This window comes from Planctomycetaceae bacterium (assembly GCA_021371795.1).
Classification (GTDB): domain Bacteria; phylum Planctomycetota; class Phycisphaerae; order Sedimentisphaerales; family UBA12454; genus UBA12454.
This window is the reverse complement of record JAJFVK010000015.1, coordinates 1-49581: the sequence shown is the minus strand read 5'-3', so window position 1 is coordinate 49581 and position 49581 is coordinate 1. Positions and strand designations below refer to the sequence as shown.

The following is a 49581-nucleotide window of genomic DNA, read 5'->3' as shown; positions in this document are numbered from 1 at the left end:
ATACTCCAAATTATAAGTGTCCTACTTTTCGAGAAAACACCGCTAAAACAAGCACTTACGGAAAATTATTATGATTTTAAAGAGCAACAAAACTATAACCAACTGTCCTTATTCAACTTATAATGGGACAGTACTGATTTGAAATTTCAAATAACCAAAGCGGTATTTTAGCCGATGAACTACATTCCTGCCAATTATAAAGGTGGCTATGGATACTTTTACGTCTGTAAAAGAGTAAAATTATTGTTTATTTATGGTTTCATTGTTAAAATGTCGGTTTTCATGAGCTTTCCGCGTGGGCTAAAGCCCACCCTACTTAAAGTTAAAAAAGGTTAAGGTATGGATTTAACGACACTTGCAAGTTCTGCGAAAAAGACGTCTACCCGCCTGGCGGCGGTTGACTCGAAACGGAAAAATAATGCGCTTAAAGCGATTGCATCTGCCATCGAACGCCATACTGACGACATCATCGCAGCAAATAAAATCGATGTCGAAAAAGCGACAAAAGAAAACATATCACCTGCCCTGCTGAAAAGACTTAAATTTGACGAAGGTAAAATCAAAGAAGTCTGCCACGGTGTCGAAAGTCTTATTGAACTCGAAGACCCTTCCGGCAAAACTCTATACGCTATGCAGATGGATAAAGGTCTCGACTTATACAAGGTTAGCTGTCCTATCGGCGTCATCGGCGTGATTTTCGAGTCAAGGCCGGATGCGCTTGTGCAGATTTCAACTTTGTGTCTGAAAAGCGGAAACGCCGTGATATTAAAAGGCGGCATTGAAGCTGCAAATACAAATCAAAGACTTTATGAAATAATCAATAAAGCCAGCGTTAAGGCGGGCATTCCTGAAAACTGGATTCAGATTTTGCAGACACGCGAAGATGTGCAGGCAATCCTGAAACTCGATAAATATATCGACCTGCTGATACCGCGAGGCTCAAATCAGTTCGTCAAATATATTATGGACAATACGAATATTCCTGTGATGGGACACGCAGACGGCATTTGTCATGTTTATGTTGATGAGCAGGCAGACATCGAAATGGCAGTAAAAATTACAGTTGACGCAAAGACGCAATACGCCGCTGTGTGCAATTCCGCCGAGACGCTTCTTGTCCATAAAAACGTCGCAAATAAATTTCTGCCGATGGTGAAAGAAGCTCTTGAGGCAAAAGGTACAGAGATTCGCGGCTGCGAAAAGACACGGGCAATCATCAACGTAAAACCAGCGGACGAAAAAGACTGGGCAACAGAATATCTTGCGGAAATTATTTCTATCAGAGTTGTCGAATCCATTGATGAGGCTATCGACCACATTAATACCTATGGTTCGCACCACACCGACGCGATTATTACACAGAGCAGGACTGTCGCGGCCGAGTTTATGCAGCTTGTCGATTCGGCGAACGTAATTTTGAACGCCAGTACGAGATTCAGTGACGGCTACCGTTACGGCCTTGGCGCAGAAGTCGGCATCAGCACAAATAAAATTCACGCTCGCGGGCCGGTTGGACTAGAAGGGCTCGTCATATATAAATGGAAACTCGTCGGCAGCGGACAAATCGTCGCCGATTATACAGGCGAAAACGCAAAACAGTTCACACATAAAAAATTGAAAACAGAATTTCATTTGTAATGAGAAATTTTACTAATTCCAAATTAATAATCGTTAAAATCGGCACAAGCACGTTGAGCAAAAACGGCGGCGTCAACAGCAGCTATATTCTCTCTGTCGCCAAGCAAATCGCCGAGCTTGCCAAATTGGGCAAAGAAGCTGTTATAATCACCTCCGGCGCTATTGGTATGGGAGCGGGGAAACTCAAAATCACCGAGGCAGTTACCGATATCGAAATGCGTCAGGCGTGCGCAGCGGTTGGTCAGCCTTTGCTTATGAGCGAGTACAGAAAGGCCTTCGACAAATTCGGCCTTACGTGCGCACAGGTTCTTTTGACCACTGAAGTACTAAACAACCGGAAAACATATCTGCATCTGAAAAATTCCATCGAGACTCTTTTAAAACTCGGTGTTGTTCCGATTCTCAATGAAAACGACTGCGTAGCGACCGACGAAATCGGTTCGGCATTCGGCGACAACGACAAATTGAGCGCACTTGTCGCAAGTAAACTTGATGCGGATGTTTTGATAATTCTTACGGATATCGACGGTCTGTACGACAAAAATCCGAAAGAACACGACGACGCACAACTTGTGAAAGTCGTTTATGAAATTACGCCGGAGATACTGAAAAGTGCCGGGGCAAAAGGCAGTAAATTCGCCACTGGCGGAATGAAAACAAAAATCGAAGCGGTGAAAATCGCATCAAACGCAGGCTGTCGAATCGTGCTGGCAAACGGTCAGACGAAAAACGTAATCACGAAAATTATCGCAGGCGAAGACATCGGCACAGTCTTTATGCCGAAGCGAAAACTCGATAACCGGCTCCGCTGGATTTTAAACAGCACAGCAAAGGGAAAAATCACTATCGATAACGGCGCTGCCGAGGCGATAAAGAAAAATAAATCCCTGCTGCCAAAGGGGGTAAAAGCCGTCAGCGGCAATTTTGAGCCAGGCGATGTGGTTATGCTCAACGAAACAGCCAAAGCGGTGGTAAATTTCAGCGATGAAGATTTAAAGAAAATAGCCGGCCGGCACAGCAGCGAAATCAAGGCCATTCTCGGTCAGGGGAAAAAAGACGTAGTTGCAACTCCGGAAAACATTGTTTTTCTTGATTATTGATTGACAATTTGACTGTTTTATAATAAAAGATAACCCTTTGAAAAATTAAAGAATGACATGCCGAAGTGGCGGAACTGGCAGACGCGCAGGATTCAAAATCCTGTCCTCGCAAGAGGGTGTGGGTTCAATTCCCACCTTCGGCATTTTTTTTGAGGTTGGTAAAGTTTTTACAGATCGAAAACCTGGCCTGGTGTCGGAACGCTGACGTTTTGCATACCTGACGCAAGCAGACTCTTCGAGAAGTGGTCGAGAGCGTTTTGTTCGCCGTGAACACAGAACGCGTGCCGGATATGCGATGGACCGCACGAATGGAAATACTCGAGCATTTCAGCTTCATCAGCGTGCGCACTTAACGCGGCTATCTCAATTACCTTCGCACGAAGCGAAACGAAATTACCGAAAATCTTCACGTCCCTTTGATGTTCTGCGATTCTTCTGCCGAGAGTGTTTTCAGCCATATAGCCGACAATCAGCACGATATTTTTCGGGTCTTCAATATTATTCCGCAGATGGTGCAGGATTCTGCCCGCTTCACACATTCCAGATGCGGAGATAATAATCATCGGGCCGTTCATCGCGTTTAATGCCATTGATTCGACGACGCTTTCGGTGTAGTGCATATTCTCGAAATCAAACGGCTTTTTGTCGTTGATGAGAAACTCCACCGCCGCGGCGTCCCAGCATTCTCTGTGCTTGCTGTAAACTGCCGTAGCGGCGCTCGACAGCGGCGAATCGACATAAATCGGAATCGATTTTATCTGCCCTTCGGTATAAAGCTTATTAAGCATATAAACAAGATATTGTGTTCTTCCGACGCTAAACGCAGGAATTATAATTTTGCCTTTCGTCTGGCAAATCGTATCAACGACTTTTTTCAGCTCTGCCTTTGCATCAGCGGCAGGCGGATGCAGGCGGTCGCCGTAGGTGCTTTCGGTAATTAAATAATCGATGTCTTTAATAGTAACCGGGTCTTTGAGAATCGGAATATCACGTCTGCCAATATCACCGGTGAACATAAGTTTTTTTATGCCGGAGCCATTCTCGCTGTAATTGATTTCCGTGAAAGCCGAGCCGATGATATGGCCGGCATCGTGGAAAGTAACTTCGACATTATCGAAGATTTTGAACGGTTTGGAATAAGGCTGCGAGACGAGATGTTCAATCGCTCTTGTCGCATCGTCTGGCGTATATAACGGCTCGAAAGGATTCTTGCCTGCCCTTATACGTTTCTTGTTTACGAATTCGATATCGTGAACCTGAATGCGAGCGCAGTCCTGGAGCATTACTTTGCACAAGTCGGCAGTAGCGTCCGTACAGAAAATTTTGCCCCTGAAACCTTTTTTTACAAGGGTTGGGATGTTGCCGCTATGGTCCATGTGGGCGTGCGAGAGCAGCATAACATCGATGGTTTTGGGGTCGATGAGAAAATGTCTGTTCTTCTCGAACGCTTCTTTTCTTCTGCCCTGAAACAGCCCGCAGTCCAAAAGAATATTTTTACCGTTAATAGTTACAATGTGAGATGAGCCGGTAACTTCGCCTGCTGCGCCGTGAAAAGTCAGTTTCATCAATCATCCTTAAAAATATTTGATTATTATAGCAAAAATATCAGTTTTTTACAAATTGTCTTTTCACAAAAAATATCAGCGGAACTGATGCCAACTGTGCAATCATTGAAAAGGCAATCAGCAGAGGTATTGAAACATCGTATAAAAATCCAATCACCATACTGCCCAAAAACCAGCATATTCCGTAGCCGGCGTTGAAAATGCCGTATCCGGTGCCGCGCTTGGATTTCGGCACCATATCGGCGACGACCGCACGGATAATAGATTCCTGCGCACCCATTCCGATGCCCCATAAACAAATGCCTATAATTATCATTACAGGTGTAGAGGCGAACGCGAAAATCGCGAAAAACGCTGATATTACCACAGCCGCCGCAAGCGAGAGCATACCGGCTTTGTCGTACCATCTGCCGAAGATTAAAGCGGCTACGCCATCGATACCCATCGCGATTGCATAGAGCAGCGGAATCCACTTGTCATCAAAAATAGCGTTTTGCTTAATATGAAACGCGACTAAAGGATAATCCGCAAAACCTGCGGCAATCAAACCAACCGCAGCCAAATACCACCAGAATACTTTCGGCAGTTTGCCGTCATCAGTAACCTGTGTATCTTTTTCTAATTTTTGCGGATGCGGATAAATGATACGCGACAAAATAAGAACTGCAATCGCAAGGCCTGCCGGAATTGCAAGAAATGCGTAAGCGTGCTTGTATGAATTTTTCGTTACCGCCAGGATAATCATCACGATAACCGGTCCCAACATCGCGCCGATTTGATCCATCGCTTCGTGAATCGCAAAGCCCCAGCCTCGACCGACAGAAGATGTCGCACTTGAAAGCATCGCATCACGTGCGGGATTTCGAATCGCTTTGCCAATTCGTTCGGCGACCATCAAGCCAACCGCCAAAGGCCAATGATTCGCTAAAGCCAGTAACGGCACCGCAAGCATATTAATAACATAACCAATGATTGTGATTGTCCAATATTTCTGTGTTTTATCAGTGAGAAGGCCGGAGAAGAAACGCAGGCCGTAGCCGAAGAGTTCGCCCGCACCGGCGGCAAAACCAACCGCAACCGCGCTTGCGCCAAGAATATTAAGATATGGCCCGGCAAGGCTTCGTGCGGATTCATACGTCATATCCGCCAACAGGCTGACCAAGCCCATCAGCACGATAAATCTCATCGCGGATTTTCGATTATTTTCCATCTTTTGTATTATATCTGTATGCGATTACCTTAATTGTTTCCAACGTAACCATTCCTTCCTTAATCATATCGTCCAGATATGGCAAAAACGATTCGATTTTTTCCGGAGCATCGACAATTTCAATAACGATGGGCAAATCTTCTGAAAGCCTTAAAATTTTCGCTGAATGCATGCGGCTGTCTGCACCAAAGCCCATCAGCCCGCGAAGTACAGTAGCGCCGGCCATATTATTTTTTCTGGCAAGATTAACTATTGCCTCATAAAGCGGCTTTCCATCAAATCTGTCCGCTTCTCCAATAAAAATCCTCAACAACTCCGATTCGGATGGTAATTTCATGATCATCCTTTCTATTAAATATATTTACCGATGGCTAAACCGGCTATCATACCAATCATTCCAAGAGTATTTTGCAGAACTATGTTTCCGGCAGCCCAGAACCACTGCGATTCATCAAGCAACTGCGCAGTCTCAAACATAAATGAAGAGAAGGTTGTAAATGCCCCGAAAAAACCGACGAAAATAATTATTCGCATCTGGCCGCTAATGGAAAGCCTGTTTTCTAAAAGTGCCCAAAGCAGACCAAAAACCAGACAACCAATTACATTTACAGCAGCGGTTCCAAAAGGGAATCCAACCGAAATGTTTTTCTGAACAAGGCCGCTAAGCCAGTAACGTGCCAGCGTACCGGCCGCCCCGGCAAGTGCAAGATAAATGAATTTTTGAAGCATATCTGCCCTTAGTAAATTAAACTAAGCAGCAGTATAAATCATATACAGGCCGCCTGCAAGTACAAGTATGCCGCAAATTTTTTTGAGAATTACCGCCCCTTTTGACTTTTCGTTCCAGTTCATATATCGCTGGACAACTTCCGTAAATGTTCCGGCCAATACAATAACTGAACAATGGCCAAGACCATAAGCAACCAAAAGCATAATACCATACGCAATGTTTGTAGATGCTACTTTAAATGTAACTGCCAACATCGGCGCCATATAAGCGAAAGTACAGGGACCCAGAGCGATACCAAAAACAAGGCCTAAAATCAGCGCAGCCAATAATCCTTTTTGTTTCATACCGATTCGCCCCGGGCCGGAAAACGGCATTGGAATTACATCAAGCAGATGAAGCCCGACGAAAAAAAATATCGCAGCGACAAAATAATTGCCGTACCTTCCGACATTACCCATCATTCGTCCGGCAGCGGCGGTAACAGCACCGACAATTCCAATCGTTATCAGTATCCCGACAGCGAAAAGAAACGAAATCCAGAACGCACGTTTGGTTGAAATTTTGCCCTGCTCATCAATAAAGCCAACAATCAGCGGAATGCTCGCAAGATGACAGGGACTCAACAAAATGCTCAAAATACCCCAGATAAATGAAGCGGCCAGAGCAATAAGTGCTGTGCTTTCAACCGCGTTTGTCAGTTGTGTAAAAAGCTCCTGCATTATAATTTGACTCCCATTTCGGTTAGTTTCTTTTCTATGTCAACCTGGGGATAAAAACCAGTGTGTCTGAAAACTTCTTTTCCGTCTTTATCGAAAAACACCTGTACCGGAATACTCTGAATACCATAACGGCTGGCAAGGACTTCCTCTTCTTTAACGTGCACAAAAAGGATGTTGGCTTTGCCGGCGTATTTTTCTTTGAGATTTGCCAGAACCGGCGTCATCATATCACATGGACGACATCCTGTTGCACCAAAATCGACAACAGATGGGTTTCCGCTGGCGCGGGCTTTATCGACTGGATTATCTTTTATACTCGCAGCCTGCGCACCGACCCAACTCGAAGAAACTTCTATGGTTTGCTTCTTCCCAAGAGTTTTTATATGCTCCGTGACAACTAATTGCTGTTTTTGGCCGAGAACATATTGTTTTATCTGCTCCTTCATCGCATCCAAAGTTGCCCCGCCGCAGGCATCTTTGTTTTCCTGGTAAAATTGATTTACTTCGGCATCGGTCACACTGACAGATTTTACAACATTGTCAAAATACGCCTGAATAATTTCTTTATCTGCCTTATTTTTTACATCTGTGTTGCTGTCAGCGGCATACTTTTTGGCAACCACCGTCAAAATTTTCAGAGTGGCGATTTGCTCAGCTAAAAAGAATTCATTCTTTTTAAGCTGCTCTTGCATCTCTTTAGGATTTTTTTCAATCTCTTTGGCTATATCTGAAGTACTTATAGTCAAATCATCGGATTTCACAAGTATCCCCGCTGGAAGTTCAGCAAGTTTGGCGTAAGTTAAACATCCCAACGCAAGGTCTGGATATTTATCACTTACCATAATTGCGTTAGGTTCGGCCGTTGAAATAACCGAAGATAAACCTATAATTACGATTGCTGCAATTCTGATTAGTTTTTTCATAAATTTCCTTTATTTTATTTCAAAGCCTAATTCTTTCCACTTGGCTAAAATTTCTTCTTTCGAGAAGAAACCCTGATGACGGAAAAGTTCTTTTTCATTCGGGTCGAAGAAAATTTGCGTCGGGATTATTTCGATGTGGTATTTTTCGCCATAAGCGGGAGCTTTCCAGACATCATAAAAAATCACATCCAGTTTGCCCTTGTATTCAACTGTCAACTCATCAAGTACGGGTTTCATCATTTTACATGGAATACATTTATCCGCACCGAGGTCGATAAGTTTCGGCAGCTTCACAGCAACAGCAGGCTGATTTGATTCCGGAATCACAGACTGATTAGGTTCTGCAACAGGCTGCTGATTAGTACCAACAATCGAAACAGGTTCCGACTGCTTTTCTTTATTCTTCAGCACAACAACAGCGATAACAGCGGCGGCGAGAATAACTACAACAATTAATTTCCACAAATTCTTCATCATTTTAGCATCTCCTTTATTTGTTCGACTGTCGGGACGTTGCCAGTGACTTTTACTTTGCCGTCAACAACAAGAGCAGGCGTTGTCATAACGCCAAACTTCATTATGTCTTTAATCTGTGTTACTTTCTCAAGTTCGTATTCAATAGCCATTTCTTTTGCCGCTTGTTCAGCACATTCAGCAAGTTTTTTGCACTTCGGACAACCCGTTCCAAGTATTTGAATTTTTTTCATTTATATTTCCTTCTTAAACCAGTTTTGTGTTCTCAAACATATTTTAACAAGCATCAGCATTACCGGCACTTCAATCAAAACGCCTACAACAGTCGCAAGAGCGGCACCACTCGACAGGCCAAATAACATTGTCGCAGTCGCTATCGCAACCTCAAAATGATTCGATGCGCCAATCATCGCTGACGGCGCGGCATCGGCGTATTTAAATTTCCATAATTTTGAAAGCCAATAACCAATCGCGAAAATAAGCACCGTCTGGATAAACAGCGGAACCGCAATCCAGAGAATAGTAAGAGGATTGCTAATAATCGTTTCGCCTTTGAAACTAAACAAAAGCACAAGCGTTATCAGCAATGCGATAATCGTAATCGGCGTAAGAAAATGCAGGAATTTTTCGTTGAACCACTGCCGTCCTTTTACGGCTATAATCCATTTTCGCGAAATGAAACCCGCAACCAGCGGCAGCGCGACATAAATCGCAATCGAAAGCACTAACGCCTGCCAGGGAACAGGCAATTTGCCAACGCCAAGCAGAAAACCGCCCAGCGGTCCGTAAAAAAACAACATCGTCAAAGAATTTATCGCAACCATTATAAGTGTGTGGCCGTCGTTGCCCTTCGCCAGATAGCCCCAGACCAAAACCATCGCTGTACATGGAGCAATACCGAGCAGAATGCAACCCGCAAGATAACTTCGCCAAAGCGGAACTTCCAGCATCTTTACACCGCCGGATTCAATGACTTTACCAACGCCGTAAATAGCGCCAACAGGCAAATCCAAACCAAAAGGCATTTTTACCAGGTCAACGGCATCTGCACCTATAAAACCTTTAAATAAAACCCCTAAAAACAATACAGCTATCGCATACATTGTGAAAGGCTTAATCGCCCAATTGACAAATAACGTAAGCCCGACAGGTTTTATGCTTTTGCCGGCTTTGAGAACTTCCGCAAAGTCTATCTTGACCATAATCGGATACATCATAAAGAAAAGACATATCGCAATTGGAATCGAAACGACCGGCGCACCGTTAACAAAAATCGACATACCATCCAGAGACTTTGCAAAACCCGGAGCAAGTTTGCCTAAAATAATACCGCCGATAATACAAAAAACTACCCATAACGTCAGGTAGCGCTCAAAGACACCTAAATTTCTTGCTTTCTCTTCTGCCATATCAAAATCCTTTTATCCTTTACAACAAGAAGATTTACATTCTTTTTTAGTTTCCTGCCGACAAATGGATTCGTGCGATTTTACGGATTGTCCCTGCTGGTCAATAAACTCATCCATTGCAGCATTAGAGCCTTTTTGGACGGCTTTGCCAATGGAAATCGCCATTTTGATTTCTCTGTCCGCAGCGCCGGTCTGCTTAGCCTTATCAAGATGATAAACCAAACACGGCTGGCAATGCGCCGTTACCGATGCGCCGATAGCAACCAATTCTTTGTGCTTGTCAGAAATTGCCTCTGAAGGTTTTTCAGCAACCACATTAATACTCACGATGTAATCACCGATTTTTTTACCTTCCGGCATTATTTTTTTAACTTCTTTATATAGCGGGTCGCTGCAATCTTCCAGAACATCAAAATTATATTTTTTTTCTTCCGTTGTAATATTTGTAAGACCGGCATTTTGAGCCATTTTAATTGTATCATCAATAAGTACCGCACCTGCGACACAGCCGACTAACGCCGAGGCTGATTCCAAAACCTCTTTTGGCAAATGTTCTTTTAAAGCCAAATCAGAAACACATGCTTTACCGCCGGGTTTTAAAACTCTGGCAATTTCATTCCAGACCTGCTGCTTTGCGGGCGAAAGATTTATCACACAATTAGAAATAATAATATCAACACTGCTGTCTGCAACGGGCAGATGCTCAATTTCGCCAAGTCTGAATTCCACATTGTTAAGACCTATTTTTTCACTGAACTTTGAAATGCCCGTTCTTGCTTTGCTTAACATATCCGGCGTCATATCAACGCCGATTGATTTCCCCTGTGCTCCGACTTTTTTAGCTGCGATGAAAACATCAAAACCGCCGCCGCTGCCTAAATCGAGGACTACCTGCCCTGCTTTGAGATTTGCGACAGCAGTAGGATTGCCGCACGAAAGACCCATATTTGCACCGTCGGGCAGAATCGCAAGCTCGTCTTTTGTATATCCTATTCCTTCTGCAAGCTGTTGGGAAGATTTTGAACTGCCGCAGCAGCCTGAATTTCCTTTGGCAATTTCGCCATAACCTTTTCGAACCGTTTCTCTTATTTTTTCATTTGAATCACCAGTCATATTATTACCTCAAAATTTTAAATGCTTATTTATTATTATTAACATTTCTCAAAAAGTAATCAAAAAATAAAATCCCGCAATAACAAGAACCGCTCCTGCAATCCATCGAATCGCCGCATCAGCACCTTTGGCAGCAAGGCTGACTTTGCTTAACGAAATTCCAAGCAGCACCGCTCCGAGCGGCAGGCTGAAACCAATGGCAAACATCGCCAGCATTAGCATTGCCCAGAAGACTTTCCCTTGCAGAATCGCCGCTCCAATCACAATGAAAATGCCCGGATTGCACGGCAGAGAACTGGCAGCAACAATGCCGCCTAATATAAGGCCTGTTAATATCACACCAGATTTCCCCATCCTGCTTTTGACACCTTCAAACTTGCCAAACGAAAGTTTAAAAGGCAAAAGGTTAAGAGCTGCCAATCCAAGAAAAACGGCTACTACACCCGCAAAGACTTTCCAATATCGTCCCAAAGTGTTTTGAGCCATCTGACCTACGAAACCCGCGAGACCTCCAATAATCATCAGGGAAATAATCGTTCCTAATGTGAAGAGCAAAGCGGTTTTTACCGCTGTCTTTCTGGTGTCATTTGCCTGGGTGCCGGAATAGCCAAGCAAAATTCCCAACGCCGGTAACGTACAGCAGGCACTTGTTGCAGCACTGACTGTTCCAAGAATAAGAGCAAAAACAAGTCCAATCGGTTGAGAGGCAACTTGCTGCAATGTATTTGTAATATATTCAAGCATTATAATATCCTTACCGAACTCTGGGACCTAATGGTGCTGAAGGACTGCAACCTGAAGATGAAGGTCCGCAACCTGATGGGCCACAGCCTCCGGCTTGGGAGGAAGCAACATAAGCCTGTAAAATTTTCTCTTCTGTTATTCCTCCTGATACAGTTCCCACACCCTTGCCTTTACTCATTACCAGCATGCCGGGTAATGCCAATTGAGCAGCTATATTTTCGTATTCTGGGGAATTTGATTGTAAAGTATATAAACCAAGCTTAGCTCCCTTAGCTTCTATAATTTTCTCTGCTGATGTTATTGCATCGAAAGTTGCCTTGGAAACTATGTCGGTATTTTTTGCTGGAACAAAAATAAAGACAGCATCTTGATTCATAGCTACTTTGTTTAGTGTTGCAAGTGAATCCAGAAACACGCCCACTTTATTATTGTCCTCGACCGCTTTAACTACAGGTTCCTGTTTATCGACAGCAGAGGCTACGGAATTCTGCTCATTTACTTCTTTTGCAACAGGAGAGACAAACGCGGTTGTCGTTGGATTAACTGGAGCCGTCTGTTTTCCATTCTTTGCTTTATAAACGAAAATTCCGCATACCGCCAAAAGCACGACAATACAAATCACTGCTTTTAGTTTGTTGTTTCCCGACGGTTTACCACAATTACATCCCGGCCCACAATCTGATTTTATTTCTGTCATCTATTTTCCTTTCATTTATTTTATTGTTATCAACATTTATACACACTGTGAAACATTGTTTTTTTGCAGAGATTCCGTTTTTGCCCACAATAGCAGTGTCGAACTGAATACTACGGTAATACAACCCGCTTCCTGAAAGAGAACCGCTACTATAGGCGTAAGCATCCCAAAACCGGCAAGAATAAAACCGATTATATTGTAGAACATAGAAAAGAAGATATTGAGTTTAATACGCCTTAAAACCTTCTTTGACATATCCATGAAATTTACAACCTGGGATAAATCATCATTCATCAAAGTTATATCTGCTGTTTCAACAGCCACATCGGTTCCCGCTGCACCCATCGCAATGCCAACATCGGCCAAGGCTAATGCCGGTGCATCATTTATGCCATCGCCAATCATTCCGACAACATTTCCCTGTTTCTGCAATTTTTCCACATATTGCAATTTATGTTCCGGAAGAAGCTCGGCCTGAAAATCATCAACGCCGATTTCTTCTGCGACAGATTTAGCAACCCTTTGATTGTCTCCGGTAAGCATAATGATTTTTTTAATGCCCATGGCTTTCAGGGATGCAATAGCACGGGTAGTCTGGGGTCGAATCTCGTCAGCAATAGCAATCAAGCCAACCGGTTTCATATCATGGGCTACAAGAACAGTTTTTCTGCCCAGCTCGGTTTGCTCCGAAATCGCATATTCGATATGCTCGGCAACACAAACACCTTTGTCTTTCAAGAAATTATTATTGCCAACTAAAATTTCCTTACCATCTAATCGGGCAGTAACCCCCATTCCAACTTCAATGTTGAAATCATTGGGGTCAGGAACAATAATGCCGCACTCCTTTGCACGAGCCATAACAGACCTGGCCAATGGATGTTCTGAATACTTTTCAGCTATCGCAGCCAAACGGAGAACATCTTCTTCTGATATGTCTTCGAAAGCAATCACATCGACCACTTTCGGTTTTCCAAAGGTAAACGTGCCGGTCTTATCTACAAGAAGGACATCTATTTTTTGAGCAAGCTCCAGAAATATCCCGCCTTTAATAAGAACAGCATGGCGAGCCATATTAGATATGCCGGCAGTTACTGCCGTTGGGGTAGCAATCGCAAAAGCACATGGACAGGCAACTAAAAGAACCGAAACGGCAACTTTGACATTACCGGATATTAAGAAGGCTATGATTGCCAAGACCAGTACCGCAGGCAAAAACCATGTTGTGAAACGGTCGGCAAGATTTTGAATTGGAGCCTTTGTCCCTTGAGCTTGTTCTACAAGATGAACGATTCGGGCAAGTGTAGTATCGTTGCCAATCTTTGTAGTTTTAATTTCAAGTCGGCCTGTCTCATTCAGAGTCCCGCCATATACTTCGCTGCCCTTAAACTTTTCAACAGGCATTGACTCACCCGTAATGGGAGCTTGATTGACGCTGCTTTGGCCTGCTATCACAATACCATCGACAGGAATTCGACCTCCGGGTCTGACAACCGCAATATCACCAATTTGGATTTCGCTGACAGGAATATTAACTTCGTCATTATCGCGGCGTATCATTGCTGTTTTGGGCGTAAGATCCAGCAGGTTTCTTATGCTTCTGCGAGTTTTGTCAAGAGTATAAGACTCAAGCGCACCCGCTACTGCCATAATAAACACGATGACCGCTGCTGCCCGAAACTCACCAACTGCAATAGTGGCAATAAGAGCGACAGTTACAAATACATTGACAGTTATCTTCCGTTTGAAAATATCTTTGAAGCCGGTAACGAATCGCAGATACCCGCCGAACAGAGTAGCAAAAAGGGCTAAGCCCGCGTTCAGAAAATTTGGACATATTTCCCAATGTGCCAATGCCCAACTGGCCGCAATTAAAACGCCGACTGCACAAGGAACTATGCTAAGTACCGCTATTTCCCTGTATTTGGCAGCATTATCATTTTTTTTCATCGGATGAACTCTTTTTCTCACTCGTTTTTTTATCATCTTCCTTTGAAGAACCGCAGCAATCTCCGCCGCCACCGCAGCATCCGCCCGTCTTGGTCATAGATTCAAAAATTGTTTTCAATATGCCTTTTTTCTTTTTTTCTTTTTCCATTAGCTTTGACTCCTAAATAGTAATATTATTCTTAACTATCAGTTAAAAATACTTCAAAAATAATTTATGCTTTATTCCAAATTGTCCGGCAATCTTTCAACAAACTGCTTTATTTCGTCACGAACACGTCTATAAATATCCAAAGCCTGCTGCTCTGTTTTGGCGGTCTTTGCGAGTCTTGGCGGGTCATCGAAACCAACGTGCAAAATTTTAGTCTTACGCGCAAACATCGGGCAGCTTTCGTGTGCGTTATCGCAAACCGTAATCACATAATCAAAATCAATATCCTTTAACTCATCGACGTGCTTTGAATGATGAGCTGAAATATCCACACCGACCTCGGCCATAACCTTAACAGCGTTTGGATTCAAGCCGTGGGTTTCAATACCGGCTGAATACGGCTCAATAACCTCGCCCTTCAAATGCCGTGTCCATCCCTCGGCCATCTGGCTGCGACAGGAGTTGCCCGTGCAAAGAAAAAGTATTTTCAGCTTTTTCATTCCAAACCTAAAAAACTAAATTGAAAATATAACCAACAATCATAATTCCAAACGCAACGATGGCGAAGAATGTAATTACAAGTTTCGGTTTTAAAATATTTCGTAAAATAATCGCTTCGGGCAATGAAAGACCAATCACCGCCATCATAAACGCAAGCACCGTTCCCAACGCTGCGCCTTTTTCCAAAAGCGCTTTTACAATCGGAATAATACCGGCCGCGTTCGAATACATCGGCACACCAAACAACACCGCAAGCGGCACAGACCACCACGCGCCTTTGCCCATAAACGATGCCATAAAATCCTGCGGAACATAGCCGTGAATGCCTGCGCCAACAGCGATACCTAAAATTACGTAAATCCATACTTTTGAAACAATGTCGCGCACCGCGTGCAATCCATAATTAATCCTGTCCTGCCATGTCATTGCCGTGTCAGCGGAATTTTCGCCAACTTGAGTTTCAAATACCCATTTTTCAATGTGTTTTTCCATGTGCAATCTGCCGAGAATCCAGCCGGCGATAATCGCAATAGTCAGCCCAACTCCCACATACAACGCCGCGACTTTCCAGCCGAACATACCGAAAAGCAAAACCAGTGCAATCTCATTTATCATCGGCGCTGAAATCAAAAATGAAAATGTAACGCCAAGCGGAACGCCGGCGGTAACAAAACCAACAAACAAAGGAACCGCAGAACATGTGCAAAACGGCGTAACAATGCCGAGCAATGCGGCGAGAATGTTTCCAATAAATTCACTGTGAGAACTTAAAATAGCCCGCGTTTTTTCAGGCGTGAAAAAAGAACGGACAATGCCGACGCCAAACACAACTATCACAAGCAGCATCAATACCTTTGGCGCTTCGAATACGAAAAATTCAACCGCCGAAGCGAGATGCCCCTGCTCCATTTTCAGCAGTGAATATGTAAACCACTTCGCAAAGGCTGCGAGGTTCGAATAAACAAGCCACCAAAGAACAATTCCGAGGATTGGCAACAACAGCCATTTGAAAAATTTAGACTTCATAATACCTTCAAAAGCTTTTCACTATCTTTCGCTTCCTGTTTGAGACAATTCGTTATGCAATGGAAAAATTCCATAATACATTTAGCCTTTAAGCTATAAATCATATTCAAACCTTCCTTGCGGGATTCAAGAATTCCACAGGACTCCAGTATTGAAAGATGCTTTGAAACATTCGAACGTTCTGACGCGACATACTCGGCTATGTAACAGACACATTGTTCGCCATCTTTTAGAAAATCAAGTATCGCGATACGAACCGGATGCGCAAGAGCCTTCAAGATTTCAGCCTGTTTTTCATAAACCAGTTTTTTATGTTTTCTATCCATTTATACCTTACCTTTATATGACTATGTGATAACGTACTCACATAGTAACATACGAATTCGGAAGTTCAAGAAGATTTTTTCAAAAAAGGTAAAAAAAGATGTTAGCGTTAGACAAAAACGGAAAAACGGTGTCAGGAGTCATTTTTCAAGCTACCCTGCGATCTTATTGCAAGTGCAGCGCCGACAATAAGTAATATTCCGAAAAACCACTGCGGGGCAATCAGGCGTTCGCCAAACAACGGGCCGGAAACCAGCAGCACAAGAAACGGCTGGGCAAGCACAACCAGCGTTGGAATAGTCGAGCCAATTCTTTTTATCGATGCGTAAAATGTGATATGTGAGGTCGTAATACTTGTCAACGAACTTAAGATTAACAAGAACCAGATAAATGGCGAAAAGCCGGTGCATTGCGAAGGTTTGCCGAACCAGAAAGCCAAAATGCCAAGGCCTATCGCAGTGTAAACGGAAACTACCGCGAAACTCGCGGTCGAATCCTCGTTCTTGAGAAGCACCTTTATCGCGATTGTATAAACCGCCCAGCTAATCGCAAAGCCCAACGTTAAAACAATTCCTATCGCAGATGCCTTTGTCGAAAAATCCTGTTTGAAAAATGTAACGCCGATGATACCAATAATCACAATTATAAAAGATGCCCAGAATGCGGGACTTTTCAGCAACGGCCGTTCGTCAATAAAAAATATCATAGCTATACTTACAGTCCAAAGCACAGACGATTTCGACAGAAGCGTAACAAACGCAGGATTGATATAATAAAACGCCGAACCCCAGCAGCACTGCATAAAAATATTTATAATGGCAATTATCAATGCCTTTCGCCAAAGGTTTTTTGAATAGATATGTCTTTCTGAAGAAAACAACACAAACGGCAGCATAGTCAAAACAGCCGCGACATAGCGCAGGAAATTCTGCGTCCAAAAATCCATATACGGCGCAATGTACTTAATAATCAACGGACCCGGCACGCCGCTGAAAAGCGAAAGGAGCGTAAAAATCGTGCCGGCGATATAAAACTTTCTGTTTGTGCTTGTCATAATGTAAGAGTTTTAAGCCAATTATGAATTTTTTGTAAAATTTTCTTCAATCTGTTTTGCGGCATCCTGCAATTCACTGTTCCGCTTGGGTAATATTATATAAAGACCATCATTGATATATATCAAAAGATAGTTTTTATTTTTCTTCAACTTAAAAATATCTTTATAAAGCATCTTAGCATTAGACATCTCTGTGGATCTTGTAAAAAAATCCTTATCCAAAAACAGGTCTATTTCACCACCCTTTAACTTTGTTTGTTTTCCCAACTTATTCATCGAATACATTGGCCAAATATAAATAGAAAACAAAACATAAATCGCAGCAACAATCATAGACAATGACGTCTTTCCGAAACCTTTTCGTGATAACTCTAAATAAATCACAAATAATGCTATCAGCATAAAAACCATTCCCAAAACAGCGTAAACCTTTCTCGGTTTGATATGTAAAAGATATGCTTTATACTGGTCTCTACTTGACACACTGTATTTCATTTGCTCATCCTTATTTAGTAAAACCGCGTGTTTTAATGAACCCTGCCGTGGTGACGGCAGGGCTAAACGACGTGGATTCCCGCCTGCGCGGGAATGACACGGCTAACAATTTATTGTTTTCGTAAACCCTTTCGATGATTCAAATTTATATTTTCCAATCGTAACATTATCATTCTCAATCTCAATTTCAATTTGCTGGGACGGATTGCGTTTATGAATAATATTCGCAAGCGTAATCGCTTTTTCAATGCCATCGGCTCTTTCAAAATTCGCAACCTCATCCGGTTGTGCTAATCTTTGGCCGTCATAAATAGATTCGTTCGGCATACTTTGCAGCCAATCGTAACACTCATCTATCGATTTATCTTTTGTCCTCTCTATCGAAACGGGGCTGCGCTCTATCGCTGATTTGATAAACGGCTGCCAATCACAAGTTGTCATATCGCGGTATGCGTAGAACGCTAAATCGGCAGTAACATTTTTATCTCTCATATTTTTAAGATAATCTATAATCTGTTCCCTGCTCATATCGGGTGTGATTTTTATCGGTTCGTTTGAAATATACGTTTTATCATTGCCCGGCAGTTGCGGGGCTATGTGTAAAAAGTCGTACAGTTCGGCGACGAATTTTTTACTATCGGGAATATACTCGGCAAACGCGGCGGCAATATCTTCCCTGCCCTTTTCGGTTTCTATATCGGGATTTTTCTTTCGCATAAACTCGGCAAACTGGTCGCAGCGGATTCGGCCGGGGAACGGTACGCTTGAATATTCGCCATCGAAAACTTCCTCTAAAAGCTGCTTGTGCGTGCAGTCTGTAAGTTTTACCGGCTTTAAATGCTCATAAGTGAAAAGCTCCTCTGCTTTGATGAACTGAATATTCGAATGGCAGAATCGGCAGAACTGGAAATATTTTCTATACCTCGACTCTGCGCGGAGGAAATTGACCATCGTCGCGGGCGTTAGAGTGGTTTTCAAAAAGCCTGAAAGTTTATCTTTAAAGCCTGTGTAAATATTTTTGTCAATCGTCGCATCATTATAAAGGCAGTGAATCAGGCCGGTGGTGTGGGCGACAACAGTTATCTGCTCGTTGCGCAGGGCTCGCTGGGCTTTATTGGAAAGCTCGGTGCCGTTGAACCACATCGATTTTGTTACTAATCTTCTGTTGTTTGTAATGACGCCTTCGTTTATGTCGATAAAATTCTGCGAATGCAAAGGCGTTAAAACCATATAAATATCTTCAAGCGGAATGCCGCAGACAATAAACGCCGCGGCGGCATAAAGCGTTGAAAGAGAAACGCATTCGCCTGCGCCTGACTTATAACCTTTTTTATATTTAAAGGCGTTCATCGCTTCGACGGTTTCAGTTTTCCAATACGGGATTATGTCTGTGGTATATTTATCGAGGCCGAAGTGCTTGCGAATATCGACATCGTAATAATATGAATCGCCCTCGTAACCGAAGAGCGCGTTACTCTTTGCTATTTGCTCCGGCGGAAGGATTTTTTCGAATCTTTTTGTTTCCGTATCTTTATTCGTCAGTCCCCATGTTTCAAGGTCGAGATTAAACTCAAACTCGTCCATAATAAACTGACGCAGCCGCATCAGCTTTTTATACGGGTCTTTGCCATTGAGTTTTTTGAAGCAGTCTTCTTCCCGCCACTTCCAGATGAGCGGACTCATTATATTGGCCAGCAGCAGCGAATACATCAGCTCCGGAAAAACGAAAATTTCCATATCCGCCAATGTGAACGCTGAAGAATATTTTTCCAATTCAGTGTTTTTCATAATTATATCCTGAAAATAGACGGATAAATTTTAGGCTGAAGTGTGCGGAAATGCAATAAGATTAGTGAAGGTCTGATAATATGTTTGATTTTGAAATGCGGCGCAAAAAACCGGCCCCGACCTAAGACCGAACAGTGACCTTATGGCCGGGGCCTACATTGGGTGATGCTTCATTCATTAGCAGATTATTCCAATATAGTCAAGGACTATTGCTTCCGAAAATCAACCGGCACTAACACTGCCGGTGCAAATCTCCGTAAGGAGAAAATATTTTATAACTTTCATGGCATTGCCACGATTATAAATCTAAAGGGTTACAACCTTCTATCACTGTCCAGTCATAACCCTTCATTTGGGAGGAGGAGAAAACTCTTTTTGAGCGATCCGCCTGGTTTCCCATATCCAAACGGACGTTATAATTATCACGGTAAAACCGTGTTTGCTCTCGAGTTGGGCGGACTTTTCATCACTGTCCAGTCTGCCCATCTCATTTGGGAGGAGGAGAAAACTTCCTGAGCCCTATGTTCTCATGACGCGAGGTCATGCTTGCTCGCCGGAGGGTCGCAACCTATTTATCACTGTTCAGTCACAACCCACCTTTGGAGGAGGAGAAGAAGTTATTGTTTCTTTTCTCTACGCTCCCTCCCTATAACTAAGTGCTTTGCGGTCTGACAAGCCGGGTCCATATCACTGTTCGGTCTTTGGCCCGTGTCAAGACAGACGGGTCTTAATCGTCTGCAATAGCACAGAGTTTCTGTATTTCTTTGGTGCTTTCAATTCCGAGGACTTCAACAACTGTTCGCCTTAAAATGTTATCATCAACATCATCATTCAGAACCGCTGTTACGCCAATGCTTCTTGCTGAAATTTCCTGTTCAATATTGTTTGAATCAACCAGAGCGATAACAGGCAAATAAGGTTTCGCCAATCGCAGGTTTCGCAGGAACTTTCCAGCCGGTGCATCCGGCAGCTTCCACAAACTTATAACACCATCGACACTTTCATTTTTCAAAGAACGACCGGCTTCAAAACCAGTCTCACTATAAAGCACCCGTATGGGTAAGGCTTTTAAAGCGTTGTTTCTGCCTTCACATCCCAAAACCAAAACGTTTGCCTTTACAAGGGCGAGCATAGCAACCTTCTTTCTCAAAGCGACTTCTTTCCGCCCTCGACTTACTACTAAAGCAACGTGCGTGCCAGAGCGGAAAACAATTTTTAAAATTTTTTATCTCTTTTAAACACAAAGACTTATGAAATGTAAAAATTTTCGTCTCAAAAACCAGCACAACCTTGTGAGTTACCATTATGGATGCTTTTTTTGAGAGTTTTTTTCGTAATCCGCGGCAGTTACAACGTTTATTTCGCAACAACCACTTTGGCTGGGGGCGACCATTTTGGACGTTCTAAAATGTTTAATCGCTGATTTCGCAGATTACACTGATAAAATAAGCATAAAAAAAATGCCATCAGGTTTTTCAACGAGATGGCAGTGGAATTTTTTAACGCAATGTAGAATTTACATTGCGGAATCTTTTTCGATAACTTTTTGCCTTTGGGCTTTTCTGAAATCGTCGAGCTTCTTCGCAATCTTTTCATCAGCGAGAGCGAGAATCTGAATTGCGAAAACAGCAGCGTTTGTCGCGCCTGCTTTACCAATCGCCATTGAAGCAACGGGAACGCCCGGCGGCATTTGAACAGTACTTAACAACGCATCGATACCCGCGGGGCCCTCGGCAGCGGCGAGCGGAACGCCAATAATCGGCAGTGCCGACCTTGCGGCAAGAGCACCGGCCAAATGAGCGGCCATACCGGCGGCGGCAATGATAATCTTTATGCCGTTCTTCGCGGCGGACTCGGCAAACTCGACGGCAATGTCAGGCGTTCTGTGAGCTGAAATAATACGAACTACCGGCTCAATGCCGAAATCCTTCAGCTTATCAATGCAGGACTTCATCACAGGCATATCCGAATCTGAACCCATTACTACCGCGACCGTCTTGTTATTTGCCATTGTATTTTTCCTTATTTCCGCATTCTACAACTGAATTAACCACGAATTAACACGAATAAACACTAATTATAAATACAAATTTCTGCTTTGTAAAAAACAGGTGGATTCCCGCTTTCGCGGGAATGACAACTTATGTATAATATAATTGGTTATAATAATAGTTTCAAGTGCGGAGTAATAATTATGACAGCCAGAAAACCCATAGTTGCCGACCAGTTTTATCCCGGCAGCGAAGAAGAATGTCGAGCCGAACTGGAATATTACACAGAAAACAGGCCGATTACAGGCAAGCTGCCAGACAAAATCGTCGCGGGCATCGTTCCGCACGCAGGCTGGGTCTTCAGCGGAGACCTTGCGGGGATGGTTTTTAAGGCAATTCAGAAAGTCAATCAAACCGTCGATACGTTTGTCATCTTCGGCGCGACACACAGCCATATCAGCTCGACCGCGGCAGTCTATGACAAAGGCAGTTGGCTGACGCCGATGGGGAAAATTAAAATCGATGAAGAATTCGCGGCCGAGATTCTGAAAAACAGCAAAACCGCAAAATCAAATCCCGATGCGCACAATTATGAGCACAGTATCGAAGTGCAGATTCCCTTTATCCAATACCTTTTCCCAAATGCGAAAATTATTCCGATTATGACATCGCCCGCCGAATACGCGATTGCACTCGGCACAGAAATCGGCGAATTTATCAAAAACGCCGGCGGTAAAAAAATCGTTTGTATCGGCTCGACCGATTTGACGCATTACGGGCCGAAGTACGGTTTTAATCCCAAAGGCAACGGAGCTAAAGGAATCGACTGGGCGAAAAATGTAAATGACCGAAACTTCATCGACCTTGCGATTGAAATGAACGCAGAGAAACTGCTCAACGAATCAATGGAAAACCAAAACGCCTGCGGGCCGGGAGCAACGGCTGCGACAATTAACGCGGCAAAAGCACTCGGCAAAACAAAAGGCATACTGCTTGCGCATACGCACAGCAATGAGGTAATGGAAAGAAAATACCACCAAACCAGTGAAGAGAGCGTCGGTTATGCCGCGATTATTTTTTAGCCACGGAGATTTATTTTTTTTATAGCCACAGAGAACACCCTCTCTGATTTTTGCTTTCAAGGTGCAAAAATCCTAAAGAATCGAGGGCTTTCGCTTCGCTTCAGCAGAGAACACAGAGATACTTATTACTCAACTTTCATTGAGTTGATTATAACTGTTTCGACAGGAACATCGCCTGGTTTGGTTTTTACTGTTGCGATTGCATCAACAACATCCATACCCTCAACGACTTTGCCGAAAACGGCATAGCCCGCGTCACGAACGCCATAATCGAGGAAATCGTTATCTGCGTGATTGATGAAGAATTGCGATGTTGCACTGTCTGGGTCTGATGTTCTGGCCATAGCGAGTGTGCCGCGCAGGTTTTTCAGGCCGTTTTTCGATTCGTTGACAATCGAAGGATTCGTCTGCTTTGGCCGCATATCGGCTGTCATTCCGCCACACTGAATCATAAAGCCCTTTATAACACGATGGAAAATTGTGCCGTCATAAAAATTGGCGTTTACATATTTGAGGAAATTTTCGCACGTAACAGGAGCTTTTTCCTGATTAAGTTCAACGACAATATCGCCCTTACTGGTAGAAATTCTTACTTTTACTGCTTTGCTTTGTACCATTGTATTTCCGTCCTTTTGATTAATATTCTGGTCTTTTTTATCACAACCTGATTGTAAAAACATACAAGCGACAAATAAAATTGCCGAAACCTTAAAAACTGCCTTGCTTACCATTTTTTCATCCTTAAAAAAACAATTCCGTATTTTTATAACATTTTTGAGGTATTTAGCAACCTTTTTTGGCTTTTCAAGAACGTGATTTTATGCTATATTTCGCTAACCAAATTTTAATCTAATATTAACAATTCCTTACACTCATAATACAGGATACTTATGGACGGTAAACTTATAGCAGAAATGATTTGTACCATCGTCGGCGGGCTTGGCATATTTCTTTTCGGGATGATGAGCATATCCGAAGGCATGCAGGCGGTAGCCGGCGAAAAATTACGCAAACTTATTCACGCTGTAACAAATAACCGTTTTGTCGCATGTGGAGTCGGCGCTGTCGTTACGTCAATAATCCAATCAAGCTCCATCACAACCGTAATCGCTGTCGGTATGGTCAGCGCAGGCATAATGACGCTGACGCAGGCAATCGGCGTAATTTTCGGTGCAAATATTGGAACAACTATCACGGCGTGGATTCTTGTTATAGATATCGGCAAATACGGCCTGCCGATGCTCGGCGTTTTCGCGATTATTTATCTGTTCTCTAAAAAAGAAGGTCTCCGATATACCGCGATGGCGATTATGGGTCTTGGCATGGTGTTCTTCGGACTGGAACTGATGAAAAATGGTTTCGCTCCTTTGAAGGAATTTCCGGGATTCACGGCATGGTTTTCAAGATTTTCGCCGGATTCATATTTCGGTGTAATCAAATGCATACTTGTGGGAACTACTGTAACGGCCGTCATTCAGTCATCCTCGGCAACGGTAGGCATCACAATGGGTCTGGCCTTTAACGGCATTATCGACTACCCTACCGCAGCAGCACTGGTAATGGGGCAAAATGTAGGCACGACAATAACAGCATTTCTGGCATCCATAGGAACAACTCCAAACGCAAGAAGAGCAGCTTGGGCACATATACTTTTTAACATAATCGGTGTCCTGTGGATGATTCCATTTTTCTTCCTGTACATCAAAGGCATTGAAGCATTTGTAGGCTGGCAAAGCGGAATAGATGTAACCACAGCGGTTGTAAAGAATGGCGTAACAACCTATCCGGACACAATGGAAGCAATCGCTATAACACATACATTTTTTAATATATTCAACACAATCGTCTTCATGCCTTTTGTGCAGCCGCTGGCTAATCTGCTAAACCGTATAATTCCAGAAAAAGTAAAACCCTCAAGACCCAAATTAACGGCTTTGGACGCAAGACTATTCGAGGCACCTGCCCTGGGGATTGAACAATCGCAGCAGGAAGTAATCAGAATGGGCAAAATGATCGCAGATACGATGAAGGTCCTAAAAGAAATAATTACCACAGGAGGCGGCACAAAAGAAAAACAGGAATATATCTTCCAAAACGAAAGAGAAATGGATGTAATACAAAAAGAAGTTGTCGAATTCGTCGGGCATATAATGACAGGCATCATTCCGCGAGATGTCGCGGCACGTGCAAGATGGCAGATAAGAATCGCAGATGAATACGAATCGATAAGCGATTACATTACCAATATCCTTAAATTCAACCTGAAACTCAAGGACGAAGAACAGCATATAACCGAAGAAGGCCAAAAAGCCATTCTCGACCTGCACAACAATGTTGATGATTACATTACATTTATTAACGATGCGGTAGTTAATTCAAATGGCGAAATCCTGACAGAGGCCGACGGCAAAGGAAAATTCATCACCAGTCTTATGAAAAAATACCGCGCCGAACACATCGAACGTGTCGAAAGCGGACTGGCTACGCCTGTCAAGAGTCTTATCTTTACCGATATGCTCAACGCATACAGGCGAATCAAAGACCACGGTTTGAATATCGCCGAAGTTTTGGCAGGCGAGAAATAGTCTATGGTCTTATGCAGCCTTTTTTAAGGATGATATTCGCATAAGGCGAAGTTTCACTCGTCGCAACAACAGCATAGGCTTCCTGTGTGCGTTCGTAAAAATCCATTCTTTCAACATATTCGAAATCTTTGAATTTTTCGCCGCTTGCCTTGATAATTTTTCTGTATTCGTTCCAAATCGTCGGTTTGGCTTTATCGCCGGGTACAATCTCCATCAGCGCAACAGGACTTTCGACGTAGCCGTCCAGCGGAAACAGCTTCAAAACCGCTTTCAGAAGTTCTGATATGCCATTGCCATCGTATCGCAGCAGTCTTTCGGTGTTAGAAGCGGCGGGAAAATTACAATCGGCAAATACAATTTCGTCACCGTGCCCCATTTCGGCTAAAATCTTCAATAAATCGGGCGAAATAATCGCAGGTATTCCTTTAAGCATAGTTCTTGCTCCTGAAAAATAAAAATATATAATACATTATATGATAACAATAATCGACTATAAAGCCGGAAATTTGACGAGCGTTCAGCTTGCTTTCGAGAGCATCGGCCAAAAGGTAAAAATTACCGACAGGCCGGAAGATATACTCCGCGCGGAAAAAATAGTGTTCCCCGGCGTAGGAGCCGCACAATCGGCAATGGACAACCTCAAAAACCTGAAACTAATCGACCCTATCCGCAAAGTAATCGCCGACGGCATCCCGTTTTTGGGAATATGTATCGGTATGCAGCTTTTGTTTGAATCCAGCGAAGAAGACGGCGGCACAAAATGCCTTGGCATCCTGCCGGGACAAGTGAAAAAATTCATCTGTGCTGACAAGACTTTTAAAATTCCGCAAATCGGCTGGAACACCGTAAAATTTATGCCCCCACACCCGCACCCGATTTTTAACGGCATCGAAGACCAAAGCGAATTTTATTTTGTTCACAGCTTCTATCCTTCGTGCAGCGATAAAAATTTCATACTCGGACAGAGCGAATATTCAAACGCAACTTTCGCCAGCGCGGCCGGGACAAAAAATTTCGCGGCCGTACAATTCCACCCCGAACGGTCGGGACGAATCGGTTTGAGATTGCTTGAAAATTTCAGCAGATGGGATGGCAAATGCTGACGAAAAGAATTATACCATGTTTGGATGTGCGAAATCGCAAAGTTACCAAAGGCGTTAAATTTCAAAATAATATCGACCTGGGCGACCCGATTGAAATGGCTGTTGCGTACAGCGATGGCGGCTGCGATGAACTCGTGTTCTACGATATAACCGCTTCTGCCGAGGGCAGGCCTATCGATATCGAAATGGTACGCGAGGTCGCAAGGGCGGTGCATATACCGTTCGCTGTCGGCGGCGGAATAAAAAATCTTGAAGATATGCGGCGGGTACTTTTGGCAGGCGCGGAAAAAGTCAGCGTAAATTCGTTGGCAGTTCGCAATCCGCAAATTATCGCAGACGGTGCAAAGCAGTTCGGCGCACAATGTATCGTGCTCGGAATGGACCCGGTCAAAGTCGAAAAAAGCGAAAAATTCCCAAGCGGCTACGAAATTACCACGCAAGGCTTTCGCACGAGAACGGGCATAGACGCCCTGCAATGGGCAAAACAGGCTGAAGACCTCGGCGCGGGCGAAATTGTGGTAAACAGCGTTGACGCGGACGGCACACAGTCAGGTTTTGAAATCAACCTTACAAGGATGATTTCCGAAAACGTCGGCATACCTGTCGTCGCAAGCGGAGGTGCAGGCGTTTGTCAACACCTGACCGATGTATTTAAAGACGGCAAAGCTGATGCGGCAATTATTGCGAGTATGATTCATACCGGCAAATTTACTATCAAGCAAATAAAGGATGAATTAATTCAGGCAGGAATACCGATTCGAAAAAAATGGTAAAAATTAGGGTATAGGGGACAGGGTATAGGGTTTAGTTAAGGAAAAAAATATGGAAACCTGTAATAAACCAATAAGTGTGGTTTCTCCGGTGGGCGAGGCTATTGAGAAAACCAAACAATTATTGTTCAAGCCATTCAATTTGGAAAAATGGTTTGTAATCGGATTTTGTGCGTGGCTGGCAACTTTGTTCAACAGCGGCCCCAGCTTCCCAAATTTAAATTTCAGCAATCATCAGGACGCCGGGCAGGAATGGTCAAAAGCTTCGGAATTTATCCACCAAAACATTCTGTTAATCGGTATCGCTGGTTCAGTAATCGCTCTGTTTATTATCACCTTCTTACTTGTTCTGCTCTGGCTGAACTGCCGAGGGCATTTTATGTTTATCGATTGTCTGGCAAAAAATAAAGCACAGATTGCCGAACCGTGGAAAAATTACAAACAGCAGGCAAATAGTTTATTCCGGTTCCGTTTGGCTTTAGCAGTATTAAGCACTTTCATTATTATGCTGCTTGTTGTCCCAATAGGAATATTATCTTTTGCTTTTCACGCTAAAAATTTGACTCTTGCCCCATTTATTATTCTGATTTGTCTTATCGTTTTATTTGTTATCATCGCGGCCATATTTTTTGGACTTATAAAAGCAGTTACGATGGATTTCGTCGCGCCAGTAATGTACATACACAAACTCAAAACCGTTGAAGCATGGAAACAATATATGCCTGTCTTCAAAGAACATTTCTGGAAGACTATTCTTTATATGCTCTTTAAATGGCTGATATTGATTGTGGTCGGCACGATGGAACTGGTGATTTTCCTTCTTGGCTGCTGTATGTGCTGCGCAAGTATTCTGCTGATGATACCGTACATTGGTACAGTTATATATCTGCCCTTCATAAGCTTTATGCGGCTTTATCCATTATGCTTTTTAAAACAATTTGGCGATGCTTATGACGTTTTCGTCAGTAGACAATTTTCTGGCCTTTAAGCATACTAACAACGGCGGTAGCGAATCTGTCGCTGACTCTGGCGTTTCCATAGTTCGACGAAGTTTCTGCACTGTCGCCTGCGGTGATTAGATTGCCGTCAATCACAAGCGGATTTCTCTGCCATATTGCGCCGGCCTGGTTTATTTTATTACGCTGCGATACTGAAGAAGTTATATTTTTGTTTCTGACTATCCCGGCGTTTGAAAAAAACGCGGGAGCATCTGAAATGGCGGCAAGGATTTTTCCCGCTGAATGAGCCGAACGCACCAAATTTAAAATATCCCTGTTATATAAATAATCGCCTCCAATACCGCTGCCGCTGATAAATACAAACGCGTCATAATCCTGAATCTTTAAATCCCTGACAAGAATCGTCGAAGTGATAATGTTTCTCTGAACGCCGCCTCTTTGTATGCCTTTAATATCAGCCAGAACGGTACTTGCGATAACCGGGTATATCCCCTCTTTGACAAGTGCCTGCTGAATACCGTAATAGTCCGTCTCATTAAAATAACGGCTCGGCACTATAATAGCGATATGCTTTGAACGCATATCAGCAACAGACGCCATGGGCTGCACAGCGGAAGTATTGGCTATCACCGGCAAAAGATTCGATTCCTCCATCGGCCTGCCGACAGGAACCAAATACAGCACGTCAAGATTTTCCGGGAGTTTGCAAATCTGCGCAATGGTTTTGGCATCCATAACGCCGATGGGCACAGACCCAAGACCAAGCGTTACGGCCTGCAAATGGATATTCTGCGCAATATGCCCCGTTTCGATATAAGTAAATTTTTCGCCCCGGTTGCGATATTTCGCTTCTACTTTTTTGGAGTTTCCGGCAATCATAAAAGTACAGGGCGCTTTCTGCACGACTCTTTGATTAAAAGATGAGCTGAAAACAGAATATCTCAAATCTTTTCCAATAACCAATGACAATTCGTGTTTCTGGGGCTGATAAAGATACAAACCTTCCGGCAGTAAAACATACAACTGAATCGGATATACCGCACCGGCCGAGGGAGCTGTCCTGAACTCTTTATTCGGTTCGGTTATCCCCTGCGCAGCCCAACACAATTGTCCGATTTGATTTATCGTCAAAGGCTCATCAGTAAACTCACGTATACTTCTGCGATGCATAAGAGCCTGCTCAAACGAAACAGAACTATTGGTCTGCGGCTTGGGCAGCTTAATCACAGCCGCCGGTGCAGTCGAAGAGCCTGTGCCTGCTGTGTCTTGAGAAAAACCAATACTTGAGCAAACAGCCAATAAGACAAAAATTAAAATATTTTTCTTCATTTTAATTCCCTTAAAATCAATCTTCATCTTTTTCTATGGAAGTAACCGCTCCGCACTTCTTGTGCGCATTTATTAAATGCAAATTACGAATATATATAAAAATATTCAGTACAAAGCCAAGCATAATAATCGGCTCCTGCCTGTGGAAACTGTAAACGAGCATAATAAGGCTGCCGACCAGCGAAAGATACCAGAACGATACAGGAACGTGCGATTGTTTTTTTAATTCGCTGGCAATCCATTGCAGAATAAACCTTCCGCCAAATGTAAACTGCCCTGCCAGTCCCAAAATTGTCCACAAAATCGGCTCGGACGTCAACTCCTTAACCAATGAATCAAACATACATACTCCAGAAATAAATTCATTGGTCTATGATACCTTAATATGATATAAAAACAACAATTTCCCGATAACCATAATTATGAAATTATCCAAAGAAAAGAAGTTTTTTACCGCTGTACTGCTATTTTACTGGGTCGGCCTGATTGTCGCTACGCATATTCCTGTCCCTATGTGGGTTAGGGGTATGGGCGTAAGCGATAAAACTATGCACGTTGCGGCATATATAGTGCTGACGCTTCTTCTGTGGCTGGCTTTCTGGTTCGATATTAAGGCAAACTGGCGTAAATTCCAGCCTTGGTTAATTTTGGTTGTTATCTTCTTACACGGCGTCGCGGATGAATTGACACAGCATTTTATAGCAGGCCGTTCCACTGACCCCGCCGACCTTTGTGCCGATATGCTCGGCGCAGCGGCGGCGATGGTAATTATCACATTTTTCACGGGCTATAATGCCGTAATGGCTCTAACAGTAATCGGCCCTGTGTTTTTACCAGCAATAGTCAAAGCCGGCATTACAAAACACAATTCACCACTTGAATCTGTCCTCTATATATTTGTCTATGCAATAGTAGCTGTTGCGTGGATGTGCTATTTAGAATTGATACTAAAAATAAAGCTTAAAAAATTTAAACGCTTCCTCTTATATATGGTATTGCCAACAGCTTCTTTAAGTTTTGTTATAATATATGCCCTACTCACAAATAAACCTATTAGCGCGTACAGCATAGGTGGTTCTGTCGCAATTATCCTTATGACGGTAATAGAGCGGGTAGCAACTATTCCGGGCCGTAAGTCCTGAACGGTTCATTCAACGGATAATCGGCTGCGATTTCTTCATAGTCATCGAACCAACAGGCCTTCGGATTACTTTTTAAAATCATAAATTTGCCGCTATCGGCATCATTGGCGGCTCGGTGGTATTTCATATAAACATTATATTCTGTTTTGCCGATGATTTCGATTTTTCCGCTTGAATGACTCATCACATATCTGGCGCGTTTGGCAAGACCTGAAACGTTCGCCTTTGCTCTTTCGACGATGTTATAGCCTTCTTCAATCGGCACGGTAAACATTTTGTTTCCGCTGGCGGGTCTGCACTGGAAAATATAATACGGAATCACGCCGCAAAACGAAAGTTCCTGAAGCAGTTTTGAAAGCACTTCTGGCTTATCGTTTATGCCTCGCAAAAGCGGAACCTGATTTGTCATTCGCACGCCCGCCTTTTGAACCATATTGCAGGCTTCAACCGCAATATCCGTAAGTTCATTCGGATGTACAAAATGCGTCATCATATAAATTTTTTTGCGTGCGGTAGTATATTTTTCAAGTAATTTCAACAAATCAGAATCTTCTGTAATTCTGTAAGGATAATAAACCGGCACTCGCGTTCCTATGCGGATAATGCGGACGTGTTCAATCTGCCGAAGTTTCGAGATTATTTCTTCAAGCCGTTCTGTCGGCAGTGTCAGCGGGTCGCCGCCGGTAAGCAGCACGTTTGTGATTTCCGTATGCTGCTCAATATACTTCATCGCCGCCGATAAATCCTGCAAACAATCTTTCGATGACTCGTGGAATACTCGTTTGCGGAAACAATAACGGCAAATACCCGCACAAACATTACTGACCAGCAGCAGAGCCGTCGTATTATATTTGTGCTCAAGGCCGGGCATTATCGTATATTGATGCTCATTCGACGGGTCGAGTCTGCCCCAACGCTCCATCTCATTGGGATTCGGTATCACTAGTTTTCTAATCGGGTCGTCAGGGTCGTCCCAATTTATTAGAGAAAGATAGTATTCATTAGCCATAAAGGGGTATTTTTCCGCAACATTTTGGCATTCGATGTAATCGCTCTCTGAAAGACCGACAACATCTTTGAGATTTGTAACATAATTGATTTTCGACAAAATTTCTGCCTTCATTGGTACCTCATGTTTTAAAAACCAACCAAAAAAGCAGCCGGACACCTTGCCCGCCCCTTAATCAGATATGTTTATAGTACGAAAGAAGTGCGACTAAAAGAAGATTTTTTTTGAAAATTTTTAAAAAAAACAAAAAATTTTATTTTATTTTCAGTTTGTAAAGCGGGTCGCCGATAAGAACCATCTGCCAGGAATTGTATGGATTAGTTCTATAATATGCCTCCACTAAACTTTTTCCATCGAGCAGTTCAGTGAAAAAATTTGTCGGCAGCGGAAACGAATGCAGATAAGGCTCATCGACCGGCCCCATTGTTGCCGTTATGCCATCAACAAGCATAGCCGGACACCAATTCGAACTCAACGCATTGCGCAAATCCATCGCTTCAAAACTTGCGATGTGAAAACCAATCGCGCCGGGCACAAAATCAAAAGCATCGATATATCTTTTAACGCTGTACCAGCCGCAATACAGGGCTGTTTGAGGACATTGGCCTTCGGCAAAAAGTTTTGATGTATTTTCAAAAACAACCGGCATCGTAATGCGACTCTTCAGCATTTTGACCAGCGTATTAAGATTTCTGTCGTAATACTCATACGAATACGGCGAAAGCTCGCCGGTGATATTCATTCCTCTTGCGTCAACATACGCAGTGCCTGAAAGACCATTTTTCTCGGCATATATTGCCTTGTCAATCAGGCCTGCGGCAATCTTTTCGGACGGACCATCAAGCCGGCAAACCATCAGCGTATCTGACGGAAGAAATAAAAGCGAATCCTTCAGTTCATTCGGCTGCCAGCGATATAAATCATAACTCTCAAACATCACCATCGATAATTCACTATCAACAGAAGCGCCGGTTTCCTTGCCCTGGCATCTGTCCATATCGGATTTCAGATTTGCAATAACTGTTCGCAAACCGGCCAAACTTTCCAACGCGGGATAAAAATTTTCGTCTATTTTTTTCGCTATCGGCCATTTCTCATCCTGTGCTTTTTTCACAAGCAGGTCATTTTTATACAACTCGCTTTTTTCCGACGGACTCTGGAAATATGTGTTGCCCGGCAGAGTTTTCGCCTGCTGCGAAGCATATATAGAACCGTAAACAAGCTTAAAAAACACAAGCAATTCATCGTACTGGCTGTTTCGCAAGTCCCCCTGGTCAACGTATTTTATTCTGTTCAGCGTTTCTTTGACGTCGTTGTCGAGGCTTTTCAAAATATCATCGCAGGATTTTTGCTGCGCGATATCGCCGGGGTTAACCATTTCCTTTCTGCCAAGCTGACTCAACTTCTGATACGCCGTTCTTAAATCTGCTTCTTTGCGGTAATACATCCCAGAAAGCTTTGAGCCAAGTTCAGCGGAATTCGGCGAAGGCGCCGCTGCGCTGACCTTAATTGGAACACCATAAACCGTTAAAAGGCATCTAATCTCGTCCGGCTTTCTGTTATTTCGGATTTCATTCCGAATGGCAGGAGCAAGAATAGTATCGTAATTCTGTCTGGTTATGTATTCAGAAAGAGTTTTGCCCAAAGGAATCTTCAAAATATTTTTTTGTGGAACCGCTCGCTGTTGGCAGTAATATTTAGCAAGCCCAACAGACTCATTAACATCGGAGTTTGCAACTATTAATATTTGAGCCGGCTCAAGCGCAAGACACACAGACGCCTGACATATAAATAGAGACAAGATAAAAATTTTCTTAATGAGTTTCACCTCTGGTGTCCTGTTTTTCTGAATATTTTTTCTCATAAATGCTTTTGCCTGTAAAAACCTGTAATATTGTTATTAATACTATTTTAAAATCAAGCAGAAACGAAACATTCTGCACATATTCAACATCATACGCCAGTTTTTGTTCTATTGTCAGTTCGCCCCTGCCGCTGATTTGGGCAAGACCTGTCAGGCCGGGTTTGACGAGCAGCCGTTTTTTCTGTTCATCGTTCCATTCGGCCATTTGAGCCATATACAAAGGCCTTGGACCGACAAGGCTCATATCGCCTTTTATTACGTTAAACAACTGCGGCAGTTCATCCAGCGACGATTTACGCAGAAAAATGCCGATTTTTGTAAGTCTTGGGTCTTGTCCTGATTTGGGACTTGGGCCAAACGGGTCAACTTCCATTTTCATTGTACGAAATTTATAAAACGTAAATGGCTTTCCGTCTTTGCCTGCTCGCGTTTGTTTAAAAATCGCAGGCCCCCTGCTGCTGATTCTTATTAAAATAATCACCAGTAAAAATACCGGCAGCAAAATAATAACTGCAATTAAAGCCGGCAGAAAATCAAACAAATTTTTAAAAAATCTATACATCAATTTTCTTCAGCAAATCATTCAGTTTCGCAATCGAATCAATTTCGTATTGTGCATCTGCATCTTTTGAGGAAGCCGGACTTTTATGAATTCCATTGCTTCGTACAAGTCTTATAGTTTTAAAGCCCATCCGATTCGGTGCGATAAAATCCTTTTCAAGATTATCACCAACATAAACAGCCTCGGCGGCATTGATTTTTAATTCATCGAGCAACTTTTCAAAACCTTTTGGTGAAGGCTTCCAGAATTCCGTGCCGAGTTTTTCAGTATAAATGATAGAATTAAAAAAAATCTCGATACCAAGAGCTTTTACTTTATATTCCTGTCCCGGCAGCCAGCCGTCTGTTATCAATCCGAGTTTATACAACTTTTTCAAATCTGCTAAAACCAGTCTGCTGTCGGCAGGCAGAACAATGTCCGGTTTATGATTGCGGAAAACAGACACCAGCAGCTTTATATATTGCTCGTCAAATTTTATTCCAAGTTTTTCGGCTGCGGCGTTAAATGTATCCTTGCGAGTACCGCTACTGAAAAGTTCCCACATTTTTCCGAATACAGATTGAGTGTTTAACTGAAAATCTTTTGCTATCTTATCGGCAATTACGGAGAAACCGCTTTTGTAGTAATCCGCCTCGTCATAAAGGGTATCATCCATATCAAAAGCAATACATTTTATCATTTAAAAAACCTGCCAAAATAGCCGATAATTACATAGTAAACATTATCTGGACAAAAGTCCCATAATCAGTTAGACTTTTGCTAACTTTTTTAGGTGCGATAACTTATGGTAAATCAGAGAACGGCAAAAAGCAAGGGTTTTAATATACTCTTTACCTGCATTGGGAGAAGGGTTTCTCTTTTGGAAAGCTTCAAAAAAGCGGCAAAAGAGCTTAAATTAAACTGCAAATGTTTTGGCACTGACAGAACAGAATTAAGCGCAGCTCTGCAATTGTGCGACAAAAAATTTATTGTCAATTCTGTAACTCATCAGGACTATGTAAAACAACTCCTGAAAATTGTAAAACAAAACAAGGTAAAGCTGCTTGTGCCGACTGTTGACCTCGACTTGCATCTGCTTGCCGCAAATAATAAGAAATTTTCAGATGCGGGCTGCACCGTCCTGATTTCCAAACCAGAAATTATAAATATATGTCAGGACAAACGACAAACTTTCAAATTTCTAATTGAAAACGGATTCGATACACCTGTCACTTTGAACACAGAGCAGGCATTACGCAAAAAAAACATTAAGTATCCGCTCTTTTTAAAACCGTGGGACGGCTACGCAAGCAGAGGAAACGCACTGGTGAAAAACCGCGAGGAACTCTGTTTTTATACAAAAAAAATACCTAATTGCATTGTTCAGGAATTCATCGCCGGTCAGGAATTCACCTGCGATGTCTTTGTCGATTTCGATTTAAAGGTACGCTGCGTTGTGCCGAGAAACCGCATTGAGACAAGAACAGGCGAAGTAAGCAAAGGCAAAATAATCAAAAATAAGCACATTATGCAAAGTACTGCGGAACTTGTGCAGAAACTTGGCGCAGGGCCGGGAATAATAACCGTTCAGCTGATCCTGACAAAAGACGAAATAATTAAATTCATCGAAATTAATCCTCGTTTTGGCGGCGGAGTTCCGTTAAGTATCAAAGCGAATGCAGATTTTCCTAAGTGGATACTTCAACTGCTTACCGGAAAAATACCAAATATAAAATTTGACGGTTTTGAAAATAACCTTGTGATGCTTAGATACGATGAAGCAGTCTGGTTAAGATAGTTGTAAGGAATATAAAAATGATTTTTGATTCTTTTGTAGGGCCGCAAAGACCATTAAGCTGGACGTTTCAGTTCTGGCCGGTATTGGCAGTATCATGCATATCAGGTCTAATCGCAACATGGCTAAGCAAAAAAGTAGCCTTAAAATACGGAATTGTTGATAGACCAAATGATACGGTAAAAACACATAAAGAACCGATAGCTTATCTTGGCGGTATCGGCATACTTGCCGGCCTGGCGGCTGGAATACTTGTGGGCACTTTCTGCTTCAAAGAAAATGTGTACATCAGTCGTTGGCTGATGTCGATATTAACCGGTGCATCTATCGCCTGTTTCGTTGGTTTAATTGATGATGTTTATGACTTACGGCCATCACATAAATTAGCCGGACAAGTTATAGCGTCCATACCATTAATAGCAACAGGAGTATTGCCTTCACTAAACCCGTTTTTAGCTCCATTTGGTTTGACGCTGCCGGATTCAGTCGAATGGGCTATCGGCGTACCAATCGTAATTTTTACTGTGCTTGGCGCAACGAACTCATTGAACTTGCTTGATGGACTTGATGGTCTGTGTGCAGGAGTAACAGCAATTATTACGATTGCCCTGTTGTTTCTTGCCATTCATCTCTCAACATGGGGATGGAGTGAAGTGCGTGACCCTGTGAGAACAATCGTATGCCTTGCTCTTGTTGGTAGCGTATGCGGATTTTTGCCATACAACCGAAATCCCGCGAAGATTTTTATGGGCGATGCCGGCAGTATGCTGCTGGGATTTGTGGTCGCTGCAATTATGATGCTTTTCGCCAAAGCGTTTCCACGATGGTGGCTCGCTTCTTTGGTAGTGTTTGGCTTGCCAATTCTCGACACCGGCGTTGCACTTGCCAGAAGATGGCTGAATAAAAGGCCGTTGTTCATTTCTGACCGCGGCCATATTTACGACCAAATGATTGACAGAGGGCTGACGCTAAAGCAAGCTGTAAAGGCCTGCTATCTGCTAACGGCAGTTTATGCTTTTATAGGCGTAACAATGAGCCAAATCAAGACCAGACATGCTATTATAGTCTACTTTGCCGTAATTGTGATATCTGCGGTGATTGTATGGAAGAAAGGATATCTAAAAATGGAGGGATTAAGAGGTGCGATTAAAAAAGAAAACATGGGAATGAACGGGAAATCGTGAGAACTCATGGGATAAGGCGTGCAAAACGCGCAACGCCTGCCGCGGCAAGGATTGACAGAAACGGTATAGTGCCAAGCGTATAAAGAGAATGGCCTATGAATGTCGCAAATGGAAAATACCAAACAGCATAGCAAATTATCATCGCCAACAGCAATAATCCCGTTCGGCGATAAAAATAAAAGCCAAACACGGCACAAATCCATAAACCTAAATGAAAAACGGTAAGAGCGGTTTGCTCGGTTGACTTTACTTTAATTGATAGAAATGGATATGTAAGCATCGGAAAATAATATTCAATCGCATTTAATATATTTTTCTTTAGAAATAACACGGGCCGTGTTTTGATATCCTCTGCCATTTTTGCGTTAGCGATTTCTTCATTCTTTATATCTTTGAAACCTTTCCAATGTGTAAGAGTGGCTTCATTGCCATCAATCCCCATTAGTCGCAGGCTTGCATCAATATAAGTCTCACCTTTTTGTTGCGGCTGGTCTTCGATAAAATCCCAATGAACATTGCCATTAAAATACGCAAGCCCCCCACCCCCTGCAACCGGAATAAATTTGTGAAAAGCAATCCAATTTCTATATGTCCAGGGGACAATCAAACATATAGCAATCAATCCGGCATAAACAGCCGTCATGATTCTTTTGTTCCGTTTAATCCCGGCAGCAAAAATAATAAGCATAACCACAAAAACCACCGGCAGCATCGCAGCGTGTGCAAGAATCAAGGCAGCCGCAGATATACCCATAAAAATCGCTGACAACAGTTGTGAAACCCTCGACTTATTAAATAATTCGATCCCTGCAAAATACACAAAAACAATATACAGAAATGTTTGCAAAATCGCGGTCATTGGATTTTTGGCGTTCCAATAAACCCATGGATTTATTAGAAAAAGCAATAAAGCAATCACCGCAATGTTTTGATTATATAGTTGCCGGGCAATTTTAAAAATCAGCATCCCTATAAAACCTACAAGAATGCTTTGCGGTATAACTATAATGTACCGCTGCAAACTTTCCGGGAAAATTGCCACAGGCACAAGGAATAGCGGATACATCGGCGGACGATGGAATACCGGCGGCCCCCCTTTTTCAAAAACATAACCATTGCCGGCAACAAGATTTCTTGCTATCTGGATATAACCGTCGTTACCTGCACTGAAATCCCTGCTCAAGCCGGTAATCGGCGCAACAACAAAAAGTATCACGGCACAGAAGAAAAGACATAAAAAAAACGATAACCAGAAGGCCTGTTTATCGCTTTGCGGAATAAATCTTTTTAAACTTCCTGCCATAAATTTTTACTTTCTTTCTGCCGTGTAAGCGTCTGTCAGGTTTTCAACTGATGTCATTTTTTCCTCATGATAATCTTCTTCAGCGTTTACCTGCCAGATATTTTCTTTGCTTTCCACGCCCTTAATAATATTCTCCACCGCCGTCATCGCGGTAAGCATTGAATGATCCTGATTATTATAGCGATGCATACCGTTTCTGCCGATCAAAAAAAGATTTGCGAAACCATCGGTGTAGTTTTTAATCACATCGAACTGGTCGTAACTGCCGAAATATGCGGGGTATGTTTTTTCAACCCTGGCAACTACACTGTCGATGATGTCATTTTTATCCACTATGCCGACTTTTTCAAGTTCACAGCCTGCAAACTCTTTCATTTTATCATCGGTCATATTCCAGACATCATCGCCCTTATCGCAGAAATATTCAAGCCCAAGCCAAACCGTATTGTCATCCGCAACCATATATGGACTCCAGTTATTAAAAACCTGAAGCCTGCCGATTTTCACATCCTTTTCCTGAATGTAAATCCAGTTGTCCGGCACAATATTATTTACAGTCTTTATATTCGTATTGTTTTTTATTTTCAGCTTCGACGCCAACAAACCTACGGTAATAAAATCCCTGTAACATAAACCATCAGCAACCGCTTTCACAGCCTGCAGAACATCCTGCATATCTTCTATCAACTCTTTAACAGGCATTGTCGAGAAAACAAAATCAGCGTCAATCTTTTTCACCTCATTTGTCTTTTCATCTCTGACAGTAACGGAATAAATTCTGCCATTTCGATTTTCCAGCCCTGTTACTTTATGGTTTAAGACAACCTGCCCGCCTTTGGCTTCGACTTTCCGCGAAACTTCCTCCCACAACTGGCCGGGCCCATACTTGGGATATAAAAACTGGCTGATTAAACTTGTTTCTATTTCTTTTTGGCCGATGGATTTATCTTTGCAAAGAACAGCTTTTATGGCGTGTATAATTGCACGTGTAATTGAAAGCCCCTTAATCCTCTGTGCACCCCATTGAGGATTTATTTTGTCGCAACTAATTCCCCAAACCTTTTCCGTATAATCTTTAAAAAATGTTTTATATAATTCTCTGCCGAAACGATTTATAAAAAAATCTTCAAGAGATTTCTCGTGTTTAATTCTGAATATTCTCGCCTTGAGATAGCTTAACGTTATTTTAACCATCCTGAAGATTCCAAGATTGGCTACCGTTACAAGAGTAAGTGAAATGGGATAATCGAAAAACTTTCGCAAAAATAAAATTCTTGAAAGCCTTTCTCTGACAAGCATCACTTTGTCTTCTTTTTGCGGGTCTGCCTCGATTGTTTTCTTAAATTCGTTGGGAGGCAATTCCCGATTCAGAAGAATATCATCTTTTGCAGGAGCAGTTTGCACTGGCAGAATATCCATCCAGAATTTCATAACTCTGTCTGATTTGGAAAAGAAGCGATGGCCACCGATGTCGATGCGATTGCCTTTGTAGTTGATGGTTTTTGAAATGCCGCCGATATCGCCGGTTTGTTCGAAGATTATCGGCTTGATGTCGGTTTTGTTGAGTAGTTCAAAGGCTGCGGTTAGCCCCGCCGGCCCTGCTCCAATTATAATTGCTGTTTTTTTATTCATATTATTCGTCAAAATGTATCACTGTTGGATGAGCCGGTATAAAGGATTCTGAACTGATTAATCTCCTTGGAGTCCAAGTTTGAAAAAGATCTGATGATTCACAGTAATATATTCCACCATCAACATAATCATCGAAATAAATTCGCCATGTATTATCATCAATTTTTACCAAACTCTCCCCTTCTATATTTCCTATACCATCATTCCAATTTGTCCAATCTCCCGAACCTTGAATAGTATAACCGCTGGTCAATGAGGAGGAAGTGCCATATTCAATATTCTGATAAGTAAGACGTTTAGGTCCTTTATACCATAAATAATATGTTCCATCTATTTTTATAACAAATGGATCAATCATATATGTGGTGGTGCCCCAATCTCCTTGAACAAAGACAGGAGTAGACCATTGAGTAAATTCTTCATTTAAGGGGTGCATTTCATAAATTTTATAGTTAAGAGCAACAAAAACATGAATAGAATTATCCTCATCGACAAACCACTCAGGAGCCCAGGTATAGAGGAAAGAACCACAATAGACATCTGTAATATATTCCCAATTTTGCAAATCATTCGAACTGGCAACACCAAAGGTATTTCCTCGATAATGGTAAGGAATATTATTTGTCGTATAAACTACATAATATTTATTATTGAGTTTCATAATTGAAGGGTCTCGAACAACATTCATTAAATTTATTGGATTTGTCGGGTCAGTAGCTGTATGCGGCAAATTAGGGTTTTCATAAACTGGATTATTTCCTCTTAAAAACCATGACGTACCATTATAAGATTCCCAGATATATAACTTTTCATTATTCGATTTGTGAGAACCCATAATATATCTGACAGCAAGAAAATCATTGGCAAAAACGCCAAGGTCATAGAAATTAACCTGTCCATCTGGTATTCCTGCTGACCCCGAAAGATCGATGGCAGAATTTACATTTTCTGCAAACCAATTATTTGAAAAAATAGAGAAGTCCATAAAATTGACTTTTCCATCATCGTTAAAATCTGCTGATTTTGTTACTGCCAAACAAATATCAGCAGTAATTACAATGGAAAAATAAAGAAAATATCTAATTATATGTTTATTTACTGCCATCTAAAACTCCTCCAAATCGTAATTATTTAACATCTTTCAATGTTGGAACTTTCCAGATTTTAATTTCAGGACTAACCAAACAACCGGTAGCAATGTATTTTGAATCAGGAGAAAATGCCATATCAGAAACCGTAAGGTCGCTGGCATAAATATTATCTAGTTTCTCGCCTGTCGCTATATCCCAAAACCAAACTCTTCTGGCAGGCTCAGTATCCACGGCAAGAATTTTACTATCCGGACTTATTTTTATACTGGAAATATTCTGTTTTTGATTAGCTGGAGTATTATATTTGGGCATTTCATAAACTCTTAAAATATTTCCCGTGATTGCATCTAAAGCGATAATAAACCTGATTTTTTCAGCCACATAAAGAGTTTTGCCATCGGACGAAAATTCTACAATGGTAAATTGGCCGTATTCATCAAACGTTTTTTCCCAAAGGATTTTATCATTTTTTATATCTTTAACAAAAATCCAGGCTTTATCTTTTTTACCTGCACCCACAATCAGAGAGCCTTCGTTGTCTATGGCATAGTCAAACAGAGTAAATTTTTCTTCAGTTGTATTTTTTTCAAAAACAATGGGTAACTCTTTGAACTCTGAATTAAACAATGCTAATTTAAGCTTATCTTTTTCAGATAGCGAAAGCAACCCAAATTTACCATTTGATGAAATGGCAATTTTCTTACATTCTGTACCATAAGGTAAACTCAAACTCGCTAATTCTTTTTCAGCTTTCAGGTCAGTTAAAACAAGTTCTGATTTGGCAGCATAAACAATTTTATTATCATTTAAAGGCACGACAAATTCAGCATGTGGTTTTGCGACCACCGGCCATTTTTTGAAATTATCCCATTGCCAGGTATAAATATGGTTATTTTTGGAAACAATTGAAAGATTATTACCAATCGCAAAAATATTGTCTGTTCCTTCAATAGGCCCTTGCAGTTGACGAATTAAATTGCTTTTTGAATTAGAAAAATACACAAAAAATAAAAGGACGCAAATAACTATCGACACAATCAGAATATTCCTCTTCTTATTAGTCATACCATTTTTCTTCTTTCAAATTTTTAACGTAAATATTACTTTGAACACCATGACTCTCAATTTGAGTCACAAATTCAAAGCCGCATTTTTGATAAAGTTTATTGGCTGCCTCATTATCCGCCGCCACTAATACTTTAACTTTGTTAATGCCTCGTTTCCTACATTCTTCAAAACCGGCATCGACAAGCTGTTTTGCAATCCCTCTGCCTCTGCCTTCCAGGGCTACCGCTATTGAGAGCAATTCAGCGTCCGGCAAATCCATTTTTTTCATTTTTGATGGATAAAAAAGATTGTCCCATATTTTCTTAATTACATGTAGGGATAACATTCTCTTGGCAAGTACAAAAGCGAAACTGAAACCTTTCTTCAAAGCAACATATTTATATAGCCTTGAAAGATTTAATGAAAATGCAACAAAGCCTAAAATCTTCTCATTTTCAACGGCAACAAATCCAAAACTATTTTTATCTTCTGTAATAGCCTGGTATAATGCAGCCACAAATTTCGGACCCAAAGAGCTTATGAATCCTGTCGGGATGCCTTGTATATGCAATACCGCACATTTTTCTGCATATTTTGATTGTAAGCTGTGTATCACTTTATCAAAAGTTTTTTAATATATCTTTTATGGTTGAAAACTTAAAATCTGAAAGCAATTTATTGACTTTAGCTTTTACTGTCTGCCTATTTCTTATCTGTGATTTATGAAATTTCAAAGCTGCTACTTTTCCTTGTCCGGTAAGATTATCCAATTTCAGCGAGACTGCATCTATATCAATTTCATAAGGGTGCATATAGACAACAACTGGGCGGTTTTTTTGTATATGTCTTATCGCCCATTTTGTATAAAAATACAGTAAGTGCCTCATATACCCCCCGCCAATACTAAGTTCCTTTATGCCCAATGATATAGTTGACATCGGTACTTCGATAATGCTTTGTCCATCAGCTAAAGACATTCTGTGAATTTCTTTTTTGAACCCCGGCCAACCGTAGCGTTTACCAGCCATAGGCAAAATACTTGAATCATAAACAAATCCAAGTTCACCTAAAACTTCTAAAGCCCATTTAGTATCCTGATTGATAGAAAAGGCAGGCGCTCTATGACCTATTACTTTTCGACCTGATAAATCTTCAAGCAATTTTTTGGCATCTCCTACCTCTTTCCTGAATTCATCTCGATTAAGCTTGAATATCTGTTTGTGATGAAAACCATGTACAGCAATTTCATGGCCTTCATTCGCAATCTCTTTTATAAGCTGCGGAAAACTTTGAGCAACTTCGCCAAGAATAAAGAATGTTGCTTTTACATTATAATCTTTGAATGTTTGTAAAAACCAATGTGTATTTTGGACCACAGCTTCTGTAGGTTTTGCACCAGGGATATTCAGCCAATCACGCTGCAAAATTGCCCAATAATCTTCAACATCAACTGTTAGAGCATTGATCATAACAAATTATCAACCTTGTTTATAAGTCCTTTAACATGATCTACTGAACTGGATAACATCTGTTTTTCATGATCTAATAATGATATCTCAATAATTTTTTCAACACCATTACCCCCCAAGACAACGGGTACACCCATGAAACATTCTTTAATACCGTATTCTCCTTCACAATAAACACTGCATGATATAATACTACGACTATTCCGGATTAATGATTGGGCCATATTAGCAATAGCCGTACCTGCTGCATAGTAACCACTATATCCCAGAAGATTAACTATTTCAGCACCTGCAAACTTTGTTCGTTCAATTATTTTTTGTATATCACTTTCAGGCATTAGTTCAACCAACGGTATTCCTCCTATTGTAGTGAATCTTGGCAAAGGAAGCATATCATTACCATGTACCCCAAGAATAATCCCATGTACACAAGATGGATCAACATGTAATTTACTAGCAATAAAACTGCAATAACGGGTTCCATCTAATTGCCCCGACATCCCCATGACTTTGCTTTTAGCAAATCCACCAGCTTTAAAGGCCGCATATGCCATTGCATCAAGCGGATTAGTAACTACAATAATAAGGCTCTCTGGCGTATATTTTTTAATTTTTCTGGCCACATCAATGACTATGCCTGCATTTGTCTCTAAAAGATCGGTTCTGCTCATACCTGGATGTCTTGGTTTGCCACTAGCAATAATAACAACATCACTGTTTTTAGATTGTTCCCAATCTGAAGTACCAATTATGGAACAATTATGTCCGACAACTGAAGCTGATTCAGAAATATCAATAGCCTTACCTTTGGCAATATTTTCAACAACATCTATCAATACTACATCAGCAAGATTAAAATTAGTAATAACACTTGCTGCTGTTGCACCAATGTTCCCTGCACCTACAATCGTTACTTTGCTACTAGCCATTGTGGATTTTATCCTTTAGTCTTAATCTTTGTTCTCTAAGTTTTTTATCATAAATCATGGCCATATTTTCTATAATATACCCAAACAACGGTCCCATATCATTTTTTCTAATAAGCTGATAATACATATCTTTTCCATAAAAATGAAAAAAACTAGGTTTTGCTTTAAAGCGGTTTTCTTTTGTTTTAAAAAACCACATAATATCGCCGAAAAGGAAACGGTTATATTGATTTTCTTTATATTGAAGCTGAGGTTCGGGTTTTTGGCCTATGGCAAGCTGATATATAATTTTAGTCATGTCAACACCACCAGCCTCAACAGTTCTATAGCTTTCAGGAAACCTTGGGTTAATCTCCATAAGCTTAACAATACCATCACGGGGATCGGTTATAAAATCAAAATCACAAAGGCCAACCCATTTTAGTTCTTTCATTACATTGACAGCTTGTTCAAGGATGTCCGGCCGGTGTTCGGTTTTATTAAGAACACTTGAGCCGCCATCGACTGGATAATACCTAAGTTTCGAATAAACTACACCGGCATACAATTCCTGATTTTGATCCATTATCGCATCTACTTTATATTGCATCCCCCCCTGCGGAACATACTCCTGAATAAATGATTGGCCATAGTCTTTTTGTACTTTATCAAAATTGTTTAATATCTCATCTTTGTTATAGCAGAAAGTTATACCTCTTGCACCGGCAGAGATTGCAGGCTTTATCAGAACGGGATATTGTGGTATCTTATTAACAATTTGCTCCAATGATTCGTCTTCTGGGTACCAGGTTAATGGAATCGGACATCCTGCCTTTTCAGCAACTTTTAAAGTACCAATCTTGTTTCTGCCCTGAACAAATATATCATAAACAGGCAATAGAAGTTTTGTATATTTTCTGATTTGTTCCTGATTTTGGGCGATAATATCTGTCATTACATCACCAACAGGGAACACCATATCAACAGTATTACTTTTTAGAAAATCTAACAGAAAAACAATAAATTCATCCTGATTTTTTTCAATATGGGGATAAATAACTTTGCTATCAACAGCTTTGCTGCACATACCACAGCAGTACTTTTTAGATGAGCCTGCTATAACTTTTAAGCCCATGGCCTTGCAAGACTCGATAACCGGCAGGGAAGCCTTAGCGTGAACTTCTAGAATGAGAACAGAACAGTTATTCATTAAGTTTAAGTTCTTTCTTTAATCACTTTTGCTGGGACACCACCGCAAATAGTATTCGGCGGCAACTCACCTTTAACTACAGACCCCGCTGCTACTACAACCCCACTTCTAATAATTGTACCAGCCAAAATAATTGAGCCGGCACCTATCCAAACATTATCTTCTATGATAATATCATTTTCAGTGTATGGCTGTTTTATCATCGGTGTATCAATTAAATCCATTCCATGGTTATATGCAAACATTTGCACATTAGGACCACACATAACATAGTTGCCCAATTTAATTAAAGCATCCTTTTTTCCGGCCTGTAAAACATTATTATGATTTAATAAACAATCATCTCCAATAATTATTCTTTCAGGATATCTCATTAATACCGTTGGGCTTATATGACACCTTTTTCCGATTTTCGCTATTCTGCAACCCCTGATATAATTAAAAATATAGTATGCAAAAAGTATTAAAATCTGCTTGATAAAAACAATGGAAAAAATAGAACGTAATATCATTACAGAATATTTAATTTTAGAAGTAGCCGGCTCATATATTTTTTTGTTATTCATATTTTTCTTCTAAAAAATCCAGTGGTTTAATTAGAGTTATCCGTTAATACATCTTCAAAAATGTTTATGAGCTGTTTAGCTATAATTTTTCTGTCATATTTTTCTGAAGCAGATTTTCTTCCATTTTCACCCATTTGTTTTGCAATATCCGGGTTATCTACAAGATATTCAACTTTTTCAGCTAAATCTTTGGGGTGCAACGGATCTGCAAAAACACCGCTATTATCTGCCAATACCATATCAATAGTAGGACCTTCAAAATTAATAATTGAAGGGATTCCAGTAAACATATAATCAAATATTTTATTTGGCGTAACAGGTCTGCCCCCATCTATATGTTTAAGAATCATAAGGCCAATATGGCAAAGACGCAAAATCCCAACCAAACGTTGTTTAGGCACTGGGTCAGCAAAGACTACATTGGTAATGCCTTTTTCTTTTACCTTTTGAACTAATCCTGTTTTTTCACCACCATCGCCAATCAATAAAAATCTAATATCTTCCCTTTTCTCGAGAAATTCAGCCGCGTCGATTACATAATCAAGTCCATTTGCTTTTCCATGAGCGCCTGTAAAAATAGCGATTTTTTTGCCTTCTAATCTATTTTCAGCCAAAAAACTATAATCAGGTTTCACATCGTTAAAAATGCTTCCATCAGCACCTAACAGTATTGTTTTTAGTTTCTCAGGAGGGAGACCTCTTTCTTTGAGTCTTTTTTCGAATCCTTCCGAGACTAAAAGTATTTTTTTCGCTTTTGCATAGCATTTGTTCTCTAACCAAGCCATAAATTTTATATATAATTCGTCTCCAGTCGCCCATCCTCCTATAATAAAACTTTCCGGCCAGAGGTCTCTTACTTCGAACACAAACTTTGCTTTTTTAAACTTAGCCGCAATTAAGCCAGGGATTCCAACAAAAATTGGCGTACTTGTTGCAAAAATCAAATCAGGCTTTTTAACCATCAAAGCAGCAATTGTACCCAGTACAGCAAACCAAAAAAAAGAAAACATCCTTTTAAAAGAACGCATATTATTAGAGTAAGGTGTATTGCAAACTGTTACATTTATACCGTCATAATTATCTCTTCTAAGTAATTTATACCAAGGCATCGGTTCAATACCGCTTGTATCATATATGCCGGAAATTACATGAACTTCGTGTCCTGCTTGAACCATATATTTTGCAATATCATAGCTTCTTGTTCCGCCGGAACCTTTATTTGTCATAAAATGCTGATGAATATAAATTATCCTCATATGCTTTCCTCAAAAATACTTGTTTTGAAAAATGAATTACTACAATTAATTTGCATATTTACACTTAAAGTTTTAATTTTTGACAACTTACCGTAATATAAAGATTCCCAGCCGCCTATGTCACAACCTTCCAATATATCAACGCCGCATTTACCGCTGCCATTTATCTCAAGTATCCATTGATTCGGCAAGGAAAACTTAATGCCATAGTCATTTCGTTTAATAATTTCAGCTTCAACAGGCATATGCCATCTTAATGTCGCAGAATGTTCCGAACCGGCTTTGAATTCATCGATAATTTGCCATTTATCCGTATCGCATTTTATAGTCCTGAAATGTAATACTTTCCATGGATTTCTATTGTATGCGTAATTTTTACCTTTAAAAAACATTTTATTGCCCTGTAATTCGAATTTTTCTGCTTTTGCGATCAATTCAGGATAAAACATAAATCTTGTAATTTTATTTACAGGCGAACTGTCGTCAATGGTAATTGTATTATGAGCTTTGATTGATTTAAAATAATTTTCTAATTTAGCGTTTTCTGGAATATAGTATTTATAAGAACCAGAATCTCTCAGGATATTTATCCCGCCCGCCCAAAAATCGAAATGCAACGGGTCTATTTGCGTCATTCTGTCCTTATATGAGTGACATCTAACCATTGCCCAGCTATTATCCTGTCGAATAGTATAATATCCCCCATTATCAAAAGCGGTACCTTTTTTCTTTGTTTTTGATCTTTGACAATTGAGGGCAGTTGCTCCAAACAGCCACAACAAATCCTCATCCCAGTGCCCATTATCATATAACTTCTCATTATTGAATAAATACCAACCTGCCTGAATAACAGGTTTATAATCAAGATAATCATTATTATTTAGAGGAATTATCAATGCACCGTCGTTAGGACCGTAATTAGGCACTCTGCCAGTTTCATCATCCTGAAGCTGGTAAATAAATTCAACAGCTTTTTTAACTCTATCGGTTAATTTAACATTGAATTTATCTTTGTTTAAATTTGCAAGTCTTAACACCCAGATATAATCCTGAAGCATTAATCTATGATAATTCATCGAATGCTGCAGATATGCCCCATCTTTATATATTTGTTTCAGTCCTTCACTTGTTAATATATCTCTCCCCCGCTTGAGCCAACGGTCAGCATTTTTCATTTCAGGAAATATAAGGCCTGCGGTATAAATTCCTGCTGCTTCTGAAATAGAATGATTGGTCCTGGTAGATATTGCAAATTCTATATTGCTCTCAATCCTGTCTGCATGTATAGCAATTGCTTTATATAAACTCATTAATCTTTGCGAAGTGGTCGATTGTGCCTTTTTCAAAGTGAAATATGCAAAACACATGGCAAAAAGACGAATTGCACATTCCTGCCCGCATGCAAAATTAGGACCGCAATTGGGCTGATTAATCTGTAGCCAGTTTTCAAATAATTGCCAGAACTTTTCTGAATATTTATCTTCTCCTGAAGCAATATAAGCCCTGCACAAAGTATAAGCCCAGGCAAAACGGGAAGGTTCCCATACATATTTGATATCACCAACTTGTGAATCAAAAGTTTTTGTCCGGGACCAGTGCCTTGAAGCATCTATTTTACTACTGCTTAAAGGGCTTTTCAGCCAATCTTCATTTGTATTAAAATTATAATAATCCTTGAAGAAATATTTTAGTTTGCCTTGTAATATTTCATCAGCCTCGGATAGAGTATTTTCAAGATAAGGCTTTAACTCCTGTACAGAAATGTTGTCAAAAAAGAAAATTCTTTCCTTATACAACAAACAGTTTAGATCTTCGTTTACATCAGAATTTACAATATCTTTAAGTTCTATTGCCCCCCATTTATTAACAGGAGATTTTCCTGCTATTGCCCCCGTTTTTCTTTTTATAGTGTATTTCAAACGGAAAAAGCAAAACCCTATGCCATTACATTTGATGGCTTGCGCTATTTTTTTAAATTTTACAAACATATATTTATTCACTACTGTCCCATTGACAGATATAAAAAAAGTTATAAGTGTCTTTAATAAAGTATGTTATAAAGACAATTTAATGGAATCGATTTGAAATCGCTTTTGAACATAACTGCGTAACTGCGTTTGCAAGCTAAAAACGGCGA

At 41.2% G+C, this 49581-nt stretch carries 51 protein-coding genes and 1 tRNA gene; 11 read left to right on the top strand and 41 right to left on the bottom strand.

Going from position 1 to position 49581, the window contains the following annotated elements:
* Nucleotides 1-339: 339 nt before the first annotated feature.
* The 3 genes from LLF92_07920 (at nt 340) to LLF92_07910 (ending at nt 2881) form a co-directional block, all read left to right on the top strand.
* Nucleotides 340-1638 (top strand): glutamate-5-semialdehyde dehydrogenase, encoded by a 1299-nt coding sequence (locus LLF92_07920; GenBank protein MCE5341039.1) that lies wholly within the window; start codon nt 340-342, stop codon nt 1636-1638.
* Complete coding sequence (proB, locus tag LLF92_07915; protein ID MCE5341038.1) at nt 1638-2738, top strand: glutamate 5-kinase; 1101 nt, start codon at nt 1638-1640, stop codon at nt 2736-2738. Before LLF92_07920 ends, proB begins: the two co-directional genes overlap by 1 nt.
* A gap of 59 nt (nt 2739-2797) precedes the next feature.
* Nucleotides 2798-2881 (top strand) — tRNA-Leu (locus LLF92_07910).
* Nucleotides 2882-2905: 24 nt separating this feature from the next.
* Here the strand turns inward: LLF92_07910 and LLF92_07905 are convergent.
* The 22 genes from LLF92_07905 to purE form a co-directional block, all read right to left on the bottom strand.
* Nucleotides 2906-4303 (bottom strand): MBL fold metallo-hydrolase, encoded by a 1398-nt coding sequence (locus tag LLF92_07905; GenBank protein ID MCE5341037.1) that lies wholly within the window; start codon nt 4301-4303, stop codon nt 2906-2908.
* Nucleotides 4304-4343: 40 nt separating this feature from the next.
* Nucleotides 4344-5513, bottom strand: a complete 1170-nt coding sequence (locus tag LLF92_07900) for an MFS transporter (protein MCE5341036.1) — start codon at nt 5511-5513, stop codon at nt 4344-4346.
* Nucleotides 5503-5850 carry a DUF190 domain-containing protein gene (locus LLF92_07895; protein MCE5341035.1) on the bottom strand — a complete coding sequence of 116 codons (348 nt, stop codon included), beginning with the start codon at nt 5848-5850 and terminating at the stop codon, nt 5503-5505. The genes LLF92_07900 and LLF92_07895 overlap by 11 nt, the downstream gene beginning before the upstream one ends.
* A gap of 14 nt (nt 5851-5864) precedes the next feature.
* Nucleotides 5865-6242, bottom strand: a complete 378-nt coding sequence (crcB, locus tag LLF92_07890; protein ID MCE5341034.1) for a fluoride efflux transporter CrcB — start codon at nt 6240-6242, stop codon at nt 5865-5867.
* A 21-nt stretch (nt 6243-6263) separates the two neighbouring features.
* Nucleotides 6264-6962, bottom strand: coding sequence for a cytochrome c biogenesis protein CcdA (locus tag LLF92_07885; protein ID MCE5341033.1), 699 nt, complete (start codon nt 6960-6962; stop codon nt 6264-6266).
* On the bottom strand, nt 6962-7885 hold the full coding sequence (locus tag LLF92_07880; GenBank protein ID MCE5341032.1) for a thioredoxin fold domain-containing protein: 924 nt from the start codon (nt 7883-7885) through the stop codon (nt 6962-6964). Before LLF92_07880 ends, LLF92_07885 begins: the two co-directional genes overlap by 1 nt.
* A gap of 9 nt (nt 7886-7894) precedes the next feature.
* Nucleotides 7895-8362 carry a thioredoxin family protein gene (locus tag LLF92_07875; protein MCE5341031.1) on the bottom strand — a complete coding sequence of 156 codons (468 nt, stop codon included), beginning with the start codon at nt 8360-8362 and terminating at the stop codon, nt 7895-7897.
* Nucleotides 8359-8592 (bottom strand): thioredoxin family protein, encoded by a 234-nt coding sequence (locus LLF92_07870; protein MCE5341030.1) that lies wholly within the window; start codon nt 8590-8592, stop codon nt 8359-8361. Before LLF92_07870 ends, LLF92_07875 begins: the two co-directional genes overlap by 4 nt.
* Entirely contained in the window at nt 8593-9768 is a 1176-nt protein-coding gene (arsB, locus tag LLF92_07865; protein MCE5341029.1) for an ACR3 family arsenite efflux transporter, read from the bottom strand.
* Nucleotides 9769-9780: 12 nt separating this feature from the next.
* Nucleotides 9781-10881 (bottom strand): arsenite methyltransferase, encoded by a 1101-nt coding sequence (gene arsM / locus LLF92_07860; protein ID MCE5341028.1) that lies wholly within the window; start codon nt 10879-10881, stop codon nt 9781-9783.
* A 48-nt stretch (nt 10882-10929) separates the two neighbouring features.
* The gene (locus LLF92_07855) at nt 10930-11625 is read right to left on the bottom strand and encodes a hypothetical protein (protein MCE5341027.1); all 696 of its coding nucleotides are present in this window, start codon (nt 11623-11625) and stop codon (nt 10930-10932) included.
* A gap of 10 nt (nt 11626-11635) precedes the next feature.
* A complete protein-coding gene (locus LLF92_07850; protein ID MCE5341026.1) occupies nt 11636-12322 on the bottom strand; it encodes a hypothetical protein in 687 nt (228 codons plus the stop codon).
* 36 nt (nt 12323-12358) lie between these two features.
* Nucleotides 12359-14272 carry a cation-translocating P-type ATPase gene (locus LLF92_07845; protein MCE5341025.1) on the bottom strand — a complete coding sequence of 638 codons (1914 nt, stop codon included), beginning with the start codon at nt 14270-14272 and terminating at the stop codon, nt 12359-12361.
* On the bottom strand, nt 14259-14420 hold the full coding sequence (locus LLF92_07840) for a hypothetical protein (protein ID MCE5341024.1): 162 nt from the start codon (nt 14418-14420) through the stop codon (nt 14259-14261). The genes LLF92_07845 and LLF92_07840 overlap by 14 nt, the downstream gene beginning before the upstream one ends.
* A 71-nt stretch (nt 14421-14491) precedes the next feature.
* Nucleotides 14492-14920 carry an arsenate reductase ArsC gene (locus LLF92_07835; protein ID MCE5341023.1) on the bottom strand — a complete coding sequence of 143 codons (429 nt, stop codon included), beginning with the start codon at nt 14918-14920 and terminating at the stop codon, nt 14492-14494.
* 7 nt (nt 14921-14927) lie between these two features.
* Entirely contained in the window at nt 14928-15947 is a 1020-nt protein-coding gene (locus tag LLF92_07830; protein MCE5341022.1) for a permease, read from the bottom strand.
* The gene (locus LLF92_07825; GenBank protein MCE5341021.1) at nt 15944-16273 is read right to left on the bottom strand and encodes a metalloregulator ArsR/SmtB family transcription factor; all 330 of its coding nucleotides are present in this window, start codon (nt 16271-16273) and stop codon (nt 15944-15946) included. Before LLF92_07825 ends, LLF92_07830 begins: the two co-directional genes overlap by 4 nt.
* A gap of 131 nt (nt 16274-16404) precedes the next feature.
* Nucleotides 16405-17325 (bottom strand): DMT family transporter, encoded by a 921-nt coding sequence (locus tag LLF92_07820; GenBank protein ID MCE5341020.1) that lies wholly within the window; start codon nt 17323-17325, stop codon nt 16405-16407.
* A gap of 21 nt (nt 17326-17346) precedes the next feature.
* Nucleotides 17347-17820: a YcxB family protein gene (locus LLF92_07815; GenBank protein ID MCE5341019.1), complete on the bottom strand. Its 474-nt coding sequence runs from the start codon at nt 17818-17820 to the stop codon at nt 17347-17349.
* A gap of 102 nt (nt 17821-17922) precedes the next feature.
* A complete protein-coding gene (locus LLF92_07810; protein MCE5341018.1) occupies nt 17923-19608 on the bottom strand; it encodes a hypothetical protein in 1686 nt (561 codons plus the stop codon).
* Between the two features lie 727 nt (nt 19609-20335).
* On the bottom strand, nt 20336-20758 hold the full coding sequence (locus LLF92_07805) for a hypothetical protein (protein ID MCE5341017.1): 423 nt from the start codon (nt 20756-20758) through the stop codon (nt 20336-20338).
* 366 nt (nt 20759-21124) lie between these two features.
* On the bottom strand, nt 21125-21619 hold the full coding sequence (purE, locus tag LLF92_07800) for a 5-(carboxyamino)imidazole ribonucleotide mutase (protein MCE5341016.1): 495 nt from the start codon (nt 21617-21619) through the stop codon (nt 21125-21127).
* Nucleotides 21620-21802: 183 nt separating this feature from the next.
* Here purE and amrB point away from each other — a divergent pair, with 183 nt between their 5' ends.
* Nucleotides 21803-22681 (top strand): AmmeMemoRadiSam system protein B, encoded by an 879-nt coding sequence (amrB, locus tag LLF92_07795; GenBank protein MCE5341015.1) that lies wholly within the window; start codon nt 21803-21805, stop codon nt 22679-22681.
* 125 nt (nt 22682-22806) lie between these two features.
* On the opposite strand, the gene LLF92_07790 is transcribed toward amrB, so the two are convergent.
* On the bottom strand, nt 22807-23298 hold the full coding sequence (locus tag LLF92_07790; protein MCE5341014.1) for a peptidylprolyl isomerase: 492 nt from the start codon (nt 23296-23298) through the stop codon (nt 22807-22809).
* Between the two features lie 273 nt (nt 23299-23571).
* Here LLF92_07790 and LLF92_07785 point away from each other — a divergent pair, with 273 nt between their 5' ends.
* Nucleotides 23572-25266, top strand: a complete 1695-nt coding sequence (locus tag LLF92_07785) for a Na/Pi cotransporter family protein (GenBank protein ID MCE5341013.1) — start codon at nt 23572-23574, stop codon at nt 25264-25266.
* 1 nt (nt 25267) lies between these two features.
* On the opposite strand, the gene fucU is transcribed toward LLF92_07785, so the two are convergent.
* On the bottom strand, nt 25268-25699 hold the full coding sequence (gene fucU / locus LLF92_07780) for an L-fucose mutarotase (GenBank protein ID MCE5341012.1): 432 nt from the start codon (nt 25697-25699) through the stop codon (nt 25268-25270).
* A 40-nt stretch (nt 25700-25739) separates the two neighbouring features.
* Between fucU and hisH the strand changes: the two genes are divergently transcribed.
* The 3 genes from hisH to LLF92_07765 are packed head-to-tail and all read left to right on the top strand — an operon-like array spanning nt 25740 to nt 28127.
* Nucleotides 25740-26369 carry an imidazole glycerol phosphate synthase subunit HisH gene (gene hisH / locus LLF92_07775; protein MCE5341011.1) on the top strand — a complete coding sequence of 210 codons (630 nt, stop codon included), beginning with the start codon at nt 25740-25742 and terminating at the stop codon, nt 26367-26369.
* Nucleotides 26363-27142 (top strand): imidazole glycerol phosphate synthase subunit HisF, encoded by a 780-nt coding sequence (gene hisF / locus LLF92_07770; GenBank protein MCE5341010.1) that lies wholly within the window; start codon nt 26363-26365, stop codon nt 27140-27142. Before hisH ends, hisF begins: the two co-directional genes overlap by 7 nt.
* A gap of 49 nt (nt 27143-27191) precedes the next feature.
* Entirely contained in the window at nt 27192-28127 is a 936-nt protein-coding gene (locus LLF92_07765; GenBank protein MCE5341009.1) for a hypothetical protein, read from the top strand.
* Here LLF92_07765 and LLF92_07760 read toward each other — a convergent pair.
* Nucleotides 28102-29427 carry a SagB family peptide dehydrogenase gene (locus LLF92_07760; GenBank protein MCE5341008.1) on the bottom strand — a complete coding sequence of 442 codons (1326 nt, stop codon included), beginning with the start codon at nt 29425-29427 and terminating at the stop codon, nt 28102-28104. The genes LLF92_07765 and LLF92_07760 overlap by 26 nt on opposite strands.
* Before the next feature lie 16 nt (nt 29428-29443).
* Complete coding sequence (locus tag LLF92_07755; GenBank protein MCE5341007.1) at nt 29444-29770, bottom strand: lipid-A-disaccharide synthase N-terminal domain-containing protein; 327 nt, start codon at nt 29768-29770, stop codon at nt 29444-29446.
* Between the two features lie 79 nt (nt 29771-29849).
* Between LLF92_07755 and LLF92_07750 the strand changes: the two genes are divergently transcribed.
* Nucleotides 29850-30569: a VanZ family protein gene (locus tag LLF92_07750; GenBank protein MCE5341006.1), complete on the top strand. Its 720-nt coding sequence runs from the start codon at nt 29850-29852 to the stop codon at nt 30567-30569.
* Here LLF92_07750 and LLF92_07745 read toward each other — a convergent pair.
* From LLF92_07745 to LLF92_07730, 4 genes are all read right to left on the bottom strand, one after another.
* Complete coding sequence (locus tag LLF92_07745) at nt 30547-31692, bottom strand: KamA family radical SAM protein (protein MCE5341005.1); 1146 nt, start codon at nt 31690-31692, stop codon at nt 30547-30549. The two genes, LLF92_07750 and LLF92_07745, sit on opposite strands and share 23 nt — an antisense overlap.
* 139 nt (nt 31693-31831) lie before the next feature.
* Nucleotides 31832-33442 (bottom strand): TIGR03790 family protein, encoded by a 1611-nt coding sequence (locus LLF92_07740; protein ID MCE5341004.1) that lies wholly within the window; start codon nt 33440-33442, stop codon nt 31832-31834.
* Complete coding sequence (locus LLF92_07735) at nt 33393-34004, bottom strand: sugar transferase (GenBank protein ID MCE5341003.1); 612 nt, start codon at nt 34002-34004, stop codon at nt 33393-33395. Before LLF92_07735 ends, LLF92_07740 begins: the two co-directional genes overlap by 50 nt.
* Nucleotides 33997-34683, bottom strand: coding sequence for an HAD family hydrolase (locus tag LLF92_07730; GenBank protein ID MCE5341002.1), 687 nt, complete (start codon nt 34681-34683; stop codon nt 33997-33999). The genes LLF92_07735 and LLF92_07730 overlap by 8 nt, the downstream gene beginning before the upstream one ends.
* Before the next feature lie 180 nt (nt 34684-34863).
* Between LLF92_07730 and LLF92_07725 the strand changes: the two genes are divergently transcribed.
* Both LLF92_07725 and LLF92_07720 read left to right on the top strand, forming a co-directional pair.
* Nucleotides 34864-35781 carry an ATP-grasp domain-containing protein gene (locus LLF92_07725; protein ID MCE5341001.1) on the top strand — a complete coding sequence of 306 codons (918 nt, stop codon included), beginning with the start codon at nt 34864-34866 and terminating at the stop codon, nt 35779-35781.
* 17 nt (nt 35782-35798) lie between these two features.
* Complete coding sequence (locus LLF92_07720) at nt 35799-36962, top strand: undecaprenyl/decaprenyl-phosphate alpha-N-acetylglucosaminyl 1-phosphate transferase (GenBank protein ID MCE5341000.1); 1164 nt, start codon at nt 35799-35801, stop codon at nt 36960-36962.
* 4 nt (nt 36963-36966) lie between these two features.
* On the opposite strand, the gene LLF92_07715 is transcribed toward LLF92_07720, so the two are convergent.
* From LLF92_07715 to LLF92_07665, 11 genes are all read right to left on the bottom strand, one after another.
* Nucleotides 36967-38265 carry a glycosyltransferase family 39 protein gene (locus LLF92_07715; protein ID MCE5340999.1) on the bottom strand — a complete coding sequence of 433 codons (1299 nt, stop codon included), beginning with the start codon at nt 38263-38265 and terminating at the stop codon, nt 36967-36969.
* Nucleotides 38266-38271: 6 nt separating this feature from the next.
* Nucleotides 38272-39897 carry an NAD(P)/FAD-dependent oxidoreductase gene (locus LLF92_07710; protein MCE5340998.1) on the bottom strand — a complete coding sequence of 542 codons (1626 nt, stop codon included), beginning with the start codon at nt 39895-39897 and terminating at the stop codon, nt 38272-38274.
* Nucleotide 39898: 1 nt separating this feature from the next.
* Nucleotides 39899-41002 (bottom strand): hypothetical protein, encoded by a 1104-nt coding sequence (locus tag LLF92_07705; GenBank protein ID MCE5340997.1) that lies wholly within the window; start codon nt 41000-41002, stop codon nt 39899-39901.
* A 22-nt stretch (nt 41003-41024) separates the two neighbouring features.
* Nucleotides 41025-42053 (bottom strand): WD40 repeat domain-containing protein, encoded by a 1029-nt coding sequence (locus LLF92_07700; GenBank protein MCE5340996.1) that lies wholly within the window; start codon nt 42051-42053, stop codon nt 41025-41027.
* On the bottom strand, nt 42046-42567 hold the full coding sequence (locus tag LLF92_07695; GenBank protein MCE5340995.1) for a GNAT family N-acetyltransferase: 522 nt from the start codon (nt 42565-42567) through the stop codon (nt 42046-42048). Before LLF92_07695 ends, LLF92_07700 begins: the two co-directional genes overlap by 8 nt.
* Nucleotides 42568-42655: 88 nt before the next feature.
* A complete protein-coding gene (locus tag LLF92_07690) occupies nt 42656-43504 on the bottom strand; it encodes a polysaccharide deacetylase family protein (protein ID MCE5340994.1) in 849 nt (282 codons plus the stop codon).
* The gene (mdh, locus tag LLF92_07685) at nt 43501-44433 is read right to left on the bottom strand and encodes a malate dehydrogenase (GenBank protein ID MCE5340993.1); all 933 of its coding nucleotides are present in this window, start codon (nt 44431-44433) and stop codon (nt 43501-43503) included. Before mdh ends, LLF92_07690 begins: the two co-directional genes overlap by 4 nt.
* Nucleotides 44426-45622 carry an ATP-grasp domain-containing protein gene (locus LLF92_07680; GenBank protein MCE5340992.1) on the bottom strand — a complete coding sequence of 399 codons (1197 nt, stop codon included), beginning with the start codon at nt 45620-45622 and terminating at the stop codon, nt 44426-44428. Before LLF92_07680 ends, mdh begins: the two co-directional genes overlap by 8 nt.
* Nucleotides 45623-45627: 5 nt before the next feature.
* Nucleotides 45628-46188, bottom strand: a complete 561-nt coding sequence (locus tag LLF92_07675) for an acyltransferase (GenBank protein ID MCE5340991.1) — start codon at nt 46186-46188, stop codon at nt 45628-45630.
* 26 nt (nt 46189-46214) lie between these two features.
* Nucleotides 46215-47414 carry a glycosyltransferase family 4 protein gene (locus LLF92_07670; protein ID MCE5340990.1) on the bottom strand — a complete coding sequence of 400 codons (1200 nt, stop codon included), beginning with the start codon at nt 47412-47414 and terminating at the stop codon, nt 46215-46217.
* Nucleotides 47415-47440: 26 nt separating this feature from the next.
* The gene (locus LLF92_07665) at nt 47441-49444 is read right to left on the bottom strand and encodes a heparinase II/III family protein (protein ID MCE5340989.1); all 2004 of its coding nucleotides are present in this window, start codon (nt 49442-49444) and stop codon (nt 47441-47443) included.
* Between the last annotated feature and the right edge of the window lie 137 nt (nt 49445-49581).

Bases quoted from the DNA above. Each gene is read 5' to 3' on its own strand.
- purE (MCE5341016.1), bottom strand. From the start codon at position 21,619: ATGGCAAATAACAAGACGGTCGCGGTAGTAATGGGTTCAGATTCGGAT.
- LLF92_07905 (MCE5341037.1), bottom strand. From the start codon at position 4,303: ATGAAACTGACTTTTCACGGCGCAGCAGGCGAAGTTACCGGCTCATCT.
- LLF92_07875 (MCE5341031.1), bottom strand. From the start codon at position 8,362: ATGATGAAGAATTTGTGGAAATTAATTGTTGTAGTTATTCTCGCCGCC.
- LLF92_07820 (MCE5341020.1), bottom strand. From the start codon at position 17,325: ATGACAAGCACAAACAGAAAGTTTTATATCGCCGGCACGATTTTTACG.
- LLF92_07895 (MCE5341035.1), bottom strand. From the start codon at position 5,850: ATGAAATTACCATCCGAATCGGAGTTGTTGAGGATTTTTATTGGAGAA.
- LLF92_07885 (MCE5341033.1), bottom strand. From the start codon at position 6,962: ATGCAGGAGCTTTTTACACAACTGACAAACGCGGTTGAAAGCACAGCA.
- mdh (MCE5340993.1), bottom strand. From the start codon at position 44,433: ATGGCTAGTAGCAAAGTAACGATTGTAGGTGCAGGGAACATTGGTGCA.
- LLF92_07880 (MCE5341032.1), bottom strand. From the start codon at position 7,885: ATGAAAAAACTAATCAGAATTGCAGCAATCGTAATTATAGGTTTATCT.
- crcB (MCE5341034.1), bottom strand. From the start codon at position 6,242: ATGCTTCAAAAATTCATTTATCTTGCACTTGCCGGGGCGGCCGGTACG.
- LLF92_07830 (MCE5341022.1), bottom strand. From the start codon at position 15,947: ATGAAGTCTAAATTTTTCAAATGGCTGTTGTTGCCAATCCTCGGAATT.
- arsM (MCE5341028.1), bottom strand. From the start codon at position 10,881: ATGACTGGTGATTCAAATGAAAAAATAAGAGAAACGGTTCGAAAAGGT.
- LLF92_07835 (MCE5341023.1), bottom strand. From the start codon at position 14,920: ATGAAAAAGCTGAAAATACTTTTTCTTTGCACGGGCAACTCCTGTCGC.
- hisF (MCE5341010.1), top strand. From the start codon at position 26,363: ATGCTGACGAAAAGAATTATACCATGTTTGGATGTGCGAAATCGCAAA.
- LLF92_07680 (MCE5340992.1), bottom strand. From the start codon at position 45,622: ATGAATAACTGTTCTGTTCTCATTCTAGAAGTTCACGCTAAGGCTTCC.
- LLF92_07700 (MCE5340996.1), bottom strand. From the start codon at position 42,053: ATGACTAATAAGAAGAGGAATATTCTGATTGTGTCGATAGTTATTTGC.
- LLF92_07755 (MCE5341007.1), bottom strand. From the start codon at position 29,770: ATGTTTGATTCATTGGTTAAGGAGTTGACGTCCGAGCCGATTTTGTGG.
- LLF92_07745 (MCE5341005.1), bottom strand. From the start codon at position 31,692: ATGAAGGCAGAAATTTTGTCGAAAATCAATTATGTTACAAATCTCAAA.
- LLF92_07870 (MCE5341030.1), bottom strand. From the start codon at position 8,592: ATGAAAAAAATTCAAATACTTGGAACGGGTTGTCCGAAGTGCAAAAAA.
- LLF92_07920 (MCE5341039.1), top strand. From the start codon at position 340: ATGGATTTAACGACACTTGCAAGTTCTGCGAAAAAGACGTCTACCCGC.
- LLF92_07840 (MCE5341024.1), bottom strand. From the start codon at position 14,420: ATGGAAAAAGAAAAAAAGAAAAAAGGCATATTGAAAACAATTTTTGAA.
- arsB (MCE5341029.1), bottom strand. From the start codon at position 9,768: ATGGCAGAAGAGAAAGCAAGAAATTTAGGTGTCTTTGAGCGCTACCTG.
- proB (MCE5341038.1), top strand. From the start codon at position 1,638: ATGAGAAATTTTACTAATTCCAAATTAATAATCGTTAAAATCGGCACA.
- LLF92_07760 (MCE5341008.1), bottom strand. From the start codon at position 29,427: ATGAAGAAAAATATTTTAATTTTTGTCTTATTGGCTGTTTGCTCAAGT.
- LLF92_07765 (MCE5341009.1), top strand. From the start codon at position 27,192: ATGGAAACCTGTAATAAACCAATAAGTGTGGTTTCTCCGGTGGGCGAG.
- amrB (MCE5341015.1), top strand. From the start codon at position 21,803: ATGACAGCCAGAAAACCCATAGTTGCCGACCAGTTTTATCCCGGCAGC.
- LLF92_07710 (MCE5340998.1), bottom strand. From the start codon at position 39,897: ATGAATAAAAAAACAGCAATTATAATTGGAGCAGGGCCGGCGGGGCTA.
- LLF92_07715 (MCE5340999.1), bottom strand. From the start codon at position 38,265: ATGGCAGGAAGTTTAAAAAGATTTATTCCGCAAAGCGATAAACAGGCC.
- LLF92_07810 (MCE5341018.1), bottom strand. From the start codon at position 19,608: ATGAAAAACACTGAATTGGAAAAATATTCTTCAGCGTTCACATTGGCG.
- LLF92_07815 (MCE5341019.1), bottom strand. From the start codon at position 17,820: ATGAAATACAGTGTGTCAAGTAGAGACCAGTATAAAGCATATCTTTTA.
- hisH (MCE5341011.1), top strand. From the start codon at position 25,740: ATGATAACAATAATCGACTATAAAGCCGGAAATTTGACGAGCGTTCAG.
- fucU (MCE5341012.1), bottom strand. From the start codon at position 25,699: ATGCTTAAAGGAATACCTGCGATTATTTCGCCCGATTTATTGAAGATT.
- LLF92_07855 (MCE5341027.1), bottom strand. From the start codon at position 11,625: ATGCTTGAATATATTACAAATACATTGCAGCAAGTTGCCTCTCAACCG.
- LLF92_07730 (MCE5341002.1), bottom strand. From the start codon at position 34,683: ATGATAAAATGTATTGCTTTTGATATGGATGATACCCTTTATGACGAG.
- LLF92_07850 (MCE5341026.1), bottom strand. From the start codon at position 12,322: ATGACAGAAATAAAATCAGATTGTGGGCCGGGATGTAATTGTGGTAAA.
- LLF92_07675 (MCE5340991.1), bottom strand. From the start codon at position 46,188: ATGAATAACAAAAAAATATATGAGCCGGCTACTTCTAAAATTAAATAT.
- LLF92_07785 (MCE5341013.1), top strand. From the start codon at position 23,572: ATGGACGGTAAACTTATAGCAGAAATGATTTGTACCATCGTCGGCGGG.
- LLF92_07690 (MCE5340994.1), bottom strand. From the start codon at position 43,504: ATGATCAATGCTCTAACAGTTGATGTTGAAGATTATTGGGCAATTTTG.
- LLF92_07735 (MCE5341003.1), bottom strand. From the start codon at position 34,004: ATGTATAGATTTTTTAAAAATTTGTTTGATTTTCTGCCGGCTTTAATT.
- LLF92_07790 (MCE5341014.1), bottom strand. From the start codon at position 23,298: ATGGTACAAAGCAAAGCAGTAAAAGTAAGAATTTCTACCAGTAAGGGC.
- LLF92_07845 (MCE5341025.1), bottom strand. From the start codon at position 14,272: ATGAAAAAAAATGATAATGCTGCCAAATACAGGGAAATAGCGGTACTT.
- LLF92_07740 (MCE5341004.1), bottom strand. From the start codon at position 33,442: ATGAGAAAAAATATTCAGAAAAACAGGACACCAGAGGTGAAACTCATT.
- LLF92_07825 (MCE5341021.1), bottom strand. From the start codon at position 16,273: ATGGATAGAAAACATAAAAAACTGGTTTATGAAAAACAGGCTGAAATC.
- LLF92_07750 (MCE5341006.1), top strand. From the start codon at position 29,850: ATGAAATTATCCAAAGAAAAGAAGTTTTTTACCGCTGTACTGCTATTT.
- LLF92_07670 (MCE5340990.1), bottom strand. From the start codon at position 47,414: ATGACAAATAAAGGTTCCGGCGGAACAAGAAGCTATGATATTGCAAAA.
- LLF92_07720 (MCE5341000.1), top strand. From the start codon at position 35,799: ATGATTTTTGATTCTTTTGTAGGGCCGCAAAGACCATTAAGCTGGACG.
- LLF92_07705 (MCE5340997.1), bottom strand. From the start codon at position 41,002: ATGGCAGTAAATAAACATATAATTAGATATTTTCTTTATTTTTCCATT.
- LLF92_07900 (MCE5341036.1), bottom strand. From the start codon at position 5,513: ATGGAAAATAATCGAAAATCCGCGATGAGATTTATCGTGCTGATGGGC.